Origin of the sequence: Devosia sp., from assembly GCF_039927955.1 — a bacterium.
Classification (GTDB): domain Bacteria; phylum Pseudomonadota; class Alphaproteobacteria; order Rhizobiales; family Devosiaceae; genus Devosia.
In genome coordinates, this window is the sequence record NZ_JBDSUA010000071.1 from 1 (window position 1) to 50,096 (window position 50,096).

Here is a 50,096-nt window from a genome sequence, read left to right on the forward strand (position 1 = left end):
AGAGACAACCTGGCCCGGTTCACCCGCCGATCCAAACGCGCCTCCAAAACACTTCAGATGCTCGACGTGACACTTGCCCTGTTCTTCAACCGAAATCTCAAACTGAGTCCAAAGTGAACAGTCCCCCTCGAGGGGGAGGGCAGCAGAGCCGATTGCCCCCTCTTTGTTGCAAAGCGGCTGCAACGCCACTCAATAATGCCGGCATCAAGCACGCCGGCTTGCCGCATTGACCAGGGATCAGCTAGCGTGCGGTCTTCTCCCAATCGAGCGTCACAATGATCCGCCCTGCCCTCGCCATCCTTGCCCTGCTTGCCGCCACGGCCTCTGTCGCCGCCGAGGAGGTGGTGCTGCGTATCCAGAACCAGTCGAGCCAGCCGGTGATCGGCTTCAATGCCTATCCGGTGATCGCCGGCACGCTGTCGCCGACCACTATCGGCACTTTGGCGCAAGGCATCGAAGCCGGCGGCCATGTCAACCTGACGCTGACTGCACCGTGCGGCGTCGTCCATATCTATGTGCGCATGTTCGACCAGAGCCAGACCGACGCCACGCTCAATACCTGCGCTCGCCGCGACGTCGTCATCACCAATTAGGCGATTGGCGCACGGCGCGGGAAAGGGCTTTATTCGCCCCACCGCTTTGCCTAAGGTGCGCCCGCGTGGTCCCGTAGCTCAGCTGGATAGAGCACCGGATTCCTAATCCGGGGGTCGTGGGTTCGAATCCCGCCGGGGTCACCACTTTCCCGACATGTCGGTCGTCTCTTGTCCAGGGCGCGCTCAGGTGACTTCCTGGGCGAGGCCAATCAGCAGTCCTTCAGGGCCGCGGATATAGCACAGCCGGTATATGCCCTGATAATCGACCAATTCGCCGACGAGTTGTGCGCCGTGCGGGCGCAGCCGTTCCAGCGTGTCGTCGAGATCGTCCACGGCGAACATAACGCGGAGGTATCCCAGGGCGTTGACCGGCGCGGTCCGGTGATCGGCGACGACCGGCGGTGTCAGGAAGCGGGAGAGTTCGAGCCGGCTGTGACCATCCGGGGTGCTCATCATGGCGATCTCGACTTGCTGATTGCGTAGGCCAGTGACCCGTCCCGCCCATTCTCCTTCGACGGTAGCCCGTCCTTCGAGCGTCAGGCCGAGTTCGGCAAAGAACGCGATGGCGCCCCCCAGGTCTTCGACGACGATTCCGACATTGTCCATCCGCTTGAGTGCCATGGGTTCCGATCTCCAAAGTGCCGTCGCCAGATTAGAGGATGTCGCCCGACAGCGCACCCTGGTGTCTGCGCGCCGGAACAGCATCGCGTCGGGCAAAGAAAAAGGGCGCGCCATGAGCGCACCCTCAAGATTGGGCCCGATCGCCGGCCTCAGTCCCCGATATCAGTATTCCGCAACCGGTCGAACGCCACGGCCAGGATGATAAATCCGCCGACGAACGTGCCTTGCCAGAAGGTGCTGATGCCCAGAAGGGTCAGGCTGTTGCGGATGATTTCGATCAGGGCGGCGCCGACGATGGCGCCGAGCGCCGTACCGCTGCCACCGGCAAGATTGGCGCCGCCGATAACGGTGGCGGCAATCACCGTCAGTTCCATGCCCGAGCCGAGGCCGGTAGTGACCGAGCCCAGCCAGCCCGCTTCGAGGAACCCGGTAATGCCGGCGCAGAGGGCGACGAACATATAGACCGAAATCTTGACCGCCTTGACCGGCACGCCGGTCAGGATCGCGGCGCGTTCATTGCCGCCGATGGCGAACAGATGCCGGCCCCAGCGCGTCCAGCGCAGCGCAAAGGCGGTGAACATGCCCAGAACGATCATGACGATCACCGGATTGGGGATCGGCAGGCCGAACAGCGGCACCGAACCGCCACCGAGCGCAAACAGGATTTTCTGGTCCGGTCCGAATTCGTAGATCAGCGCATTGTTGGACATCACCATGCCGATCGAGCGGGCAATCGACATCATGCCCAGCGTCACCACAAAGGGCGGCATGCCCGCTATGGCGATGAGCGTTCCGTTGATCGCCCCCACCAGCAATGAGGCAGCGATGGAGCCGGGAATGGCCAGCGTGATCGGCAGCCCGGCATGCATGATCACCGTGGTGGTCATGGCCGAAATCAAAACGGTAGAGCCGACGGACAGGTCGATACCGCCGGTAATGATCACTGCGGTCATGCCGATGGCCACGATGGCCACGAAGGCAAAGTTGCGGGTGACGTTGAACAGGTTGTTGGGCGTCGCAAAGGTCTTGGTCAGCAGCGACATGGCGAGGACCGCCAGAATGGCGGCCAGCAGCACCCAGAAGATCTGGCGGCTGACCAGCCAGCTGCCAAAGGTCGTGTGGGTCTGCTGGTTGATGGCTTTTTGCAGGGAAGCGTCGGTCATGGCGTCTCTCTATGCTCGCTCGATGGCGCCAGTGATCAGCCCGGTGACTTCCTCGGGCGAACTGTCGGCTACACGCTTGTCGGCAACCTTGGTGCCGCGCCGCAGCACGACAAGCCGGTCACAAACGGCGAAAACGTCGGGGATACGGTGGCTGATCAGGATGATCGCCATGCCCTGCTCGCGCAGGCGGCGGATCAGGTTGAGCACTTCGGCCACCTGCCGCACGCTGATCGCGGCGGTCGGCTCGTCCATCAGCACGATGCGCGGATTGGACAGGCGGGTGCGCGCAATGGCAACGGCCTGGCGTTGCCCGCCGGACATGCGCTTGACCAGATCGCGCGGCCGGGTTTCCGATTTGAGTTCGGCGAACAATTCGCCGGACCGTTTGTACATGGCGCGATAATCCAGAATTTCCGGCAGCGGCCACTGCCACCACTTGCGGCGCTTGTACCAGGGCAATTCCGCCTCGGCGGGGGTCTTGGCCACCAAGGTCAATTCCCGACCGAGGAAGATGTTGGCCGCCGCCGTCAGATTGTCGGCCAGCGCCAGATCCTGATAGACGATTTCGATGCCCTTGGAGCGCGCGTCCTTGGGACCATGCAACTGCACCACTTCACCATTGAGCTTGATCTGCCCCTCGGTGGGATGAAAGTTGCCGGCGATGATCTTGACCAGGGTGGTCTTACCGGCGCCATTATCGCCAACTAGACCAACAACTTCGCCCGCTTGCAGCGTTAACGAAATATCGGTGAGCGCGGTGATCGCGCCATACTGTTTAGAAATTCCTGCTAGTTCTAAAACCGCCATGGCGGCATGCCCTCCACCCATAGTCGCGGGTGTTTCCCCACGTCATTATTAGTCGCAAATGTATAGGGTGCATCGTGTCGGGGCGTCAATGCAGGCAATTTTATGCCTCCATCAACATTCGAGCAGAGAATGCGTTTTCTACCGTTGACGTGCTGCCGGTTCGATTAGTAATATTATGCACGGAGGGGTTTCAAAATCGCATTGGTGGCGGGTAGCGCTTTTTGCTTTGCGCACATTTAGCCTTTCGGATTTTGCGGTACGTACCGCAAAGCATCACTCCAGCTAAAATTTAAGGCCGGATCAACCGGTGAACGGGACGGGAATAATCGATACGGTCTTATTGGACCGGCGTGCTGCATCAAAGGCTGCGGTTGAACCGCGAAAAGTCTGATGGAGCGTGCCTGTCCAATTTGGGTCCCCAGCGGACCAGAAGTCACCATAGGGAGGAAAACTATGAAAAAGACTATGCTTATGCTGGCCGGCGTTGCGATGTTCGCAGCTCTCGCCAGCGGCGCTCAGGCAGCCGACAAGAAAATCCTGGCAGTGGTCGTGAAGGGCCTCGACAACCCCTTCTTCACCGTCATGGGTCAGGGTTGCGCTGACTGGAACACGGCTCACGCCGACAGCGAATATGAATGCCTCTACACTGGCCCTGCTCTGAGCTCGGACGAAGCTGGCGAAGTCCAGATCGTTCAGGATCTGATCAACAAGGGTGTTGCTGGCATCGCCATCTCGCCATCGAACGCTCCGGCCATGGCCAATATGCTCAAGGCCGCCGCGCCGACCATGCCGATCATCACCATCGACGCTGATCTGCTCAAGGAAGATGCTGGCCTGCGCAAGCTGTTCTTCGGCACCAACAACTACGACATGGGCGTTGGCATGGCCACCGAACTGAAGAAGCTGAAGCCAGAAGGCGGCACCGTCTGCCTGCAGCTCGGTAACGTTGCTGCTGCCAACATCAATGAACGCGCCGCTGGCTTCCGCGATACCATTGCCGGCACCAAGGGCATTGAAAAGCTTGACGCCACCAATGGCTGGACTGAAGCCGCTGGCTGCCCGGTCTACACCAACGACGACATCCCAACTGCCAACCAGCAGATGGCTGACGTCTTCACTGCAAACCCTGATCTGAGCGCTTTCGTTCTGGTTGGCGGCTGGGCCCAGTTTGGTCCCCAGGCTTACGCCCAGAATACCGACCAGGTTATGGATCGCTTGAAGTCGAAGTCGCTGGTGATCATCGCTGGTGACACTCTGCCACCGCAAATCCAGGCGTTCAACGAGGGCCGTAGCCATTTCCAGATCGGCCAGCGTCCTTACCAGATGGGTAATGAAGCATCCGACATCCTGATCAAGCTGATCGGTGGCGAAACCATTGCTGATCCGCAGTACACGGGCCTGGATCTCTGCACCATCGAAGAGCCCGGCATCTGCAAGATGTAAGCTCTGCATCATCTGATGCACCGACAGGCGCGCTTCGGCGCGCCTGTTTTGTTTTGAACTCAGGACGCCCGATGCGTACAGCTTTCAGAACGGATGAGCGGAGTTCGCAGAATGACCCAGAATGCGCCCCAGAACATGCGTTTTGAGTTTGTCACGCAACGCCCTCGGGACGACGGTTGTGGCATTTTCGTGCTGCAGATGCTGACCGGTAAACCGTATGATCAGATTGCCAGCATGATCGATTGGGGCGCGCAGAAAAACCACTACACCACCTGGAAAGAGCTCCAGGGCGTGCTCAGCCAATTGGGTTGGCGTGCCGATGCAATCCGCAGCGCAACGCGCTGGGATGACATAGACGGCGTGGCCATCGTTCATGTCGAGCCGGACCACTTTGTGCTGTATGACGCCGACAACAGCGTTTTCTATGATCCCGGGCAGCCGGAAGGCCCGGAACTCAGCAGCCGGCACACGCCCATGAGCTATCTTCGGGTACAGCCGCCGCAGGCTGTTGCCTAGACCAATATCTGCACCGGAGCGGAGGCGACGGACAGGTCACGCCAGCGCCTTAGTCCTGTGCGACTGCACCAATCCGTGATCAGGGCCGCCCGGCCAAAGACGCCGGGATTCAGGAAATCTTGAGACCTGGCCCTGTACCTCGACAGCGGACGGTGCCCCTCGGCGCCCCATCCCAGCATTTGCACAAGGACCAGACCATGACCGTTTTGCCGCTTTCCAAACCGGCCGCGACGCGCCTGCTGGCGTTGGCTGCCGTCGCCTCGATCGGGCTGGCTCTGGCCGCCTGCAGCAGCGCCGGACCAACCATTCCGCTGTCGACGGGCCTCAGCGCCCGCATGGACCAGCCCAATGCCAGCCTTGATCGGGTGCAGGCCATCGCCATGATCAACGCCTATCGCGCCACCCAGGGTATTGCCCAGCTGGCCCCCGATACCGGGCTCGATGGCACCGCGCAGGCGCTGGTCAATCAATATGCCTCGACCGGCATTCCGCCCAAGACCCCGCAGGGTTTGGCGGGCATGAAGCTCAGCGCCGGCTATGCCAGCTTTGCCGAAACCTTCTCCGGCTGGCGCAACAGCCCAGCCGATGCGGCCGGGTTGACCCAGCCAGCGGCCAAGGCCGGTATCGCCACTGCCTTCAACCCCAATTCCAATTTTGGGGTCTATTGGGTGCTCGTTCTTGGGCAATGAGCCCGACATCATCGATGCACGCGGGCTGAAATGCCCGCTGCCGGTGCTGAAAATGGAGAAGCGGCTGGCGCAACTGGCGCCGGGCGCCCAGCTGACCGTGTTGGCTACCGATCCGATGGCCAAAATCGATATTCCGCTGTTCTGCCGCCAGAACGGCCACGCCATCCGCATCGAAGCGCACGGCGACGCGACAGCGTTTCATATCCTCAAGGGCTGACGGCTCAGTTCAGGAATGACGGCCTGGGGCGCGGAAACGGAATGGCCGACCCGCCCGCAACCGGCAGACCGGGGCGCAGCGTCGCATCAAGGCCAGCAATCACTGGCTCGGCAACCGCGACCGGAAACACCGCGACATGCATCGGCCGTGGCCGTGGCAAATCGATATTGGGCCGCACGCGTCCCAGATTTGTCGCCTGATAGACCCGCGGCGCCACATCATCATTGAGATAGCTCGGCTGGCCCTTCATCCCCATCGGGAACGCGGCTTCCTGGGCTTTGACATAGGCGGCGGCGCCCTTGCCGCAGATCAGCTGGCGCATGTCGACGGCGGGCGTGCCGATATTGTTGGTGACCGACAGAATATTCTGCGCGGTGCCGTTCAACTCGCCATTGAGGCCCCGCAGCACCAGTTCGGCGGTCCGCTCATTACGGTCACGTGCCGATGAACCGCCCAACACCACTGCCAGCAGCCGGTGCCCGTTGCGCTCGACGGTGACCACCATATTAAGGCCCGAAGCGCAGATGAAGCCGGTCTTCATGCCAGTGGTGCCGGCAAAGCTGGTCAGCAGCGCATTGTTGGACTCAAGGCTGAACTTGTCGACCTGCACCATATCGGTGCTGAACATCGCGTCATATTGCGGAAAGTTCTGGCGGATATAAAGCGACAGCACTGCCAGGTCCCGGGCACTCATTTCCTGCCCGGCGGCGTGCAGCCCGTTCGGATCGACGAAATGGCTGGCCGTCAACCCCATGCGGGCGGCAGTTTCATTCATCATCACAACGAACTGGTCTTCCGAACCACCAACGGTTTCGGCTACGGCGATGGCCACGTCATTGGCCGATTTGACCAGCATGATATAGAGCGCGTCCTTGAGACTCATCGCGCTGTCCTTGGGCAGGCCTGACTTGGCCGGCGCCTGATTGATGGCGTTCTGCGACAGCACTACCGGCGTATCCAGCGTCACCTTGCCGGCAGCAATCGCCTCGAAGGTAACATAGGCGGTCATCAGCTTGGTCAGCGAGGCCGGATGCCATGGCGCGCCGGCATCCTGCGCGTACAGCACCTGCAGCGAATCCATATCGACCAGCAACATCGGATTGGCGCGGGCCTGGCCCATGGCAAGACCCAGCATGGCCAGGACGATCAGAACAAGGCGGCGGGCAAACTGCACGGGGAAACGGCTCCGAAGCGGGGAAAGCGGACCCTCTCTTAACAGCGGCTCACGCTGATCTCAATGCGGCCTCTGGATGCTGACAGGGTTTTGAACTGACCCGCTGCTGACACCTTCTGGCGTCTCCGCGCGTTAAGCCACGCTATCAGAGCGCAGGAGCCAGCCATGACCACGATCATCACCATCCTCACCCCAGGTTTTGCCGATTGGGAAACCGCCCTGCTCAATGCCGTGGCGCGCAGTTATTATGGCGTGGAGACGCGCTTTGCCTCGCCCGGCGGCGCTCCGGTGACGTCCTCGGGCGGCATGCATGTGGTCGCTGATCTGGCGATCGGCGACATCAATCCCGATGACATCGATGCGCTGGTGATCTGTGGGGCAGTGCCTGGTCGCTGCCGGATGCGCCCGACCTGTCAGAGTTGATCCAGCGCGTCCATGCGACCGGCAAGCCGGTCGGCGGGATTTGCGATGGCACTCTGGCGCTGGCGCGATCCGGGGTGCTCGACCATCTCAAGCACACCAGCAACGATCCCGAAAATCTGCCCAAGACCGGCTATCAGGGCGCAGCGCTGTATCAGAACCAACCGACCGCCATCAGCGACGGCAATATCATCAGCGCCCCCGGCACCGTACCGGTGAGCTTCATGGTCAAGATCATGGAGGCGCTCGGCCTGCGTGATGCCAATCTCGACTTTTATCTGGGGCTGCACGCCGCAGAGCACAGGGCGACTTAGGCTAAACCGGCAGCATCAGCGTGGTGGCGCGGCTCACTTGCGCCACCAGCGGCAAATCGTCCGAACTGAGGCCGACGCGCAGCTTGAAGCTGCCCGCTTCCACCAGCCAATGCTTGGACGGCACGCTGTAAAACGCGAAGGCGCGCGCATCGAGGCGAAGCTGCACCACGCGGCTTTCGCCGGGGGCCAGCATCGCCTTGGCGAAGGCCTTCAGCTCCTTGGCCGGACGTTCAAGCGAGGCCACATCATCGGTGACGTAAAGCTGAACCACGGCAGAGCCTGCCCGCGCGCCGGTATTGGTCAGGGTGACCGAAACCGCCACCGACCCGTCCGCTTCAAACGCCGTGTCATCCACCACCAGGTCGCTCAGCGCAAAACTGGTGTAGCCGAGCCCGAAACCGAACGGAAACAGCGGCGTGATGCCCAGCTTGTCGTAGTGGCGATAGCCGACAAACACGCCTTCCTCATAGCGCACCTTGCCCTCATGGCCCGGATAGACCGCGGCATCCTGGCTCTGGGTCGGGTTGTCCTCCCAGCGGGCCGGAAAACTCTGCGGCAGGCGACCGCCGGGTTCGGCAACGCCGGTCAGCACATCGGCAATGGCATTGCCCAATTCCTGGCCCGGATACCAGGCTTCGATGACGCCGGCGACCTGATTGAGCCAGGGCATTTCCACCGGCCCGCCGGTTTGCAGCACGACGATAGTGCGCGGATTGGCGGCGGCAACGGCGGCAACCAGTTCGTTCTGCCGGCCGGGCAGCGCGATGCCTTGCAGATCGCTGCCCTCGGTATCCCATTCGCCATTGCGGCCGACGAACACGATCGCGGTTTCGGCCTGCGCTGCCGTTTCGGCGGCCTCCAGCATTGCCGCATCGCCCAAAGGCAGCCCGATACCGGCGCGGAAGGCGGCAAGCCCCAGCGTGGCAAAGGTCTTGGTGGCGAACTCGATGGTCACCGCATAGCTGCGGCCCGCTTCCATCGGAATGGTGCCGATAACCTCATCGCACCCTTCCTCGAAAAACGTCCGCCCCTTGGTCCAGCTGGTCCAGGCATCAGCAACATTGCGCCCGTCGATCAGCACGCGCGCGAAGCCGGCGCTATAGATGCCGACGCGATAAAGCCCGTTGCGCTCGGCGGTATAGGGGCCGGTCAACCGGGCGGAAAAGTGCATGGCATCGACCTTGCCGCCGCCGACATGCCCAATCCAGAACGCCTGGGCCTCGTCCTGCATTTCGGAATGGACCGGCTCGCCCGACAGATCTTCTGCGGTGAAATAGTCGACTTTGAAGCCGCCGGTGAGCAGCGGCTCGAAGCGGTCATTGCCGCAGCCGGGCGCATAGGTCAGGTGGTGTTCGCCCACCGCAGCGGCAAGGCCCTCATAGGGCGTAACGCGATAATGCGCATTGAGCTGGGCCGAACCGCCACCCATGATCTGGGCGGTTTTGGCGTTGGGCCCGATCACCGCGATCTTGCCATGCAGATCACGCAGCGGCAGCAGCCCGTCATTCTTGAGCAGCACCGCCGCTTCCGCACCGGCACGACGGATCAGAGCCGCGTGTTCGGGACGCACATCGGCCCGTTCCTCGAAGGGGCGATGGTCATCGAGCGAGCCGACGCGGCTCATCACCCGCACCATGTTGAGTGCGCGTTCGCGAATCGTCGCGGCGGTAACCGAGCCATGCTTGACCGCTGCCACCAGCTTGTCGCCACGATCGCGCGGCGGACCGGGCATTTCCAAGTCAAGACCGGCATTGACGGTTTCGGCGGTGGAATGGGAGCCGAACCAGTCCGACATGACGATGCCGTCATAGCCCCACTCATTGCGCAACACCGTGCTCAGCAGCCAGTTATGCTCGGACGTATAGGTGCCGTTGAGCCTGTTGTAGGAACTCATCACACCCCAGGTATGGGCTTTCTTTACCGCCGATTCGAACGGGATCAGGTAAATCTCGCGCAGCGCCCGCTCGTCGATTTCCGACGACATCGTGGTGCGCTCGATCTCGGATTCGTTGCCGGCATAGTGCTTGATGGTGGCGCCGATCCCCTGACCTTGAAGGCCCACGATATAGGCCGAGGACAGTTCTGCGGTGAGCAGCGGGTCTTCCGAATAGCATTCGAAATTGCGCCCATTGGTCACCGAGCGGTGGATATTGACCGTGGGGGCCAACAGCATGTGGGCGTTCTTGGATTTGACCTCTGCGGCCAGAGCGGCGCCGATTTCACCCACCAGTTCGGTGTTCCAGGTGGCGCCCAGCGCAATGCCGACCGGAAAGCTGGCCGACTTGACGCCGCCGATCAGCGAGCCGCCGCCGCGTGCGCCATTGGGGCCGTCGGTGACCCGCAATGTGCCGATACCGAGCCTGGCAATGGCCGGAACCGACCAGAAATCCTGGCCGGAGAGCAGGCTGACCTGCTCCTCCAGCGTCATCGCATCGACAAGCTCTTCGATCCGCTGCTGGTCCATGCTGTCTCCGCCCGGTTTTTATCGTTTCAGACAAAACAGCCGCCCATCGGGCGGCTGTCAATCATCTTATCTTGGGTCTTATCGCGAACGCAGCGTTCAATGCGGGCTGATCGGCGCTTTCCTGAAGCGCCCCCAAGCCACGAACAAGGCCAGAGCCAGGGCGATCACGTTGATCGGCAGCGTGGCATATTCGCCCAGCGAAATGTGAACCCCCATCGCCAGGATCTGAATGATCGAGAAGCCGGCGGCGGCGAGTGGCGTCAGCGAGGGCAGGATGCGGGTGAGCGACGGCAGGATCATGCCGAGCGCGCCCAGAATTTCCATGATGCCGATAAAGGTAATCAACCAAGCCGGGCTGGAATTGACCCAGGCCATCTGCTGGCCAAGCGCGGCAATCGGCGTCGTCAGCTTCATGATCGCAGCGCTGCCAAAGAACAGGGCTAGAATAATCTGGGCCACCCACAGCCCAATCGTCCACCCATTGCGGCTGGTGGTACCGGTTGTCGCGTCAGTCATCGTCATTACCCCGGTTTGGCCGGGCGCGACAATCGCCCCCTAGGCACAAGCAGTAACTGAGGTTATATGAGTGACCAGGGAACACAGGCAAGAAGGCACAGAAATGTCACTGACCGATACCAGCAAGTCCTCGAACTGCTCCGCCATGTCCGACGTGCTGAACCGGATCGGCGACAAGTGGAGCGTCATGGTGGTGGGCATGCTGGGCCGCATGGGCACGCTGCGCTTCAATGAACTCAAGCGCCTGATCAACGGCGTTTCGCAGCGCATGCTGACGCTAACCTTGCGCAATCTGGAACGCGATGGCCTGGTCACTCGCACCATCTATCCCGAAGTGCCGCCGCGCGTTGAATACAGCCTGACCGAACTGGGCAAGACCCTGCAGGGCCCGATTGCCGGCCTGTGGGACTGGTCGGCCGAACATCACGGCGCCATCGTCGACGCCCGCTCGGTCTATGACAGCCGCGACGTTACCGTGCCGACCGAGCCGCGCAAGATCGCCTATGCCCGTGGCTGAATGAAAAGGGCAGCCTAAGCCGCCCTTTCCGCTAGATCAGCGCCTTGATGGTCTTCTTGCGCCAGAAGAACCAGTAATACAGCGCCTGCAACACCAGCATGGTGGTGAACGAGGTGGCGTAACCCATCCAGATTCCGTTCAGCCCGTAAAGAGTGCTCAGCCAGATCGCCAGCGGCGTTTCCACCAGCAGAATGGTGCCCAGCGAAATCAGCATCGGCACCAGCACCGTGCCACTGGCCCGCATGATGCCGGCCAAAATCGCCTGGGCGCCGAACAGCACGATCGACCACAACACGATATGCAGCAGGCCCTGGGTGATGGCGATCACCTTGGGTTCAGTGATGAACAGCGCCACCAGATGTTCGGAGAACACATAGGCGATGATGATCAGCGTGCCGGTGACAAGCAGGTTCATGATCAGCCCGGTGCGGGTGATCGCCCCCAACTGGTTGATCTGCCCGGCCCCGATCGCCTGCGCCCCGAAGATCGAGGTGGCGATGGCAATCGACATCGCCGGGAACTGCACATAGGTCATCACCTGGTTGAGCGCGCCATAGGCCGCGGTGGCGTCAGAGCCAAAGCGATTGACGATGCCGACGATAACGATGGCGGCGATCGAGCTGACCACCATCTGCACCCCGGCGGGGACGCCCAGCTTGAGGATCAACCCCAATATCTGCGGGTTGATCCGCAGATAGCCCAGCAGCACCCGATCCGGCGCCAGCGGCAGTTTGCGCGCCCGCATATAGAGGAACAGGAACGCCAGCACCGCCGCAAACCCGGCCATGGTGGCCACGGCTGCCGCATTGATGCCGATGCGCGGCAGGCCCAACCACCCCTGGATCAAGGCCGGCGTCACCACCAGCCCGACCAGGATCGACATCACCAGCGAGATCAGCGGCGTCACCGTATCGCCCACGCCGCGCAGGATCGAGGTGGCGATGATGAACAGGAACAGCGCCGGCATGCCGATCAGCAGAATGCGCGAATAGGTCGTGGCTTCGGCCAGGATATTGGGCGGAGCGCCGAGCAATTGCATGATCGGCGTGGTGAAGAACACCCCGATCACCGAAACGAGCAGGCCCATCAGGAATGTGGTGGTCAGTGTCGTGCCCGCCACTTCCTTGACCTTGTCGATATTGCGCGCGCCATAGGCCTGCCCGATCAAAACCGTTGCGCCAGACGACAGGCCGATGATGAACGAGATCAGGAAGATCATGATCGGAAAGAACACCGAGACGGCGGCAAGCGCCTCCACCCCAAGCATTTGGCCGACATAGATATTATTGATGGTACCCGACAGCGATTGCAGGATATTGGCCGCCATCAGCGGCACCAGAAACGTCAGGAACCGCTGCCAGAGCGGTTTGGATACGGCGTTCATGAGAACTCTCCACAGGATTGCAGCACAGGCGTGTCGTCGCAGGCCCCGAAGGCAGCGCGCTGGAATTCAGCGAAGCGCTACAGGGACCTATTCACACCTCAAAGACAGATGCTGGCTGGACGGGCGCGAGAGGCAAAACAATGGCACGGCGCGGTCTCTACGACTGTGTCCCAAGCGCGTCAACAGGTAGCGTGTTCACCGTCCTGCTGGGCCGCACGCTACTGGGCGCCCGACGGAACGCGACGCGGCCTCAACCGTTTCCCTCCAAGCCTTGCCACGCTGGCTGGAGGATCACATGAAAACCCTGACCGCCCTGTTCGATGACTACGAAGATGCCGCCCGCGCCGTGCGGGCGCTTGAGGCTGCCGAAATCCCCGCCGACGCCATCTCCTTGGTGGTCAGCACCCTGGACGATGCAGTTGGCGCAGGGGATCCCGAAACCGCCGCCGCCGAAGAGGCCGCGGCCGGCGCCGGGATCGGCGCAGTGGTTGGCGGCGCCAGCGGCCTGCTGGCCGGGCTTGGCGCTTTCGTCATTCCCGGGCTTGGCCCGGTCGTCGCTGCGGGCTGGCTGCTCTCTGCCGCCGTTGGCGCGGTGGCCGGCGCCGCCCTGGGCGGCGCGACCGGTGGCATCGTTGGCCTGCTGACCAATTCCGGTGTACACGAGCACGACGCCCATGTGTTTGCCGAAGGCGTGCGGCGCGGCGGCAATGTGGTTTCAGTGCGCGCCGAAGACAGCCAGGTGCGCCGGGTTGAGGACATCTTCAACCAATCCAACCGGGCCGATATCGAGCAGCGCCGTCGCCTCTATGAAGACGAAGGCTGGCAGCATTTCGATCCGGACGGGCAACCCTATGCCGAAGACCCCCTGCATGGCGGGCCGATCGTCGGCAATTTCCGGGGGCCATATTAGGCGCGCGCCCTAGTTCGCATCGAGGCCTGCCGGAACGCACACCGCGATGAGCTTGGCAGGGCCCCATTCGCCCGGCTGCTCGGTGTTTTTCGTGGCCATCATTTCGGTCATTGAAACGGCAGTCTTGCAATCGTCGAGCGATGGATACTTGCCCACTTGCTGCAACGGACCACCCGACAGGGCGATGTAAAGAATGAACACGATATTGCTGACGGCAGCCATGACGAGCACCAAAGTTGAAAAACCGCTCTCGGTATAGCTTGAGGTCGCCCCGAACGTAAGGTATGCAGTTTTCCAGTGCCCCCCTGGCGGAACGGTAGACGCACCTGACTCAAAATCAGGCGGGGAAACTCGTGCCAGTTCGAGTCTGGCGGGGGGCACCACTCGTCCCGAGCACATGTATCCCCTTCTGTGATCCAGAGGGCGTATTCACGCCAACCGGTTTGGCATAAGCGCAACGCTCATCAACCACATCCCTCCCTGCGACAGAATTGTGCCGTGACGGCACCGATTTGAATGGTGTAGTTCTGCGGGCGGGGGGCAAATGGGCCAGCGCATGATCATCGGGGAAGTTGTCCGCGCGCTCTGCGTGCTGGCGCTGCTCTTCCTCAATTTCGGCCATGCCCAGGCCGTTCAGGTCGCCTACACCACCGATCTGACCCCCTATGTGCTGTCCGATCAGGCCGTGGCGATTGTTTGCCAACAAACTGGGCAGGACAATCCCGAGCTGCATCACCAGCCCTGCCATGCCTGCCGGATTGGCGGCAGTGCCGATCTGCCGCCGGCGCCATGCCTGGCCCTGCCAGCATTCGTCATGGTTGCAGCAGCGGCCCATGCGCCGGCACCCCAGCCAGTGGGCCGCGTTGCTTACGCCCGCACCACCAGTCCCCGCGCACCGCCGATCCTCTAGATCTGGCACCATGGACAAGGCCGGGCACAGCCAGGGCCGAAAGTACCCGCCTCACGGACGGTGGCGCATTGACGGCATTACGCTAGCGCCCCGCCCCCATGTTGACGGCGCAATGCGCCTTCGGTTTCTCAATTTTTCAGAATCCAGGATTGAACCATGTTCAAGAAACTGACACGTGCAGCTTTCCTCGCCGCCGTAACCACCACCAGCGCCTTTGCCCACATTACCCTGGCGACCAAGCAAACCCCGGTCGGCTCCCCCTATAAGGCCCTGTTCCAGGTGGGCCATGGCTGCGACGGCGCCGCCACCACAAAAATCCGCGTGCAAATCCCCGAAGGCGTTATCGCCGTCAAGCCACAGCCCAAACCCGGCTGGACCGTCGAAACGGTAAAGGGCAAGTATGCCAAGTCCTACGACTATTACGGCACGGCGCTGACCGAAGGCGTCAAGGAAGTGGTGTGGGGCGGCGGCAATCTGCCGGACGATTTCTACGACGAATTCCTGCTGCGCGGCACCATCACCGCCGATTTGAAAGTGGGCAGCACCGTGTTTTTCCCGGTGATCCAGGAATGCGGCGACAAGAGCGACGCCTGGATCGAAATCCCGGCCGATGGCCAGCCGGAACCCGAACTGCCACCGCCCGGCGTCAAGCTGATCGACGCGGTGCCAACCCACTAAAACCGGGGGCGCTGGCAACAGCGCCCCTTTCCCATCGGAGCCGCCATGCCCAGGTCGCCGCTGCTTCCCGCCATCATTTTCTGGCTATGTCTGGTTGGCAGCGCTTTTGCCCACGCGTCATTGGTCGACTCATCGCCGACAGCCAATGCCGTCCTGGCAGAGGCGCCGGCCGCACTGTCCCTGCAGTTCAACGAGCCGGTGTCGCCGCTAGTGCTCACACTGTTCAAGGCCACTGGCGCGCCGCTGACGCTGACCGATTTCAAGCTGGTCGGCTCGACCCTGGAAATCGTTGCGCCGGCCAAGCTGGGCAATGGCACCTTCGTTCTGAGTTACCGGGTGATTTCCACCGATGGCCACCCGGTTGGCGGCTCGATCGTGTTTTCGATCGGGGCGCCCAGCGTGGGGTTCGCGGCAGTGCCCGCAGCCACTGACTGGTCGGTACCGGCGGCGCTGTGGATGGGCAAGATCGGGTTCTATGCCGGTCTGTTCTTTGGTGTCGGCGGCGCGTTTTTCCGCGTCTGGCTGGTGCCGGTTCGCACCCACGCAAGCAGGCCTGAATTGGCTTTGCTCATTACCGGAATGATTGCCACGCCAATTCTGGTGGGCCTGCAGGGGCTGGATGCCCTCGGGCTGTCATTACCCGTGTTGGTGCGCCTCGACGTCTGGCAGATCGGCTTTGCCACGAGCATTGGGCCGTCTGCTGCATTGGCTTGCACAGCGATGGTCCTGGCGCTGTTGGCCGACCGCGCACCGCCGACTGCTCGAAGGGCGCTGTCCTTGGTGGCGCTGGTCGGCATTGGTCTGGCGCTGACGGCAACCGGGCACGCCGCCAGTGCTGACCCGCAATGGCTGACGCGGCCCGCCGTGTTCATCCATGCGCTGGCCATTGCCTTCTGGGCCGGCGCCTTGCTGCCATTGGCCACGCTGCTGCGCACGCCAAGTCCGGCAACTCTGCCCGCTTTGCAGCGATTTTCGAGAACGATGCCGTTTGTGCTCGCACTGCTGGTGGCGGCTGGAACGACCCTGGCTGTGATCCAGCTTGGCTCTATCGCTGCGCTGATCACCACGGCCTATGGCATTGTGCTGGTGATCAAGCTGGCATTGTTTGTGGCACTGCTGATCCTGGCCGCCTGCAATCGCTGGCGTCTTACCACGCCCGCAATGCGCGGTAAGACCGCCGCCACTAAAAAGCTGGTGCAAGTCATCGTCGTCGAAATCATCCTGATCTTTGGCATCCAAGGCGTTACCGCCTGTTGGCGGTTCACCCCGCCGCCGCGCGCCATGCAGACGCCGGCCAAGGCGCCGCCGCTCGATGTCCATATTCACACCGACCAGTTGATGGCCCAGGTCAGTCTGGCCTCAGGAGGGGTGGGCAGCACCAGCGTGTCGATCTTCCCGATGGCCGCCGATTTCGGCCCGGTCGACCCGCAGGCTTTGACGCTGGTCATCAGCAATCCATCGGCCGGCATCGAACCCATCAGATATGCCACCGAAAAGCAGCAGGACGGCTCCTGGCTGGCGCCCGATGTGCTGTTTCCAATCGCAGGAACCTGGACCTTGCGGCTGGATATTCGGGTGTCGGATTTTCAGATGATTTCACTACACGACACGATCAACCTAATGCCCTAGACGGTGACGCTGAGATCAGGGCAATTTGCTCCCCGTCTGAACTTCTACGCGGTTAACTGCTGGTTCAGCTTGAAATCGCAGTACTGTTGCGGCAACCCGCAATTGCGCTCTTACTCAACAACAGAGGGGACGCACCATGACAATTTTCGAACACATCACCGAGACTTCCAATATCCGCGCACGCCACGACGCCAAATACTGGCAGGTCGAAGCACCAGCGACCGGCTATCATCCGGCACGTCTGATCGAGGCTTTGGTCAAGACGATCGTGCGGCTGTTCGAACGCGCCTCGCGCTGATCCTGCCCCAGGCAAAGCCGCACCGGCCCTTTCACCGGCGTGAGGTTTCACGCTATCGTTCTGTCGCATCAAGGTGGCGGAACGATCATGGGCAAGACGCGACTGGAAGCCTTCAGCGATGGCGTGCTCGCCATCATCATCACCATCATGGTGCTCGAACTGAAGGTACCGCACAGCCCGACGCTGGAAGCGCTGGCTGAACTGCTGCCGGTGTTTTTGAGCTATGTGCTGAGCTTTATCTTTGTCGGCATCTACTGGAACAACCATCACCATATGCTGCACACCGTCACCAGGGTGAACGGGGCCATCCTGTGGGCCAATCTGCATCTGTTGTTCTGGCTGTCGCTGATCCCGTTCACCGCCGGCTGGATGGGCGAAAACCACTTCGAAACCCTGCCAGTAGCGCTCTACGGCTTCGTCATGATGATGGCCGGCATTGCCTATCCCATCCTGCAGCAGGTCATCATTGCCTCGCAGGGTCCCCATTCCAAGCTCAAGATCGCCATTGGCGGCGACTGGAAGGGCCGCGCCAGCGGCGGCATCATCCTGGTCGGTATTGTCACGGCCTTCTTCAACACCTGGCTGGCCTGCGCCATTTACGCCGTGATTGCGGTTCTATGGTTCATTCCCGATCGTCGCATCGAGCACAATCTTGTCCACGAACCTGCCGAGGAATGACCATGGCTGAAGCCGTCGCGCGCACCGGAACTGCCGGCTGGGTATTCGAGCCTTGGCGCGGCGTGTTTTATCCCGATGGGCTGGTCCAGAAGAACGAACTGGCCTTTGCCAGTTCCCGCCTCGGCACCATCGAAATCAACGCCACCTTCCGCGCCAACCAGAAGCCCGCCAGCTTTGCCAAATGGGCTGGCGAAGCGCGGGCCGGCTTTGTGTTTTCGATCAAGGGCCCGCAATTGGTCACCCACATCAAGCGGCTGAAAAACTGCGAGATCGAGCTGGCCAATTTTTTCGCTTCCGGCCCCGTGGCGCTGGGCGAAAAGCTCGGACCGTTCGTCTGGCAATTGCCGCCTAACCTGAGCTTTGATGCGGGCGCGCTGGGCACATTTCTCGCCATGCTGCCGAAAACCACCGCCGACTATGTGGCGCTGGCCACCAAGGCTGATGGGCGGCTGAAATCCGAGCCGTATCTGGACACCAAAGGCGTCGGCGCCATCCGCCACGCCATCGAGGTGCGCAATGCGAGCTTTGACACAGCGGCTGCCCGCGACCTGCTGCACGCCCATAATGTGGCGCTGGTCATTGCCGATACCATGGAGCAACCCGGCCGCGAACTGACCGCCGATTTCGCCTATTGCCGTCTGCAAGGTCCCGCGCGCGCCGACGCTGCCGGCTATCTGCCTGCCGACATCGCCAATTGGGCCACACAGGTCAAAACCTGGACCGATGCGGGCCGCGACGTCTTTGCCTATTTCGTTCATGAAGACAAACTGCATGCCCCGGCCAATGCCGTTGCGCTTGGACAGGCGCTTGGCATCAATCTGCCGGGCGATTGATCACAAAGCAGTTGGCGACTGGAAAAACTCGCCAAGCCGCACTACTCAAACCGCAGCGTCACCCCGAAAGAGCGTTCATGACCTCGATCTTTGCCCCCCTCGACAAGAAGGCCGCCGCCGTGGCTTTCATACTCGCCCTCGCCGCCATTGCCGGCGCCTGGGGCAGCCAGCTATTCGGCGGCCTGATCCCGTGTGAACTCTGCCTCGAACAGCGCCGGGCCTATTACTGGGGCCTGCCGATCATGGCGCTGATCCTGTTGCTGTGGAACCGCCTGCCACTGCGGGTCTGGTACATCGCCATGGCGATCACCACCGCCGTTTTCATCTGGGGCACCTTCATGGGCGGCTACCATGCTGGGGTCGAGTGGAAATTCTGGCCCGGCCCCACCGCCTGCACCGGCACCGGCGGCGACTTCACCTTTGACGCCCTCAAGGACCTGAACTCCGCCCACGTCATCCCCTGCGATCAGGTGCAATTCCGGTTTTTGGGAATTTCGCTGGCTGGGTACAATGCGCTGGTGTCGCTGGCGGTGGTGGTGTTGCTGGTTGTGTCGATGATGGCGCAGTTCCGGTTGAACCGGAAGGACTAAAAATCCAGCGCCCGCAAGTCGCGAGCGCTGTGCAGGACCCTTAATATCTGCACCTGGTCCGCCACGACGCGATAGAGTATGGCGTAGGCGCCATACGGCCGGCGCCGAACGCCGTCTTCTGCCCATTGTGGTTGCAGCGATAGCGAAGCGGCTCATCCAGCAACGCTGAACACGCCTCTCGCAGCTCAAAGATAAAGCTTTGCGCGCGCCGGCGGTTGTCGATGGCAATATAGTCGCCAATCTCCCGCAAGTCGGCCAGCGCAACTGGGGTATAGACCACCTGCATCAAGCGGCATCGTCGGCATAGCGCCGGCTCAATTCGCCGAAAACCTCATCGTCGGATAGCAGCTTCCCGCTTTCCGCCTGCTCGATCGCCAGCCGGACCTTTGTGTCCAGCTCCTTGAACCGCGCCTCGCGCTCCTGCACCAGCCGGACGCCTTCGCGCAGCACTTCGCTTTTGGAATTGTAGCGACCAGTTTCAACCAGTTCGGTGACGGCCTTCTCGAGCGCTTCACCCAGTTCAGCACTGATTGCCATGTCAGATCTCCGCAGTTACAGCCAGCCAATAATAGTTATTGGCTGCCGACTGCGCAACCCGGCCCTACGGCTCCAGCTCGATATCCCAGTAGAGATAATCCAGCCAGCTCTGGTGCAGATGGTTGGGCGGGAACGCGCGACCATTGTTGTGCAAGTCGTGTACCGTGGGATGGTAGGGCGCCTGATGCGGGTACATCTTGATTTCCCACGGCATCCGGTTGGCCTTGCGCAGATTGCAGGGCGCGCAGGCGGCAACGACATTGTCCCACGTCGTGCGACCACCCTTGGAACGGGGAATGACGTGATCGAAGGTCAGATCGTCGCGCGAGCCGCAATACTGGCACTGGAAGCGATCGCGCAGGAACACGTTGAACCGCGTGAACGCCGGATGGCGCGCCGGTTTGACGTAGTCCTTGAGCGAAACCACGCTGGGCAGCCGCATCTCGAAGCTGGGGCTGTGGATTTTGAGGTCATACTCGGAGACGATATTGACCCGATCCAGACACACCGCCTTGATGGCGTCCTGCCATGACCACAACGAGAGTGGATAATAGCTGAGCGGCCGGAAATCGGCATTCAACACAAGGGCGGGACAGGTCTCAGGCGACACATGGATGGTCACTAGAGGCTCCCGTAACGGGAATCGAGATGGTCCATAGCCCCTATACTCTAAGCCCTTTGTGACAGGGCTGTGAAGCGGGGATTACAATGATTTTTTAAGCCTTAAGCGATCGAAGCCACATCCCGGACAAAGTCTGAGGCAAAGGCCAGTCCGTCCGGCGAAATGCCATGACCGACGCCACGCGCCACATAATGACGCACGTCATAGCCGGCGGCCCTGAGCCCTGCCGCGGCGGCATCGCCGAGATAGGCCGGCACCACCTGATCCTGATCGCCATGCACGATGCAGACCGGCGCCTTGGGCACATCGCCAAAATTGGCCGACGGTTCGAACGCGCCCGAAAACGCGACGACACCCAGCAGCGCCTCGGGCAGCGACAGCCCGACATGCAGCGCCATCATCGCGCCCTGACTGAATCCGATCAGAACAGTGTCCTTGGCCGATAGCCCGGTCTGCTCCCACAATTGATTAAGGAACCCGACCAGAACCGGCCTTGCCACCGGCAGGCCATGCTGCCGATTGGCAACCCGGTCGCTGTCGTAATTGAGCGCAAACCATTGAAACCCGGAGGGATAGCCCGGCACCGTCTGCGGCGCATCGGGCGCCACGAACAGCGCATCAGGCAGCAGCGGCTGGAAATGCGGCGCCAGCCCGATCAGATCAGCCCCATCGGAACCGAAACCATGCAGCAAAACCACGAGATGTTTGGGCTCGGCCCCTGAAAGGGGCGCCAGCATCGGGCCGGAAAGGGTGGACATTATTAAAAATCCTCAAAATATCGGTCATTCGTGCCAGTTGGCCACGGTTCGCGCAACTGGGAGAAATCCACAAGCACTGCTCCGCGAACGTCCCGATTGCATGCGATCAGACGATGCCGTCGCGTTCCTTGATCACCGCGAAATAACGCCAGAACAACAGCGCCGCCGACGAGCGATACGGCGCCCAGGTTTTGGCGATGTCCACCATCTGATTGATGCTGGGCCGTTCATTGAGGTGCAGGCCCCAATGCACCGCCTTGAGCAGCGCCAGATCGCCGGCCGGAAACACATCCGGATGCCCGGCGCAGAACATCAGATAGACCTCGGCGGTCCATGGCCCGATGCCCTTGTGCGCTGTCAGATATTTCACTGCTTGGTCCGCCTGCAGCGTTTCCACATGAGCAAAATCCAGCGCGCCGGCCGCCACCGCCTCCGCGATCGCTTTTACCGTCCGATATTTACCGGCTGAAAAACCGACGCCGCGCACTGCCGCTTCATCCAGATTGAGATAACTCACCGGATCGAGCGCGCCTTCGAGCGCCTCATAGCGCGCCCAGATGGCGCGGGCACTGGCCACCGACAATTGCTGGCCGCAGATCACTTTGGCGAGGCCGATAAAGCCCGGCTCATTGATGCGCGGCGTCACCGGGCCGGTGGCCGCGCGCACGGACACCAGCCGTGGATCAATGATCGCCAGTTGATCGAGATGGGCTTCGACCGCGGCAAGCGTGTCGAGCCGAATTGTCGGGCTTTGTCCGCTCATGCTAGGACCAACCAATGTCACCTCGCCCCATCCTGCGCTTTGCGCCCAGTCCCAATGGCCCGCTGCATCTCGGCCACGCCTTTTCGGCACTGTTCACCTGGCAGGCGGCCGCTGCGCTGGGCGGAACCGCGCTGCTGCGGATAGAGGACACCGACATTGAACGCTGTAAACCCGAATTCGACGCGGCGATAACGCACGATCTGGCCTGGCTTGGTTTGAGCTGGCCCGAACCGGTCTGGCGGCAGTCGGCGCGCTTTCCGGTCTACGCCGAAGCGGCAACGAAACTGCGCGCGCTGGGCCTGCTCTATCCGTGCTTTTGCTCACGCAGCGACATCGCCGCGCATGCCACCGGCACCGATCCAGATGGCGCGCCGCTCTACCCCGGCACCTGCCGCCATCTGTCCAAGATCGATATTTTCGAGCGACTGGCGCGCGGCGACGCGGTGCAATACCGGCTGGATATGGACAAGGCCATCACCATGGCGGGGCCACAGACTCTGACGGTTGCCGGCCCGCTGGTCACTGACCGGCCGCAGGTCCGCTATGCTAATCCGGCGCGCTGGGGCGATGTGGTGCTCCAGCGCAAGGGCACGCCAACCAGTTATCATCTCAGCGTCGTCATTGATGACGCGGCGCAGGGGGTAACCCACGTGACCCGTGGCCGCGACATGGAAGCGGCAACCGACATTCACGTGCTGCTGGCCTTCCTGCTCGGCCTGGTCCCGCCCATCTATACGTTCCACAAACTGCTGCTGGACGACGATGGCAAAAAGCTCAGCAAGTCGAAAGGCTCGCCAAGTCTGGCGAGCCTGCACGAAGCGGGATGGACGCCCGAGCGGGTCCGGGCGGAACTGGGGTTCGGTTAGGCCGCCAGCTTCTTTTCGACGAAGAACTTGCCCACCGATGCGGCGACAGCGGCGTTGAGCGGTGTGCCGAAATCGGGGCCAAGCATGGCTTCAAGCCGGCTGTCGCTGAGCTTCATCGGATTATTCCACAGGTAGCGCATTTTCAGCACTTCGCGGAGGATCGGCACGGCCAGCGACAGGAGCTGGAACATCAGCCAGTTCAGCGGAGTGACCGTGACCGGACGTGGGGCGGCGTTCTGGATCGCCGCCATCAGTGCGCCATGAGTGACATAGTGGCCTTCGAAGTGGAAGTTTTCAAACGCCGCCAACGTCTGGCGCTGTTCGGCCAGCTGGGCAAAGGCCGCGCCGAGATCGGGCAGATAGGCCCAGGTATGGGCAGTTTCGAGCCCACCCATATGATGGATTTTGCCCTTGCTCACATCCATCATCATCGCCTGATCGAACCAGTCGCCGGTGTTGTCCGGGCCAAAGAAATCGCCGGCGCGGATGATGATGGCCTGGAACTTGCCGGCCTTGGCGGCGCGTTCCAGCATCTGTTCCTGACGCACGCGAATGGCGCCACGCGGTGTTTCCGGATGCTGCGGCGTCGCCGGGGTCATCACCCGATCGGTCGCGGCGTAATTATACACATTGCCCGGATACATCATGGTCTTGCCCGAATCGCCCATCGCGGCAATCACAGTGGCCAATTGGGCTTCGGCGCGGCCCTTGTCCCACTTGTCATAGGGCAGGTTGAGCGCGTTCATCACCACATCGGCGCCAGCAATGGCAGCTTCGATATCGCTCCGCACGCCCGCATCGCCCTTGATGAAAGTGACGCCCGGCAGCGGCGCGCGGTTGGTGCGGGCCATGCCGCTGACGCTCCAGCCGGCATCGACAAATGCTCTGGCAGCGGCGCGACCGATATGGCCGTTGATCCCCAGAACCGTAACCTTGCCCTTGCTCATCTGATCTCTCCTTGAGGTGATGGACAGAGCATCCGCCATTCACTATTGTTTTGATATTCGCAAAATTCGAACATCGGGCATTCAATTATGAATAGCACGCCGGATTGGTCGCTGTGGCGCAGCTTCTCGGCAGTGGTGGCCGAAGGCTCGCTCTCGGGCGCAGCGCGGCTCCTGGCGCTCAGCCAGCCCACCATTGGCCGACATATTGAAACCCTGGAACAGACGCTTGGCGTCGCACTGTTCGAACGGAGCCTGGGCGGGCTCAAGCCCAATGCCACTGCACTACGGTTGTATGAGCCGGTAGAGGCCGCGCGGCTTTCGCTCGGCCGGGCCGCGATCATGGCGGCGGGCGCGCAGGAGCAATTGGCCGGCACGGTGCGGATCACGGCCAGCGCGGTGGTCTCGCACTATGTGCTGCCCACGCTGCTGGTGCCGATCCGCGAAAAATACCCGGCCATCTCTGTTGAACTGGTCCCTTCCGATTCGGCGGAGAACCTGTTGATGCGGGAGGCAGATATCGCCATCCGCATGTTCCGACCGACCCAGCTTGAACTGATCGCCAAGCGGCTGGGCGAACTGCCCATGGTGACCTGCGCCCACGAGAGCTATCTGGCCAAACGCGGCACCCCGGTGGAGATCGAGGAGCTATACGGGCACGATCTGGTCGGGCTCGACCGCTCCGATCTGATTACCGCCTATGCGACCAAGCTGGGATTTGCGCTGACCCGCGAGCATTTTGCGTTCCGCACCGATAGCCAGACCAACCTGTTCGAGCTGATCCGGGCCGGACTTGGCATCGGCTTTGGCCAGCACCAGCTGGTCAGGCGCACGCCGGGCATGGTCGCCATCCTGCCACAACTGCCGGTTCCGGCGCTTGAAGTCTGGCTCACCACACACCGGGAATTGTTCACCAGCGTGCGGATTCGTGCCATTTATGACGCATTGGCCGCCGGACTTGTGGCCTATATTGAAGGCCACGACGTATAGGGGAAACAACCCCGGAGGTTCTCATGCAGATTCTACTCAACATTGCCATCGCACTGGCGCTGATCTTTACCGTCGGCGCGCTTGGCTTGGGCCTGTGGAACATGCTCAAGGGCGGCTCGGGCAATACCAGCCAGAAGCTGATGCGGATGCGCGTCATCGGCCAGGCCGTGGCGCTGATCCTGTTGATGGGTGCGCTATTCCTGTTCGGCGGACCGCACAGCTAGGCACGCCGCCAAAAACTGGCTACCGCTACCCTATAGTTCAGGAATCGGCCGCGCCGATACGTTCGGAAGGACCGATGCCATGGTCAAACTCAACCGCATCTACACCAAGACCGGAGATGACGGCACCACCGGGCTGGTGCGCGGTCCCCGCCGGCACAAATTCGACCTGCGCGTCGAGGCCTATGGCACCATCGACGAGGCCAATGCCTTTGTCGGCAATGCGCGGCTGACCACAAGTTCAATGCCCAAGATCGATAGCCTTTTGGCCCGCATCCAGAACGACCTGTTCGATGTCGGCTCGGATCTGGCCACACCGGGCGAGGACGATCCCGCCGATCACCCCTCGCTGCGGGTCACCCCGGTGCAGACCGCCTGGATCGAACGCCAGATCGACCATTTCAACGCCGATCTCGCCCCGCTCACCAGTTTCGTGCTTCCCGGTGGCACGCCGACCGCGGCAGCGCTGCATCTGGCCCGCACCGTCACCCGCCGGGCCGAGCGTATCGTGGTCGAACTGGCCGAGAGCGAGCCGGACACCAATCCCGAAGCCATCCGCTATCTCAACCGCCTCTCCGACCTGCTGTTCGTGCTAGGGCGGGTGGTCAATGCCAATGGCGAAAAGGACGTGCTCTGGGTGCCGGGCAACTACACCGACACCAAAAAACGCGGCTGACCAATGGTCTTGCCGCTCCATGATGACAACCCGATCCGCTACGTCCGCTTTGCCTATGTGGCCTATGGCCTGATGGCGCTTAATGCGGTGATCTATCTGTTCGAGGCGAGCCTCTCGCCCGCCGCGTTCGATCAGCTCACCATCGATTACAGCATTATCCCCATCGTGGTGACCAATGCCTACCCCAATCCCCTGCCCTGGCTGCCGGACTGGGCTCCCCTGTTCACCTACGGCTTTCTGCATGCCGACTGGCTGCATCTGCTGACCAACATGCTGTTCCTGTGGATTTTCGGCGACAATGTCGAAGACGCCATGGGCCATTGGCGGTTCCTCGGGTTTTACCTCGCCTGTACGGCGCTGGGGGGACTGGCGCATCTGGCGTCAAACCTCAGCGACAACACCACGCTGGTCGGTGCCTCCGGCGCGGTCGCGGGCGTGATGGGCGCCTATATCCTGCTGTATCCGCACGCCAGGGTGCTGGTGCTGGCACGCATCGTCATTCCGATCCCACTGCCGATTCCGGCCTTCTGGATGCTGGGCTTCTGGATTGCCTCGCAGCTGTTCTATGTGATGATTGGTTCGGACGAGCCGGTCTCATGGTGGGCTCATCTAGGTGGCTTTGCCACCGGACTGGCGCTGGCTCCACTGCTCAAGCGCCGCGACGTTCCGCTGTTTGGCGGTCATTAAGCACAATCGCATTTGCTTTAAATTGTCGGCACCCTTCCAACCCTTCTTTACGGCGGAGGCCCTATTCTGGCCGTTCTAGAACCGGGAAAGGAGACGACGATGGATAGCGATTTGAGCATGCAACTGGTCGCCGCCCGCAGTGCGCCCACCCAGGCCGCCATGCAGAATGCGATGCTCAAGAAGAGCAACGAGATGGATCAGATGGTGGTCGATATGATCGCCCAGTCCACCCAGGCCCCGCCGCCACCCGGCCAGGGCACCCGCGTCGACAAGCTGGCGTGACCGCCATGACCAACGCGATCGGCATCAGCCCCGCAGTGATGGTCAACCGCCTCGTCGATCAGCAGGGCGCCTCGCTCAACACCCAATTGGCCAAAGTCGCCGAAATGCGGACGACGCTGCAGACAGCAGCGTTTGAAGAGGCGGCGCGCGAAGCCATGTTCAGCCCCACCGGCGAGGTCGAACCGATCGCCATCGACAGCGGCGCGATCGTGGACAGGCTGGTTTAGCCCTTCATCTCCACCAGCGTCTTGATCACCGCCTCGCCATCGGGCGTGTTCCACTCGGCCGGGCCCTGCAGCACCGCCAACTCGCACCCATTGGCATCGAGCACCAGCGAGGTCGGCAGGCCCACTGAAACCGCCTCGGTCTTGAGCCGTTCGAACGCGGCAAAACTGTTATCAGCATAAAGCGGCAGATTGGCGAACTTGCCGTCGGCGAGAAATTTGCGCGCCTTATCCAGGCCGCCGTCGCCGATATCGAGATTGATCGGCAGGACCATGAACTTGTCGGAATTGTATTTGGCGGCCAGCGCATCGAGCGCCGGCATTTCCTGCCGGCAGGGAATGCACCAGCTCGCCCAGAAGTTGACCAGCAGCGCCCGGCCCTTGAAATCGGCGATGCTCATCGGCTTGCCGGCGGCGTCCTTGAACACAAGGCTGGCATAGCCGCGCCCTTCGCCGGTGCCGTTGAGCGCTGCCAATTCACCCTTGGCGGCCCCTTCGATAATGGCTGCCTGAGCCGGTTGCACCGCGCATTCAGTGGCCGTCGCCGCGCCATTGCTAAGGTAAAGCCAGGCCGATATAGCTACGCCAATAGCGGCCAGCCCAAGGGTCATGTACAGCCGTGGAAGCGGTGACTTCCCGGTTTGCGGCGGGCTTTGTTCGGACATTCAAGCTCCAGGAAACAGTGATGAGCAACAAGATGTGGGGTGGCCGCTTTTCGAGTGGCCCCGACGCCATCATGGAAGAAATCAACGCCTCGATCGGGTTCGACCAGCGCCTTTACAAGCAAGACATCGCGGGATCAATCGCCCACGCCACCATGCTGGCGCAAACCGGCATTCTGACGCAGGCCGACCGTGACGCCATCATAGCGGGCCTTAACGAGGTTTTGGCCGAGATCGAAGCGGGCACGTTCACATTCTCGCGTTCGCTCGAAGACATCCACATGAATGTGGAATCCCGCCTGCGCGACAAGATCGGTGACGCTGCAGGGCGTCTGCACACCGCCCGTTCGCGCAACGATCAGGTGGCCACCGATTTCAAGCTCTATGTCCGCGACACCATCGATATCCTGATCACCCAGATCGAAACGCTGCAACTGGGCCTCGTCACCCGCGCCGAAGACGAAGCCGACACCATCATGCCCGGTTTCACCCATTTGCAATCGGCCCAGCCGGTGAGCCTTGGTCATCATCTGCTGGCCTATGTGGAAATGCTCGGTCGCGATGCCGGCCGCTTTGCCGATGCGCGCAAACGCCTCAACGAAAGCCCGCTGGGCTCGGCAGCTTTGGCCGGCACGTCATACCCCATCGACCGGCACATGACCGCAGAGGCTTTGGGATTTGATCGCCCGACCGCCAATTCGCTCGATGCTGTGTCAGACCGCGATTTCATCCTCGAAACCCTGGCGGCCGCGGCGATCTGCGCCGTGCATCTGAGCCGCTTTGCCGAGGAACTGGTGATCTGGTCGTCGGCGCAGTTCGGCTTCGTGCGGCTGTCCGACAAGTTCTCCACCGGCTCCTCGATCATGCCGCAAAAGCGCAATCCCGATGCCGCCGAACTGGTCCGCGCCAAGATCGGCCGCATCCTCGGCGCACTGACCTCGCTGATCGTGGTGATGAAGGGTTTGCCGCTGGCCTATTCCAAGGACATGCAGGAAGACAAGGAAATCGCCTTCGACGCGCTGGATTCACTCAGCCTGTCGCTGGCAGCAATGACCGGAATGGTCGGCGACCTGACCTTTAACCGCGCTAGAATGCACGCTTCGGCCAGCGCCGGTTTTTCCACCGCCACCGATATTGCCGACTGGCTGGTGCGCGAGATCAACATGCCGTTCCGCGACGCCCACCATGTCACCGGGCAGGTGGTGGCCCTGGCCGAACAGAAGGGCTGTGGACTGGAAGGGCTCACCATTGAGGATTTCAAGTTCGTCGATCCACGCATCGATAGCCGGATCCATAAGGTGCTGACGGTGGAAAGCTCGGTCGCCTCGCGCCAGAGCTATGGCGGCACCGCGCCGGCCAATGTGGTGGTGCAGGCCGCCCGCTGGAAAACCCTGCTCACCGGCCAGCCTCACGACCCGCGCGTGCTCGCCGCTAAAAAGCATGGCGGCCATGGCGACGGCGGGGTTGAATAGCAGGGGCGAATTATTGCACGGTATGACCTTCCCCCCTTGCGGGGGAAGGTGCCCGAAGGGCGGATGAGGGGCCAGCGAAGGTGGAGATGACACCCTGGCTGTACCAACCCCTCACCCGTCTCGGCTGCGCCGATCCACCCTCTCCCGCAAGGGGCGAGGGAAGACTGGAGCAACTGAATAATGCATGCCAACCGCCAGATGCGCCTGACCGAACACCATGTGGCGTTTCTGCAGCCTGGTGAGGTTGATGAAAACCTGCCGGCGCCACCGGCCGATATGGTGCAGGCCACCCGCGAGGATCATCTGGCCACCATCGAAGCACTGATGGCTGGGCAGCCCAACGATGAGGTCTGGATCTTTGCCTATGGCTCGCTGATCTGGAAGCCGGCCTGCGACTTCGTCGAGATGCGCACCGGCCTCGTCCATGGCTGGCACCGCTCGTTCTGCTTGGGCTGGAACACCCGCTTTCGCGGCAGCGAGGAAACCCCGGGGCTGATGCTGGCGCTGGATCGCGGCGGCGCCTGCAATGGCGTGCTGTATCGGCTGCCGGCACGGCACCTGGAAGACAATCTGGTCAAGCTGTTCGAGCGCGAAATGGGCTGGCGGCCAACCGCCTTTCCACCGCGCTGGGTCAAGGTGAGCAGTGGCGAGCGGACCATCAAGGCGCTGACCTTCTGTATCGATCGCAATTCCGGCCGCTATGTTGCCGGATTGAGCAATGCCCATATCGCCGACGTGCTGGCCACTGCTGTGGGCACCCGCGGCTCGATGGCCGAATACCTGTTTGCCACCGTGCAGCATCTGGAAAAAATCGGCATCCACGATCCGCATCTCTGGCAATTGCAGGACCTGGTGGCCGAGCGCATCGAGGCGCGGTTCGGCGTGGTGGAACGATCCTGACCAAACCTGTCAGCAGGGTCAGGTTATCCTTTCTACCCAGGAGGGAAGATGACCGGGCCAACCATCGCCACGCACCAACTCAACCGCGCCCTGCTGGCCCGACAATTGCTGCTGGAGCGCAGCGATCTGGGCATTGTCGACGCCATTGACCGTCTCGGCGGCCTGCAGGCTCAAACCAGCAACGCGCCCTATCACGGCCTGTGGTCTCGCCTTGCGGGGTTTTCCCATGACGCAATGACGGCGCTGATTGTGGACAAATCGCTGGTTCGCGCCGCCACACTGCGGGCGACGCTGCATCTGCACACGGCAGCCGACCTGCTTTCCTTCCGGCCATTGCTGCAATCGGTAATGGAGCGCGGCTGGGCCGCTGCCTATACCAAACGGTTTGCCGATGCCGACAAGGCGGCGGTCATGGCCAAGGGCATTGCCCATCTCGACCGCCAGCAATTGACCAATAGCGATCTGGCCCAACTACTTGCACCGGCCTTCCCAGGCAGCGATCCCCATTCGATGGCGCAATATCTCCACTGCACCCAAACCCTGGTGCAGGTGCCACCCACCCGGCTGTGGAACGTCGGGCGCGCGCCGCTGCTGCAACGCATCGAGACCTATCTGCCGGGGCAAACAGCACCCGCGTTTGGGCGGCGGGATCTGGTGCTGCGCTACCTGCGAGCGTTTGGGCCGGCGAGCGTTCAGGATATGCAGCAATGGTGTGGGCTGACATTGCTGACCCCGGATTTCGAGGCCCTGCGCGACCAACTCGTCACCTTTACCGACGATACCGGCCGCGAACTGTTCGACCTGCCCAATGCGCCACGGCCCGATGCCGACACCCCGGCGCCGATCCGCTTCATTCCCGAATACGACAATATTTTCCTGGGCTTTGCCAACCGGACCCGCATCGTCGCCGACGACATCAGGCCGATCATGTTCGCCATCAACCGCTATAATCCGCCGATCCTGATCGACGGCATGATCGAAGGGGCTTGGTGGCTCAAATTGGTCAAGGGCGTCGCCCATCTGCGCATCGCCACCTACGTGCCCATTGGCAAACGGACGGCCGAACAGATCGAGGCCGAAGGCCTGGCCTTTGCCCACTTCTGTCAGGCCGACGCCAAGGCCGTCAGCGTGGATTTCGACAAGGACTTACTGGTCTAGCCCACGGCGACCAAGCGACACCACTTCGACTGGCTTGCCGGCGAGCGCATCGTCGACCTTGGCCAGCAGATCGGCCAGCGTGAACGGCTTGACGATGACGTCATAAATCAGCGTCTCCAGCCCATGGGCCCGCTCGCGCTGATCGGCAAAACCGGTCATCAGCACGATGATCATGCTGGGAAAGCTGGCGGCAGCGGTCAGCGCCAGCGCGATGCCGTCCATGATCGGCATCTTGATATCGGAGAGCAGCAGATCGAAGGCGCCATTTTCATCGGCGAGGATTTCGGCAGCCAAGGCCCCATCTTCGGCGGCCACGACGGTATGGCCCTTCATGGTCAGCGCACTGACCACGAATGCCCGCACCGAGTCATCGTCTTCGGCAACGAGAATTCTGGCCATTATTTATGCTCCGCAGGGATCGAATGTGTATCAGGTTCTGCCGTATTCGCCGCCAGTTGGGGCGCCGGGGGCGTCGCGGCGGGAGGGACCTCGCTGGGCGCGGCATCTACCGGCATGGCATCGGCCGATGCCGCCGTCTGGCTGGCATTGCCACCGGCAAAGGTCAGCTTCACCCGCACGATATCGCCCGGCGGCAAGGTCAACTGGGTCTTGAGGCTGGAATGCTGGCCCGCCTTCAGGTCGCGCGCTTCCGGGCGGACGCTCCATTCATAAATGCCTTTGCCGTCCGGTCCGATCAGTGTCACCACCACCTGTGGCACCACCACGGGTTCCGGCATCATGCCCACAATGGTGGCCGAAACCATCAGCACTTCCTTGCCATCGACCAGCGTGCGCAGGGTCGCCACATCGGCAAATTCCAGCCCCAGCACATTGACGTTGAGCCCAATGGCAGCATAGACCCCAGCCATTGCGGGAAACATTTCCACCATCTTGGTGCGCCCGAAATAGCTGCCCACAACGATTGCCAGTAGCACGACAACGCCTAGAACGCGGGCTGCGCGGCGCAGTCGCGCCATCGGCAATTGCGCAAACAGCGAGCTTTGCCGTTGGGTAAAGGCCCGCTGCCGCTTGCGCTGCACCGCAGGATCGACGGTGGAGGCCGGCTCGGACGGCGCTGCATCGCGCTTCGCCTTGGATGGCTTGGTACCGGCTTGCGCTGCAGCATGCTCGGCTTCCGAGAACGCTTCGTCGAGTCTGTCTTCGTGGACGTCATCCTGCAACCGGTCGTTCTGCAACTCCTCGGCGGAGGTGGGCGGGCCCTGCTGCCAGGCCTGATTGCAGGTGGCGCATTGCACCTTGCGACCGGCCGCCCCGATCGCCTCATAGGTGACCTGGTAGCGCGTCTGGCAATGTGGACAGGTGATGATCATGAGCCAGCGCAATGCCAGAAGCGGAGATGCTTCGACCTGACCCTAACGGGGCCGGGTTAAAACTCCTCAAATCTTGCCGATGAACTATGCCGACCCACCATAAATGCACCGCAATCCACACCCAAAGCGCCCATCCAGCCGCATCGGCAGCCGCGCAATGTTAAGGTAACCGCCATTGACTGATTCGGTCTGGCGCCGGAATGCGGCTGTCAGAGGACCGAAAACGGATCATCAGGGAGCCTGACAGCGTGATCGAATTTTCCGATGTCGGCCTGCGCTACGGCAATGGCCCGGAAATCCTGAAGGATCTGACCTTTTCGGTCGAGCCCGGCTCGTTCCATTTTCTCACCGGCCCATCCGGCGCAGGCAAGACCTCGCTGCTGCGCCTGCTGCTGCTGTCGCTCAAGCCCTCGCGCGGTCGCGTCACCATGTTTGGCGAAGATGTCACCAATCTGACCCAGGACCGCCTGCTGCAGATGCGCCGCCATATCGGCATCGTGTTTCAGGAATTTCGCCTGCTCGATCATCTGACCACTTTTGAAAACGTGGCACTGCCGCTGCGCGTGCTCGGCCAGGCCGAAAGTGAATACCGCCCCAATGTCACCGAACTGCTCGAATGGGTGGGGCTTGGTGAGCGCATGCATGCCCTGCCGTCGCTGCTGTCGGGCGGCGAAAAACAGCGCGCCGCGATTGCCCGCGCCGTCATCGGACGCCCCAAAGTGCTGCTGGCGGACGAGCCGACCGGCAATGTCGATCCCGATCTGTCGAGCCGCCTCGTGCACCTGTTTGCCGAACTCAATCGCACGCTGGGCATGACCATCATCCTTGCGACCCATGAACTGCCGCTGCTCGACCAGTTTTCCTATCCGCGCATGCTGCTCTCCAAGGGCGAGCTGGTGATCCATGATTGAGGTGATCAAGACAATGCTGCCCCGCCGCAGCCGCGCCGCCGCCATCGTGCCGGAACGCTCGGTGGCTGGCCGCACGCTGATGCTACTGATCGCCATCATGACCTTTCTGTCGGCGGTAACGCTGGGCGGAGTGGTGCTGGTGCAAAAATCCGCCATCGCCTGGTCGGCCGATGTGGGGCGCGAAGTCACCATCCAGATCCGTCCGGTCGAGGGCGAAGTGATGGAATCCAACCTGCGCACCGCCGTAGCCCTGGCCGAAGGCACGCCGGGCGTCGCTTCCGCCCGCGCGCTGACGCTGGAAGAAAGCCAGAAGCTGCTGGAGCCGTGGCTCGGCGCCGGCCTTGACCTGACGGCGATCGAAATTCCGCGCCTGGTGGTGGTCCATCTCGGCGATCCGGTGGATGCCGATATCGACAAGCTCAGCCGCGACCTCACGGCAGTCAAAGGCGCCAGCCTCGATACCCATGCCGCCTGGCGGCAGGAGCTCAACACCATGGCGGGTGCCGTAGTGCTGTCAGGCTTGCTGGTGCTGACGCTGATTATTGTCGCCACAGTGCTCGCCATCATCTTCGCGACGCGCGGCGCCATGGCGTCCAACCGCGAAATTGTCGATGTTCTGCACTATATCGGCGCCTCCAACAAATTCGTCGCCGGCGAATTCCAGGGCCGTTTCCTGTCCATCGGCATGCAGGGCGGTTTGCTGGGGGGCATCGCCGCCATCCTGTTCTTTGGCCTTGTCGGCACCGCCGCCGGCAATGTGCTGTCCAGCGAAGCGGGCGCCCAGGTCGGCGTGCTGTTCGGGCGCTTTGCGCTGGGAACCGATGGCATTATCGGCATCGTCGCGGTCATTCCGGTGATTGCCGCTTTGACCGCCATCACCTCGCGCCTGACCGTGCGGCGCTATCTGTCGCAGACCTCCTAGGGTCGACTGACGACACTTTGCGTAGCCAAACCAAGCCGGCCCGGCTAAGACGGAACCCGGCGGCAAAATGGCCGCAGGAGAGACTTTGTTGATGGTACTGCAGGCAATCCGGTCGGCGATCTTTTATGTGCTTTTCATCGGCCAGACAGTGATCGTTGCTGTCCTTATCGGCACCGCCGCGCTGGTCACCCGTCGCCGGACCAATTTCAGCTGGGCCACCGCCAAATACTGGTGCGCCTCCAATCTGGCGCTGCTGCGCGGCCTGGGTGGCATCAAGACAGTGGTCAGCGGGCTGGAAAACATCCCACCCGGCGGCTGCATCATCGCCGCCAAGCATCAGAGCGACTGGGACGTGTTCGCGATTTTTCCCCATACCGGACGCCCCGCCTATATCGTCAAGAAGGAACTGATGCGCATTCCCTTCTTTGGCTGGGCCGCGCAATCGCTCGACTGCATCGAAGTCGACCGCAAACGGGGCGCCGAAGCCATTCCCCTGATGATGGCGCAGGCCCACGCCGCTATCGATCGCGGCTGCCGTATCGTCATTTTCCCCGAAGGCACCCGAAAGGCGCCGCTCGCCCCCGCCGATTATCGGCAGGGTGTGGTGCGGCTCTATATGGAACTCAATGTGCCGGTGGTGCCGGTGGCCCTCAATTCCGGCCTGTTCTGGGGCCGCAACAGTTTGATGCTCTGGCCGGGCACGGCCGAGGCCAAGTTTCTGCCACCCATTGAGCCGGGCCTGTCGGCCAATGAATTCCAGAAAAGACTCAAAAATGCCATCGAGCCGGAGTCGAATGCCCTGATTCTGGCGGCGGTCGATCGCGGCCTGTCGCGCCCGGTCGATGCTCGTTTGCAGGCTGGAATCGACGCAGCGCGCGCCGCGCGGCCCTGAGCCTAAAACCACTATATATTGACACCCACACCGCGCCAGCCCATACATCTAGAAACACGTTACAAACGTGTTTGACATTAACTAAAATTTGTTCTATTTTTGTTCTTCTTCTGCGGGAACAGGGGAATAGAGGAAAATGGCGCCAATCACTGCAGGCATCGGCTTTGGATCGGGGTTTTCTCGGGGGACGACTTGGCTTGGCCGCTCGGGCCGCGCCTATGGGCTGATTGCCGAAAGCCTGGAAAAATTCTCGCTGCTGGAACGCGAGCTGCACGTGATTGCCAAGGGCAGCCTGGTGCTTTGGGTTGGCTCGGCCACCGAGCTGATCGTTGACCCGATGAGCCGCACCCGGTTTCGCCTCGCCATGGCTTGCGCCGACCGGGCCTTTCGGCTGGCCCATACCGGCGACGACACTGAACGCCTTGCCACCATTTGGGATCTTGAAGGCGCCGAACCGGAAATGAGCCAGTCGGCTGCAGCCTAAGCCAGCAGCCGACTGGCCAATGCCGACAGCGCCCGGTCCCTGATCCCCAACTGCGCCAGATGCTGTGCGGTATTGACCACATAATCGATATTGGGTCCGGCAATGCCCACCCCGGCGCGCACCATTTCAGCCTGCTGCTCCAGCGATAGTTCACCGGCATATTGCTCGTGCCGCTCATCCACCAGATAAGTCAGTGCCACCGCGCTGCCACCCTCGGCCAAACGCACCGGCCGAAAGGCTTCCTTATAAACCATAGTCACCTGCTCGCGTTGGCGCAGATAATCATGCACACCGATCCAGTCGGCGTCTGCCACCTCGAACGCCATGCCATGGCAGGAGCCGCCGCGCGCCAGCCCGAACACCAGGCCGGGTTGCTCCACGGTGCCGCGATAATGGTGCGATAACACGCTGAGGCTACGATGCGCGCCCATCAGCAGCGCCCTTTGCCTGCGGATAAAGGCAAAGCCCGGATTCCAGATCAGTGATCCGTAACCGAACACCCAATGGGTCATGGCGCTGTCGGGAGCTTGCACAGTCATTGTCATCAGAACCTAGCCGTGAGGCTGCCACCGGGCAACCGCCTGCGCCTGCCTAGCTGCGTTGCAAAGGCTTCACCACCCGATTTTGTCCACATTGCTCCTCTACCGCCAACCACACTGTTGCGGACGCTTCGGGAAAGCTAAGACTTTGTCATGAAACGAATCATTTATCTCGGCATCGCCGTTCTCGTCGTCGTCCTGCTGTGGACCGGAGCCTGGTTCTTCATCGCCAACGAGGTGCGCAAGAACGTCGTGCTGCTGGCTGATGCGGATGGCGTCGCTACGCCAAAGCTCAGCTGTGGCACGCTCGATGTCGGCGGCTACCCATTCCATTTCAATCTCGATTGTGAAAACGCCGAGATCACCAATGCCGACCAGGTGATCAAAATCGCGGGCGTCCGTGCCAGCGTTCAGGTCTATCAGCCCACCTTCATGCTCGCCTCGGCCAAGAGCCCGGTGACCATCGAAGACAGTTTTACCGGCTCGAAGAGCGCCGTGAACTGGTCCGGCCTGCAGGCCAGTATCCGCCTCGACGGCTGGCGCATCGCCCGCATTTCGGTGATCGGCGACGACATAGTCTGGAACGATACCCTCGCAGGCGAAAACCTGATCGCCAAAAGCCCAAAGGTCGAATTCCACCTGATCGACATTCCCGAACAGCACGATGCCAAAACCGGTCGCGCGGCGCTGGCGCTTTACACCAAGGCCGCCGATGCGGTAATCCCCGGCTTTGCCATCACCGACGGCACCGCCGAGATCGGCACCGACATTATTGGCCTGCCCGATGACGTCCGCCGTTTTGGCGAACCTGACATCCTGCGGCAAATCCAGCAGGCTGGCGGCAAGCTCAGCAACCTCACTGTCGATGCCAGCGATACCGATGCCAGTACGCTCAATGCAGCGGGCGAGTTGTCGCTCGATCCACGGGGCCTGCTTGAAGGCAAGCTCGACGTCACCTCCAAGGGTGTCGCCGACCGGGTCAGTCCGCTGATCGACGCGCCCTTCCGCGCCATCGTGCTCGGCAATCCCGATGCCGACGGGGTGTCTCACCAGAAGCTGAGCGCCAAGGCCGGCGCCATCTATTCGGGCATCATCCCGGTCGGCGCCGTGCTGCCGGCGTTCTAGGCCTAAGCGTCGTCGCCACCGCCGTGTTCGCGCACCGGGATGAACACCGGCGGCACCGGCTCGGCCTGGTGTGGTCGGCCGAAATCGGCCGCCGCCGTTTCTTGGCCCGCATTGATAATCGAGCGGCGGATCGCCCGCGTGCGGGTAAACATCGTTTCCAGCGCCGGACCATCGCCGGTGCGGACGGCGCGCTGCAGCACCGACAGATCCTCGGAAAACCGCCCCAGCATTTCCAGCACCGCTTCGCGGTTGGTCAGGAACACATCGCGCCACATCACCGGATCGGATGCGGCAATGCGGGTGAAATCACGGAAACCCGAGGCCGAGAATTTGATGACTTCCGACTGCGTCGCCGCTTCCAGATCAGCCACCGTGCCGACAATATTGTAGGCGACCAGATGCGGGATATGGCTGGTGATCGCCAGCACCATATCGTGGTGCTGAGCGTCCATGATTTCGACCAGCGAGCCCATCGAGCGCCAAAACGAAGCCAGCTTTTCGGTCTTGGCCGGATCGACCTCCGCCCCCGGCGTCAGCACGCACCAGCGCCCGACGAACAGTTCGGCAAACCCGGCCGACGGCCCGGAATGCTCGGTGCCGGCAATCGGATGGCCCGGGATCAGGCTGACACCCTTAGGCACCAGCGGCGCCAAAGTCTTGACCACGTGGCCCTTGACCGAACCAACGTCGGACAGGATCGCCCCCGGCTCCAGTCCGGGCGCGACGGCCTGCATCACGCTTTCATAAGCGCCAACCGGCACGCACAGGATCACCAGATCGGCGCCGCGCACCGCCTCGATGGCGTCGAGCATATAAACATCGCCCAGCCCCAGTTCGCGCGCTTCGTCGAGCGTTTGTTGCTTGCGGGTGGAAATGGCGATGATGTTGGCCAACCCCTGCCGCCGCGCCGCCAGCGCAATGGAAGACCCGATCAGACCGATGCCGATCAGCGCAAGTTTTTTGAACGGAGCACTCATTGCACGAACACCATGGATTTAAGGATTTCGACAACGCCGCGCATCGCGGCCTCGGGGCCGATGGAAATACGCAGGCCGTTGGCAATGCCATAGGACGCGCCGATTTCGCGCACGATCAATCCCCTGGCCAACAACGCTTCGAATGCCGCCGCGGCCTGTGCAGCATCGGGGAACAGCACCATCACGAAATTGGCCTCGCTCTGTACCACGCGCAGATGGTTGGAGCTCAGCTCCGCCGTGATCCAGTCGCGCCATTGCGCATTGTAGTCACGCAGGCGCCGGGTGAAATCAACATCGCGCGTCGCCTCTGTCGCCGCCAGCTGGCCCGGCAGGTTGACATTGAACGGACCGCGAATGCGGTTGACCGCATCAACGACATGGGCCGGCCCATACATCCAGCCGATCCGCGCTGCCGCCAGCCCCATCTTGGAAAAGGTGCGCACCATGACCACGTTTTCGGCCTGCTCGACCAGATCGGCGCCAACCGAATAATCGGCCGCCGTCACATATTCCGCATAGGCGCTATCGATCACCAGCAGCACGTCCGGGCGCAGGCCCGCATGCAGGCGCGCCACCTCGGCCTCGCTCAGATAGGTGCCCGTGGGATTGTTCGGATTGGCCAGAAAAACCATCCGCGTCCGCTCGGTCACCGCCGCCAGCAGCGCCTCGACGCTGGCGGTGTAATCGGCTTCCGGCGCCATGATGATGGAACCGCCCGCACCCTCGGTGACGATCGGATAGACCGAAAAGCCATATTGGCTCATCACTGCATCGTCGCCGTCGCCGATATAGCACTGCGCCAGCAGATGCAGCAGATCATCCGAGCCATTGCCGCACACGATCCGTTCGGCGTCCAGTCCATGCACTTCGGCCAAAGCCGTCCGCAACACCGCCGAAGTCCCCTCGGGATAGATCTCCAGATGCTCCGCCACGCTTTTATAGGCCGCAATCGCCCGCGGCGAAGCGCCCAGCGGGCTTTCATTGGACGACAGCTTGATCGCCGTCACGCCCGGCGCCGCCTTGGAGCGGCCGGGAACATAAGGCGCGATCTTGAGAATGCCGGGCTGCGGCGTCGGGCGGTTGGTCATCACTGATCTTGGGTCGGGAAAGCCGCGCGGACCATAATCAAAGGGCGTCGCGATGGCAAAGGAAAGTGGCAAAAGGACATCCCCAAGTTCAATGTCACCTCGGCGGAGGCCGGGGCCCATCCTGACATCTCGAGCTGGATCCCGGCCTGCGCCGGGATGACACCGTGATTGTGACCAACTCCAAACCTACCCCGACCGCGCCGTCTGCGCGCTCAGACTCGGCACGCGCACATAGCGCTCCTCGCGTTTGCGGCGCGGCACGGCGGGAAACGCTTCCTTGCGGGCACGTACGCAAATGACGCCCGACATTGCTGGCCCGAACAGCCGCCCGGCCCGCTCGAAGAACCGGGTGGATTTCAGCACCAATGACGATTGAAATGGCGGCAGGAACAGCCCGTCGCGCCAGGCTTCGGGCACGAAGGAATGATCGCGCAGCAGCTTTTCCAGCTGGCCGGCGGAATAGGGATTGCCCTGCCCGAACGGGGTATTGTCGCGCTGCGCCCAGATGCCGCGCCGTCGCGGTACCACGATGATCAGCTGCCCATTGGGCGCCGTCACCCGCCACAGTTCGCGCATCAACTCCTCGGCATCGGCAATATGCTCGAAGGCATGCACGGCAATGGTCAGATCGATCGCCGCATCGGTCAGCGGCATTTCCAGCGGATCGCACAACACTGTATGGGACGGACCCTCGCGCGGCCAGGCCGAGGCCCCCTGCCGCTCCGGCATGAAGGCGATGACCCGTTCGGCCTTGCTCAGCGTAAACCGCAGGTAGGGCGTGGCAAAACCCAGGCCGAGTACGCGCGAACCACTGACATCTTCGGCCAACCCGACGATCTGCTCGCGCACCAGCGCCCGCGAAATCCGCCCGAGCGGGGATTTGTAATATTCAATCAGGCGCGTCACATCGCTGGTCATGGCCTAACTCTGCAATAGCGCGACAAACTTGTCTAATCGCTGGTTGTCATCTCGGGGTCGCGCACCTAGCTTTCAACCTCTTGATTGAAGGATATGCGCCATGAGCCTGATCGTCGAAATCTTCGAAGCCCGCAGCGACAATTATGGCTATCTGCTGCACGACGAGGCCACCGGACGCACCGCAGCGCTCGACGCACCAGAAGCTAACGCGATCAAGGTGGCCCTGCTGCAGCGCGGCTGGAGCCTGACCGATATCTTCATCACCCACCACCATATCGACCATGTCGAAGCCATCCCCGAACTGGTGGCCGAGTTTGGCGCCGCCGTCACCGGCCCACGCGCCGAAGCCGACAAGATCAGTGGCCTGACCCGGCTGGTCGATCCGGGCGAAACCGTTGCCCTGGGCGAAACCGTATTCGAAATCCTGGCCACACCGGGGCACACGCTGGGTCAGATCGCCTATTACGACCGCTCCGGCGGCCACCTGTTTTCCGCCGATGCGCTGTTCTCGCTCGGCGTCGGCCGCATGTTCGAAGGCACCCCTGGCCCGATGTGGGAGGGCGTCAAGGCACTGCGCGACCTGCCCGACGAAACCCTGCTTTATCCGGGCCACGAATACACTGCCTCCAACGCCCGCTTTGCGCTGTCGATCGACCCGGACAATGCGGCGCTCAAGGCCCGCGCCGCCGAAGTCACCGAACTGCGCGCCGCCGGGCGGTTCACCGTCCCGGCTCTGATGGGCACCGAAAAACTGGCCAACCCGTTCCTGCGCGCCGATGCGCCCGAACTGGCCGCCTATTATGGACTGGTCGGCGTAACCCCGGCCGACGTCTTCGCCGCCATCCGCAAGGGCAAGGACGAGTTCAAGGGCTGAAGTCAACTGGCGGTCGCCAAATATCGCGGTCGACACCCTCCCCCTTGCGGGGAGGGATCAAGAGTGGGGTGGGTGAACCCGGTGCGGTCAACTTGATCGTGGCTCCAGTCCCCTCCCTGTCCCTCTCCGCGAGGGGGAGGGTGACATCGTGCTGAGGAACCCTCCGTGCAAACACGTTCACCCCGGCATCGTCAACTCCGGCCACCCCTCCGCACTCCACTGGATCGGACTGATCCCCAGCGTCGGCATGCCCAGGTTCGAGCGGTCGTAATAATGAAACACCAGTTTCGGGCCGTCCGGCGTCATGAACGGCTCCTCCCCGCCCGGTCCGCGCACATGGCCCTTTGAGGCGGCCAGTTCGGTGCCGCCGCCGGCCATCATGTCCTTGCCGTCCTTATCCAGATACGGCCCGGTGACCTGATCGGCGCGGCCCACCATCATGCGGTAGGTGCTGCCATCGCCGAGGCAACAGCGGTCGAACGAGACGAACAGATAGAACTTGCCGTCGTGTTCGAGAATACTGGAGGCTTCGATGGCGCCGCCACTACGCGACGCCAGCGGAAGCGGCGCTGCATCATCGCTGCGCTTGCCGCTCGTGGGGTCGAGGGCTACCAGCCTGATGCCGTCCCAGTACGAGCCCCAGACCAGCCATGCCTCGCCGCCGGCATCGATCCGGAACGGGTCGATGGCGTTGTAATTGTCGCCCTTGTGGGTGCGCAGCACCATGCCTTGATCCTGCCAGCCCAGATTGGGCTTGGTCACGTCAAATGCCGCATTGGTCATCAGCCCGATAACGCTGTCATTGGTGCCAAAGGTGGACACCGAATAATACAGGTAGGTCACGCCGCCTTTGGTGAACACCGAGGGAGCCCAGATATTGGGCCGCTTGCCGATTTCTCTCTCGACCCAGGCCGGCATGCCGCCCGGAATGGCCCCGGTCTCTTTCCAGTTGATGCCATCTGGCGAGAACTTGGTGCGGATCTGGCCGCCGTCCTTGGCCAGTTCCATGCCGGTGGCAAAGGTAGAAAATCCCGCCGACGTCTGGATCAGCGAGGGATCATGGATGAACAGATTGCCGGTCAGCTTGGGCAGATCGTCCGCCATTGCTGGAGCAACCAGTATCATGGCGACCAGCGCCAACAGCATCCGCATGAGCATTCCTCCCGCGTACCGCTATGGCGCGGTATAATCACGCTAACGTAACATTGCGCTGTTAGGTTCAACGGCCTATTTCTGTGCCGAGTTAGAGGTGAAGAATGACAGGCCCGGCAATTCGCAGGCAATCGGTAGGCGTCAATGTCGGCGGCGTCATGGTCGGCGGCGGTGCGCCCATCGTCGTGCAGTCGATGACCAATACCGATACCGCCGATATCGACGCCACCGTCAAACAGGTGATGCAGCTGGCCCGCGCCGGCTCGGAAATCGTCCGCATCACGGTGGACCGCGACGAAAGCGCCGCCGCCGTACCGATCATCCGCGACCGCCTCGCCTTCATGGGCTATGACGTGCCGCTGGTCGGCGACTTCCACTATATCGGCCACAAGCTGCTCACCGACCATCCGGCCTGCGCCGAGGCGCTCGCCAAATACCGCATCAATCCGGGCAATGTCGGCTTCAAGGCCAAGCGCGACACCCAGTTTTCGACGTTGATCGAGCTGGCACTGAAATATGACAAGCCGGTGCGCATCGGGGTGAACTGGGGTTCGCTCGATGAGGAGCTGCTGACGAGGCTGATGGACGAAAACGCCCGGTCGGCCGATCCGATCACCGCTGCCGCCGTACAGCGCGAAGCCATCATCCAGTCCGCCTTGCTCTCGGCCCAGCGCGCCGAAGAAATCGGCCTTGGCCGCGACAAGATTATCCTCTCGACCAAAGTTTCGGACGTGCAGCACCTGCTCGCCGTCTATCAGGACCTCGCCGCGCGCTGCGATTACGCGCTGCATCTGGGCCTGACTGAAGCGGGCATGGGCACCAAGGGCGTCGTCGCCTCGTCGGCTGCGCTCGGCATTCTGTTGCAGCAGGGCATTGGCGACACCATCCGCATTTCGCTGACCCCGGAGCCGGGTGGCGATCGCACCACTGAGGTACGCGTGGCGCAGGAACTGCTGCAGACCATGGGGTTCCGCCAGTTCATTCCGGTGGTTGCCGCCTGCCCCGGCTGCGGGCGTACTACCTCGTCCACCTTCCAGACGCTGGCCAAGGACATTCAGGATCACCTGACGGCGTCCATGCCCGAATGGAAGGAGCGTTATCCGGGCGTTGAAGCCATGTCCGTCGCGGTGATGGGCTGCATCGTCAACGGCCCGGGCGAATCCAAGCACGCCAATATCGGCATTTCCCTGCCCGGCACCGGCGAAACCCCCGCTGCCCCGGTGTTCGTCGATGGCCAGAAAGTAGCCACCCTGCGTGGCACCGATGTCTCCGAGCAGTTCAAGGCAATGGTCGCCGACTACATCGAAAAGAATTACGGCACCGGCCAAAAAACCGCGGCGGAATGAACAGTCCTGTCGCCCTCAAACTCGATGTCGTGGTTATCGGCGCGGGGCAGGCGGGCCTGTCTGCTGCCTACAATCTGAAAAAGCTCGGCCTCGAACCTGGCCGACAGTTCATCGTGCTCGATCGCTCGCCACATGCCGGCGGCGCCTGGCAATATCGCTGGCCCAGCCTGACGCTGAGCACGGTCAATCGTATCCACGACCTGCCCGGCATGGCCTTTGCAGATACAATGCTTGATCGTGCCGAACTGGTCGAAGCCCGCACTGCCGTGCCGCATTATTTCGCCGCCTATGAGAAAGCGTTCGCTCTGCCAGTGTTCCGCCCGGTGATCGCGCAAGCGGTGCTCAATCGCGGTGAACGCCTGCGCATCGAAACCAATCACGGCAATTTTTCCGCCCGCGGCCTGATCAACGCCACTGGCACCTGGGAAACCCCTTTCATCCCGGCCTATCCAGGCGCCGCGCTATTCCAGGGCCGTCAGTTGCATACGAAAGACTATCGCGCTGCCGCCGATTTCGCTGGTCAGCATGGCATCGTCGTTGGCGGCGGCATTTCCGCAATCCAGCTGCTCGACGAAATTTCGCGTGTCACCAGCACCACCTGGGTCACCCGCCGCGAGCCGCAATTCCGCGAAGGACCGTTCAACGAGGATTGGGGTCGCGCTGCCGTCGCCATGGTCGAACAGCGCGTCCGGCAAGGGCTGACGCCCAATTCGGTGGTCTCAGTCACCGGTCTGCCGGTTACCCCGGCAATCATAGCGATGCGCCAGCGCGGCGTGCTCAATCGGCTGCCGATATTCAGCGAAATCACCGCCACGGGAGTGCGCTGGGACGACGGCACCAAGCAGAAAGCCGACGTCATTCTGTGGTGCACCGGCTTTCGCAGCAGCCTCGATCATCTGGCCCCGCTCAACCTGCGCACCGACAGCGGCGGCATCGTCATGACCGGCCGCCTCGCCACCCAGGTGGAACGCGACCCGCGCATCCATCTGGTCGGCTACGGCCCGTCGGCCTCCACCATCGGGGCCAACCGCGCCGGCGCCGTCGCCGCCAGCGAACTTCTGGCCCAGCTCAGACTGGTTTAGTAGCCAAACCACACGGCCAGCACCACAATGGCCAACTGGGCGATGCCAAGGCCGAGCGATCCATAAATCTTGATCTTGTCGCCGGTCTGCGTGCCGACCGCCGCGTCCACCAATTGGATGATCTCGGCCAGCGCACCGAGCCAGATCAGCCCGGGCATCGACCCCTTGAACACGGCCCATAGCACCACCACCAGCAGCGGCACCGAGCGAGCGACGCCGTAAAGCGCGAACACCCGCGCCGTATGAGAGTCTTCACCGTCCTTGACGATAAACCCAGGGAAGAACACCCCAGCCAGCGAAAATCCGGCCGCGACGACGACATTGATCACCGTCACGATCATCAGCAAAACCATCAGCATCAGACACTCTCCTCAGCGGCACGCGGTCGTTCGCACGCATCCACCCATTTGTCCCCAACCAGATCATAAAGCCGGTCGACCGTCAGCCGCACCGAAGAATGGGTTGAGCCACCCGCCGGGATGACTTCATCGTAAATCTTCAGCGACACGTCGCAATAAATCTTGAGCGCGCCAGGCAGCCCGAACGGGCAAACCCCGCCGACCTTGTGCGAAGTCAGTGCCTCGACCTCTTCTGCGCCCAGCATCCGCGGACGCCCGCCAAAAGCGGCCTTGGCCTTCTTGTTGTCGAGCCGTGCATCGCCGCGCGTCACCAGCAGGAAGTTTTCGCCATCGACGCGGATGGCCAAAGTCTTGGCGATCTGGCCGGGCTCGACGCCATGCACCGCTGCGGCCAGTTGCACCGTGGCGGTGGAGCCTTCGGTTTGCACCACTTTGAGATCGGGCGCACGCAGCGCCAGATCGTCGATCACGGACTGCATGGTCATGGCAAAAATCTCAAAACAATTGCGCCAACCGCTCTTCATACTTGAAGCGCGTCCGCTCGCGGATCGGGGTTTGCAGCGCGCGCCGCAAAAACGCCGGATCGAGGCTGCGCGCGCCATCCAGCGCCATCAGTTCGCACACGGTGACGCGCTCACCGGCAAACGGCGTGTAGGTGACCTCCATGCCGGCCGAGACCGCACCTATAGTCAGCACCCGGCAGTACGCGCCGGGCCGACCGGCCTGATGAAACCGCTTGACCCATTTCGGATCGCCCATCCGCGCCGCAAAGGTCATGCAGGGCGTGCGGTGATAGGTTACTTCAAGCAGCACATCGCCAATGGTGAAGCGATCGCCGATGGCAACCGCGGTGCCGTCGATCCCGTCGACGGTCAGGTTTTCGCCGAACAGGCCCGGTTCCGTCTCCCGCCGCAACTGCTGGCGCCAGAACGCGTAATCGCTCTGGAAATAGATATAGATCGCCTGATCGAAGCCACCATGATGCTGGCGATCGCAGATCGCGTCACCCTCGATCCCCAGCCGTCCGATTTGCAGCGGCCCATGGACTGGCGTTTTGACAATGCCGGTCAGCGGCCCGAAACCCTCGATATGGCGCGCGGCGCCGATATTGACGGCGATCAGTTCAGCCATCGCTAGTTCTCCCGTTCGGCAAAATAGCGGGCGCTGGCACGCAGACCGTCGGCCTTGGGGCCGAAAGTGCGCAACGCCGCCAGCGCTTCGTTGGCGATGCTGGCCAGTTGCAGCCGGGCGCCTTCAACGCCCAATTGGCCGACCAGCGTCTGCTTGCCCGCCGCCGCATCCTTGCCGGTCGCCTTGCCCATGGCTTCGGCAGTCGCCGTGACATCGAGAATATCATCGGCCAGCTGGAACGCGCGGCCCGCGGCTTCCGCATAGGCGGTGAGCGCCGACAGCGCCCGCGCATCGGCGCCACCAATGATGGCGCCGATGCGCACGCTGGCGCGGATCAGCGCGCCGGTTTTCATCGCCTGCATCTGGGCAATCTCGTTGCCGGAAAAACCGCCCTGCTCGCCCTCGATATCGCGCATCTGCCCGCCGACCATGCCGCCAGCGCCACTGCCCTGCGCCAGTTCGGCCACCAGTGCGATCCGCACGGCGGGATCGGGATGGGCGTCGGGCGTCGCCAACAGCCCAAAGGCGTGGGTCAGCAGCCCATCACCGGCCAGGATCGCGGTCGCGTCGTCGAACGCCTTGTGTACGGTGGGGCGACCACGCCGCAGATCGTCGTCATCCATCGCCGGCAGGTCGTCGTGAATCAGCGAATAGCAATGCAGCGCTTCCACCGCGAGCCCGGCAGTCAGGGCCAGGGCTGGCGCCACGCCAAACACCGCCGCTGCCTGCCGCACCAGCAATGGCCGCAACCGCTTGCCGCCATTGAGCGATCCATGGCGCATCGCAGCGATCAGCCGGGCGGGCGCACTTCCCGGACCTGACAGCACCTCGGCACTGACAAAACGGTCCAGCGCCTGCTCCACGGCGCGGGCGCAATCGGCGATATCGGCATCGAAGTCATACATGCTCTGTTGCTAGCCAATCGGGGCCGCTGGAGCAAGAGCGCCGCATGCCCGATAACTTCAGGCTTCCCCGCCCTGCTCGCCCCCGCTATGGAAAGTCCAGGTGTGAGAGCGGCGCGTGGCAAAATCCAAATTATCCTGGCGGGCCAGAACCGTGCGCATTCTGCGCGGTATCGCCATCGCGCTTGTCGTGCTGATCGCCATCCCGATCGCACTCACCCCAGTCTATCTGGTGATAAACCCCATCTCGGTGCCCATGCTGGAGCGTTACCTGACCAACCGTCCGGTGATCCGGCATTGGCAAGACATCGATGCGGTATCCGATCGGCTCAAGGCGGCCGTGATCCTGTCGGAGGATGGTCAGTTCTGCCGACACTGGGGCGTCGATATGTCGGCGCTGCGCGACGAACTGGACAATTTTGTCCACGGCCGCGACAGCCGTGGCGCCTCCACAATTACCATGCAGGTGGCGCGCAATCTGTTTCTCACCAATGCCCGCAACCCGGCGCGCAAGCTGCTCGAAGTGCCGCTGGCGCTTTATATCGATCTGGTGATGTCCAAGCGGCGGATTATGGAAATCTATCTCAACATTGCCGAATGGGGCCCGGGCGGGCAATTCGGCATTGCCGCCGGCACCGAGGCCGCCTTCAACGCCGAGCCTCAATCCATGGCCTGGGGCCGCTCGGCGCTGATGGCGGTCACCCTGCCCAATCCACTGCTGCGCTTGCCGGCCCACCCTTCAAGCGGCATGCTGCGCCTCGCCCGGGTCATTGCCGACAGGGCCCAGCAATATGGCGATCGCGCCGGATGTGTCGGTACTGATGGCACGCTGAAGCTCTGATCCGGTATGGCTGGGTTTTGAGCCGCAAAAGCCACTAGCCAAGCCCGGTTTTGTGCTCTATAGACACCGCCAATCCCAACAGAGCCAGTCTCTGGGCCGTTTCGGCGGCGCAACGATATTGAATTCGGAGTTACGATCATGGCAGTGCCAAAACGAAAGACCTCGCCGATGAAGCGTGGCTTCCGCCGTTCGCACGATGCGCTTTCCGCCTCGTCCTACGTTGAGGACAAGGATTCGGGCGAGCTGCGCCGTCCGCACCACGTCGACCTCAAGACCGGCATGTACCGCGGCCGGCAGGTCCTCGACGTCAAGAAAAGCTAAGTCGAGCCGCAACTTGCGCTCGAGATGAGAATTTGCAACGGCCGGTCCCTTTCGGGGCTGGCCGTTTGCTTTTGGCCTGACCCTTCCTTTGGAGTTTTCCCATGACCATGCGTGTTGAATCGGATTCGATGGGCACCATCAACGTGCCCTCGGCCAAGTATTACGGCGCGCAGACGGCCCGCTCCCTCGCCAATTTCGATATCGGCGGCGAGCGCATGCCCAAGGAAATCATCACCGCATTCGGCATCCTGAAAAAGGCCGCCGCTCTGGCCAATCACAAGCTCGGCCTGCTCGACGAAAAGACCCGTGACCTGATCGTCGCTGCCGCCGACGAAGTCATCGCCGGCAAGTTGGACGAGCATTTCCCGCTGGTGGTGTGGCAGACCGGTTCGGGCACCCAGTCCAACATGAACGTCAACGAAGTGATCTCCAACCGCGCCATCGAAATGGCCGGAGGCACCATGGGCTCCAAAAAGCCGGTGCATCCCAATGATCACGTCAACATGAGCCAGTCGTCCAACGACACCTATCCGACCGCCATGCACATCGCTGCGGTCGAGGCGCTGGAAAAGTACCTGTTTCCGCGCATCGAAACCCTGCGCAACACCCTCCATTCCAAGTCCGAGGAATTCATGGACGTGGTCAAGATCGGCCGCACCCACCTGCAGGATGCGACCCCGATCACCCTGGGCCAGGAAATGAGCGGCTGGGTCGCCCAGATCGATCTGGCGATCAAGGCGATCAAGGCCACCATTCCCCAGCTCGATGAACTGGCGCTGGGAGGCACCGCCGTTGGCACCGGGCTCAATGCCCACCCGCAATATGGTGAAACCGTCGCCGCCGAAATCGCCAAGCTGACCGGCCACGGCTTTATCACCGCGCCCAACAAATATGCGGTGATGGCCGGCCATGATGCCTTTGTCGGCACCTCGGGTGCGCTCAAGCAACTGGCCGCCGCGCTGATGAAGATTGCCAATGACGTGCGCTGGCTGGCCTCCGGTCCCCGCTCGGGCCTGGGTGAACTGACCATTCCGGAAAATGAACCCGGCTCCTCGATCATGCCGGGCAAGGTCAACCCGACCCAGTCCGAAGCCATGACCATGGTTGCCGTGCAGGTGATGGGCAATGACGCCGCCATCGGCTTTGCCGCCAGCCAGGGCAATTTCGAGCTCAACGTGTTCAAGCCGGTGATCGCCTACAACTTCCTGCAGTCCGTGCGCCTGCTGGCCGACAGCGCCCGCTCGTTCAACGACAATTGCGCCATCGGCATCGAGCCGGATCGCGCCCGCATCACCGAACTGGTCAACAAGTCGCTGATGCTGGTCACCGCGCTCAATCGCAAGATCGGCTACGACAACGCCGCCAAGATCGCCAAGAACGCCCACAAGACCGGCTCGACCCTCAAGGAATCAGCCGTGTCGCTCGGCCTGCTGACACCCGAGGAATTCGACGCCGAAGTAAAGCCGGAATCGATGGTCGGGCCGCTCAAGCTGAAGAAGTAGGCCACACTTCACTTCCTTCTCCCCTTGAGGGAGAAGGTGGCGCGTAGCGCCGGATGAGGGGCGCGCGAAGCGCTCTATTCCGCTGCGTCAAGGTCCAGAAATCCGCCGGACTGGCGGGACCAGAGGCTGGCATAGGTGCCGCCCTGGGCGAGGAGGGTGGCGTGAGTGCCTTCTTCGATGATCAGGCCGCGATCGAGGACGATGAGGCGGTCCATTGCCGCGATGGTAGAGAGGCGGTGGGCGATGGCGAGGACGGTCTTGCCGCGCATAAGG

General features: G+C 62.2%; 63 protein-coding genes, 2 tRNA genes and 2 pseudogenes. 39 read left to right on the forward strand and 28 right to left on the reverse strand.

All coding sequences use genetic code 11. The annotated features are described in order from the left end of the window. Positions 1 to 275: 275 nt before the first annotated feature. Both ABIT12_RS16670 and ABIT12_RS16675 read left to right on the forward strand, forming a co-directional pair. A complete protein-coding gene (locus ABIT12_RS16670; RefSeq protein ID WP_348041919.1) occupies positions 276 to 593 on the forward strand; it encodes a hypothetical protein in 318 nt (105 codons plus the stop codon). Positions 594 to 660: 67 nt separating this feature from the next. After that, a tRNA-Arg gene (locus tag ABIT12_RS16675) sits at positions 661 to 737 on the forward strand. Between the two features lie 39 nt (positions 738 to 776). On the opposite strand, the gene ABIT12_RS16680 is transcribed toward ABIT12_RS16675, so the two are convergent. The 3 genes from ABIT12_RS16680 to ABIT12_RS16690 form a co-directional block, all read right to left on the reverse strand. After that, a complete protein-coding gene (locus ABIT12_RS16680; protein ID WP_348041920.1) occupies positions 777 to 1,214 on the reverse strand; it encodes a VOC family protein in 438 nt (145 codons plus the stop codon). Positions 1,215 to 1,363: 149 nt separating this feature from the next. Further along, positions 1,364 to 2,377, reverse strand: a complete 1,014-nt coding sequence (locus tag ABIT12_RS16685) for an ABC transporter permease (RefSeq protein ID WP_348041921.1) — start codon at positions 2,375 to 2,377, stop codon at positions 1,364 to 1,366. 9 nt (positions 2,378 to 2,386) lie between these two features. Then, on the reverse strand, positions 2,387 to 3,205 hold the full coding sequence (locus tag ABIT12_RS16690; RefSeq protein WP_407065640.1) for an ATP-binding cassette domain-containing protein: 819 nt from the start codon (positions 3,203 to 3,205) through the stop codon (positions 2,387 to 2,389). A gap of 432 nt (positions 3,206 to 3,637) precedes the next feature. Here ABIT12_RS16690 and ABIT12_RS16695 point away from each other — a divergent pair, with 432 nt between their 5' ends. The 4 genes from ABIT12_RS16695 to ABIT12_RS16710 all read left to right on the forward strand — a co-directional run bounded on the left by ABIT12_RS16695 (position 3,638) and on the right by ABIT12_RS16710 (position 6,049). Next, positions 3,638 to 4,627: a substrate-binding domain-containing protein gene (locus ABIT12_RS16695; protein ID WP_348041923.1), complete on the forward strand. Its 990-nt coding sequence runs from the start codon at positions 3,638 to 3,640 to the stop codon at positions 4,625 to 4,627. A gap of 111 nt (positions 4,628 to 4,738) precedes the next feature. Further along, a complete protein-coding gene (locus ABIT12_RS16700) occupies positions 4,739 to 5,143 on the forward strand; it encodes a hypothetical protein (protein ID WP_348041924.1) in 405 nt (134 codons plus the stop codon). 197 nt (positions 5,144 to 5,340) lie between these two features. Next, positions 5,341 to 5,832 (forward strand): CAP domain-containing protein, encoded by a 492-nt coding sequence (locus ABIT12_RS16705; protein ID WP_348041925.1) that lies wholly within the window; start codon positions 5,341 to 5,343, stop codon positions 5,830 to 5,832. After that, a complete protein-coding gene (locus tag ABIT12_RS16710) occupies positions 5,822 to 6,049 on the forward strand; it encodes a sulfurtransferase TusA family protein (protein WP_348041926.1) in 228 nt (75 codons plus the stop codon). Before ABIT12_RS16705 ends, ABIT12_RS16710 begins: the two co-directional genes overlap by 11 nt. 4 nt (positions 6,050 to 6,053) lie before the next feature. On the opposite strand, the gene ABIT12_RS16715 is transcribed toward ABIT12_RS16710, so the two are convergent. Beyond that, entirely contained in the window at positions 6,054 to 7,223 is a 1,170-nt protein-coding gene (locus ABIT12_RS16715; protein ID WP_348041927.1) for a D-alanyl-D-alanine carboxypeptidase family protein, read from the reverse strand. Positions 7,224 to 7,388: 165 nt separating this feature from the next. Between ABIT12_RS16715 and ABIT12_RS16720 the strand changes: the two genes are divergently transcribed. Both ABIT12_RS16720 and ABIT12_RS16725 read left to right on the forward strand, forming a co-directional pair. Continuing rightward, complete coding sequence (locus ABIT12_RS16720; RefSeq protein ID WP_348041928.1) at positions 7,389 to 7,646, forward strand: DJ-1/PfpI family protein; 258 nt, start codon at positions 7,389 to 7,391, stop codon at positions 7,644 to 7,646. Continuing rightward, on the forward strand, positions 7,643 to 7,957 hold the full coding sequence (locus ABIT12_RS16725; RefSeq protein WP_348041929.1) for a DJ-1/PfpI family protein: 315 nt from the start codon (positions 7,643 to 7,645) through the stop codon (positions 7,955 to 7,957). Before ABIT12_RS16720 ends, ABIT12_RS16725 begins: the two co-directional genes overlap by 4 nt. 1 nt (position 7,958) lies before the next feature. Here the strand turns inward: ABIT12_RS16725 and ABIT12_RS16730 are convergent, their stop codons facing one another. Both ABIT12_RS16730 and ABIT12_RS16735 read right to left on the reverse strand, forming a co-directional pair. Then, entirely contained in the window at positions 7,959 to 10,421 is a 2,463-nt protein-coding gene (locus ABIT12_RS16730) for a glycoside hydrolase family 3 C-terminal domain-containing protein (protein WP_348041930.1), read from the reverse strand. Positions 10,422 to 10,517: 96 nt separating this feature from the next. Further along, positions 10,518 to 10,937, reverse strand: a complete 420-nt coding sequence (locus tag ABIT12_RS16735; RefSeq protein WP_348041931.1) for a DoxX family protein — start codon at positions 10,935 to 10,937, stop codon at positions 10,518 to 10,520. A 103-nt stretch (positions 10,938 to 11,040) separates the two neighbouring features. Between ABIT12_RS16735 and ABIT12_RS16740 the strand changes: the two genes are divergently transcribed. Further along, the gene (locus tag ABIT12_RS16740; RefSeq protein WP_348041932.1) at positions 11,041 to 11,454 is read left to right on the forward strand and encodes a helix-turn-helix domain-containing protein; all 414 of its coding nucleotides are present in this window, start codon (positions 11,041 to 11,043) and stop codon (positions 11,452 to 11,454) included. 31 nt (positions 11,455 to 11,485) lie between these two features. Here ABIT12_RS16740 and ABIT12_RS16745 read toward each other — a convergent pair whose 3' ends face one another. Continuing rightward, positions 11,486 to 12,838: an MATE family efflux transporter gene (locus ABIT12_RS16745; protein WP_348041933.1), complete on the reverse strand. Its 1,353-nt coding sequence runs from the start codon at positions 12,836 to 12,838 to the stop codon at positions 11,486 to 11,488. 295 nt (positions 12,839 to 13,133) lie between these two features. Here ABIT12_RS16745 and ABIT12_RS16750 point away from each other — a divergent pair, with 295 nt between their 5' ends. Beyond that, positions 13,134 to 13,748 carry a hypothetical protein gene (locus ABIT12_RS16750; protein WP_348041934.1) on the forward strand — a complete coding sequence of 205 codons (615 nt, stop codon included), beginning with the start codon at positions 13,134 to 13,136 and terminating at the stop codon, positions 13,746 to 13,748. Positions 13,749 to 13,757: 9 nt separating this feature from the next. Here ABIT12_RS16750 and ABIT12_RS16755 read toward each other — a convergent pair whose 3' ends face one another. Further along, positions 13,758 to 13,970, reverse strand: coding sequence for a hypothetical protein (locus ABIT12_RS16755; RefSeq protein WP_348041935.1), 213 nt, complete (start codon positions 13,968 to 13,970; stop codon positions 13,758 to 13,760). Positions 13,971 to 14,047: 77 nt separating this feature from the next. Between ABIT12_RS16755 and ABIT12_RS16760 the strand changes: the two genes are divergently transcribed. The 8 genes from ABIT12_RS16760 to ABIT12_RS16795 all read left to right on the forward strand — a co-directional run bounded on the left by ABIT12_RS16760 (position 14,048) and on the right by ABIT12_RS16795 (position 19,364). Continuing rightward, positions 14,048 to 14,131, forward strand: a tRNA-Leu gene (locus ABIT12_RS16760). Positions 14,132 to 14,292: 161 nt separating this feature from the next. Next, positions 14,293 to 14,658 carry a hypothetical protein gene (locus ABIT12_RS16765; RefSeq protein WP_348041936.1) on the forward strand — a complete coding sequence of 122 codons (366 nt, stop codon included), beginning with the start codon at positions 14,293 to 14,295 and terminating at the stop codon, positions 14,656 to 14,658. 156 nt (positions 14,659 to 14,814) lie between these two features. Beyond that, the gene (locus ABIT12_RS16770; RefSeq protein WP_348041937.1) at positions 14,815 to 15,336 is read left to right on the forward strand and encodes a DUF1775 domain-containing protein; all 522 of its coding nucleotides are present in this window, start codon (positions 14,815 to 14,817) and stop codon (positions 15,334 to 15,336) included. Between the two features lie 45 nt (positions 15,337 to 15,381). Beyond that, positions 15,382 to 16,965 carry a copper resistance protein CopC gene (locus tag ABIT12_RS16775; RefSeq protein WP_348041938.1) on the forward strand — a complete coding sequence of 528 codons (1,584 nt, stop codon included), beginning with the start codon at positions 15,382 to 15,384 and terminating at the stop codon, positions 16,963 to 16,965. Between the two features lie 136 nt (positions 16,966 to 17,101). Then, the gene (locus ABIT12_RS16780; protein WP_348041939.1) at positions 17,102 to 17,263 is read left to right on the forward strand and encodes a hypothetical protein; all 162 of its coding nucleotides are present in this window, start codon (positions 17,102 to 17,104) and stop codon (positions 17,261 to 17,263) included. 87 nt (positions 17,264 to 17,350) lie between these two features. After that, positions 17,351 to 17,941 carry a TMEM175 family protein gene (locus ABIT12_RS16785; protein WP_348041940.1) on the forward strand — a complete coding sequence of 197 codons (591 nt, stop codon included), beginning with the start codon at positions 17,351 to 17,353 and terminating at the stop codon, positions 17,939 to 17,941. A gap of 2 nt (positions 17,942 to 17,943) precedes the next feature. Next, on the forward strand, positions 17,944 to 18,774 hold the full coding sequence (locus ABIT12_RS16790; protein ID WP_348041941.1) for a DUF72 domain-containing protein: 831 nt from the start codon (positions 17,944 to 17,946) through the stop codon (positions 18,772 to 18,774). 77 nt (positions 18,775 to 18,851) lie between these two features. After that, entirely contained in the window at positions 18,852 to 19,364 is a 513-nt protein-coding gene (locus ABIT12_RS16795; RefSeq protein ID WP_348041942.1) for a disulfide bond formation protein B, read from the forward strand. Here the strand turns inward: ABIT12_RS16795 and ABIT12_RS16800 are convergent. From ABIT12_RS16800 to ABIT12_RS16825, 6 genes and pseudogenes are all read right to left on the reverse strand, one after another. Beyond that, positions 19,361 to 19,501: a type II toxin-antitoxin system RelE/ParE family toxin gene (locus ABIT12_RS16800; protein ID WP_348041981.1), complete on the reverse strand. Its 141-nt coding sequence runs from the start codon at positions 19,499 to 19,501 to the stop codon at positions 19,361 to 19,363. The genes ABIT12_RS16795 and ABIT12_RS16800 overlap by 4 nt on opposite strands. An 11-nt stretch (positions 19,502 to 19,512) precedes the next feature. Then, positions 19,513 to 19,650 (reverse strand): annotated as a pseudogene (locus ABIT12_RS16805) (type II toxin-antitoxin system RelE/ParE family toxin); the annotation flags it as partial. Next, positions 19,650 to 19,901, reverse strand: coding sequence for a type II toxin-antitoxin system ParD family antitoxin (locus ABIT12_RS16810; protein WP_348041943.1), 252 nt, complete (start codon positions 19,899 to 19,901; stop codon positions 19,650 to 19,652). The gene ABIT12_RS16810 and the pseudogene ABIT12_RS16805, both read right to left, overlap by 1 nt. Before the next feature lie 64 nt (positions 19,902 to 19,965). Next, entirely contained in the window at positions 19,966 to 20,523 is a 558-nt protein-coding gene (locus ABIT12_RS16815; RefSeq protein WP_348041944.1) for an HNH endonuclease, read from the reverse strand. A gap of 101 nt (positions 20,524 to 20,624) precedes the next feature. Then, entirely contained in the window at positions 20,625 to 21,281 is a 657-nt protein-coding gene (locus ABIT12_RS16820) for an alpha/beta fold hydrolase (RefSeq protein ID WP_348041945.1), read from the reverse strand. Positions 21,282 to 21,387: 106 nt separating this feature from the next. Further along, a complete protein-coding gene (locus ABIT12_RS16825) occupies positions 21,388 to 22,044 on the reverse strand; it encodes a DNA-3-methyladenine glycosylase 2 family protein (RefSeq protein ID WP_348041946.1) in 657 nt (218 codons plus the stop codon). A 14-nt stretch (positions 22,045 to 22,058) separates the two neighbouring features. On the opposite strand from ABIT12_RS16825, the gene gluQRS reads away from it, so the two are divergent. After that, positions 22,059 to 22,910, forward strand: a complete 852-nt coding sequence (gene gluQRS, locus ABIT12_RS16830; protein ID WP_348041947.1) for a tRNA glutamyl-Q(34) synthetase GluQRS — start codon at positions 22,059 to 22,061, stop codon at positions 22,908 to 22,910. Here gluQRS and ABIT12_RS16835 read toward each other — a convergent pair. Beyond that, positions 22,907 to 23,857: an NAD-dependent epimerase/dehydratase family protein gene (locus ABIT12_RS16835; RefSeq protein ID WP_348041948.1), complete on the reverse strand. Its 951-nt coding sequence runs from the start codon at positions 23,855 to 23,857 to the stop codon at positions 22,907 to 22,909. The two genes, gluQRS and ABIT12_RS16835, sit on opposite strands and share 4 nt — an antisense overlap. Before the next feature lie 87 nt (positions 23,858 to 23,944). On the opposite strand from ABIT12_RS16835, the gene ABIT12_RS16840 reads away from it, so the two are divergent. The 6 genes from ABIT12_RS16840 to ABIT12_RS16865 all read left to right on the forward strand — a co-directional run bounded on the left by ABIT12_RS16840 (position 23,945) and on the right by ABIT12_RS16865 (position 26,937). Continuing rightward, complete coding sequence (locus tag ABIT12_RS16840) at positions 23,945 to 24,844, forward strand: LysR family transcriptional regulator (protein ID WP_348041949.1); 900 nt, start codon at positions 23,945 to 23,947, stop codon at positions 24,842 to 24,844. A 23-nt stretch (positions 24,845 to 24,867) separates the two neighbouring features. Beyond that, positions 24,868 to 25,068 (forward strand): twin transmembrane helix small protein, encoded by a 201-nt coding sequence (locus tag ABIT12_RS16845; RefSeq protein WP_348041950.1) that lies wholly within the window; start codon positions 24,868 to 24,870, stop codon positions 25,066 to 25,068. 79 nt (positions 25,069 to 25,147) lie between these two features. Continuing rightward, entirely contained in the window at positions 25,148 to 25,741 is a 594-nt protein-coding gene (locus ABIT12_RS16850) for a cob(I)yrinic acid a,c-diamide adenosyltransferase (RefSeq protein WP_348041951.1), read from the forward strand. A 3-nt stretch (positions 25,742 to 25,744) separates the two neighbouring features. Next, entirely contained in the window at positions 25,745 to 26,428 is a 684-nt protein-coding gene (locus tag ABIT12_RS16855) for a rhomboid family intramembrane serine protease (RefSeq protein ID WP_348041952.1), read from the forward strand. A 99-nt stretch (positions 26,429 to 26,527) separates the two neighbouring features. Next, on the forward strand, positions 26,528 to 26,710 hold the full coding sequence (locus tag ABIT12_RS16860) for a hypothetical protein (RefSeq protein ID WP_348041953.1): 183 nt from the start codon (positions 26,528 to 26,530) through the stop codon (positions 26,708 to 26,710). Positions 26,711 to 26,715: 5 nt separating this feature from the next. Next, positions 26,716 to 26,937, forward strand: coding sequence for a hypothetical protein (locus ABIT12_RS16865; protein WP_348041954.1), 222 nt, complete (start codon positions 26,716 to 26,718; stop codon positions 26,935 to 26,937). Here ABIT12_RS16865 and ABIT12_RS16870 read toward each other — a convergent pair. Then, positions 26,934 to 27,599, reverse strand: coding sequence for a TlpA disulfide reductase family protein (locus ABIT12_RS16870; RefSeq protein WP_348041955.1), 666 nt, complete (start codon positions 27,597 to 27,599; stop codon positions 26,934 to 26,936). The genes ABIT12_RS16865 and ABIT12_RS16870 overlap by 4 nt on opposite strands. 20 nt (positions 27,600 to 27,619) lie before the next feature. Between ABIT12_RS16870 and argH the strand changes: the two genes are divergently transcribed. From argH to ABIT12_RS16885, 3 genes are all read left to right on the forward strand, one after another. Further along, positions 27,620 to 29,068, forward strand: a complete 1,449-nt coding sequence (argH, locus tag ABIT12_RS16875; RefSeq protein WP_348041956.1) for an argininosuccinate lyase — start codon at positions 27,620 to 27,622, stop codon at positions 29,066 to 29,068. Between the two features lie 180 nt (positions 29,069 to 29,248). Then, the gene (locus ABIT12_RS16880; protein ID WP_348041957.1) at positions 29,249 to 29,968 is read left to right on the forward strand and encodes a gamma-glutamylcyclotransferase; all 720 of its coding nucleotides are present in this window, start codon (positions 29,249 to 29,251) and stop codon (positions 29,966 to 29,968) included. A 48-nt stretch (positions 29,969 to 30,016) separates the two neighbouring features. After that, positions 30,017 to 31,126: a winged helix DNA-binding domain-containing protein gene (locus ABIT12_RS16885; RefSeq protein WP_348041958.1), complete on the forward strand. Its 1,110-nt coding sequence runs from the start codon at positions 30,017 to 30,019 to the stop codon at positions 31,124 to 31,126. On the opposite strand, the gene ABIT12_RS16890 is transcribed toward ABIT12_RS16885, so the two are convergent. Both ABIT12_RS16890 and ABIT12_RS16895 read right to left on the reverse strand, forming a co-directional pair. After that, on the reverse strand, positions 31,115 to 31,525 hold the full coding sequence (locus ABIT12_RS16890; RefSeq protein ID WP_348041959.1) for a response regulator: 411 nt from the start codon (positions 31,523 to 31,525) through the stop codon (positions 31,115 to 31,117). The genes ABIT12_RS16885 and ABIT12_RS16890 overlap by 12 nt on opposite strands. Further along, positions 31,525 to 32,457 carry an MJ0042-type zinc finger domain-containing protein gene (locus tag ABIT12_RS16895; protein WP_348041960.1) on the reverse strand — a complete coding sequence of 311 codons (933 nt, stop codon included), beginning with the start codon at positions 32,455 to 32,457 and terminating at the stop codon, positions 31,525 to 31,527. Before ABIT12_RS16895 ends, ABIT12_RS16890 begins: the two co-directional genes overlap by 1 nt. 248 nt (positions 32,458 to 32,705) lie before the next feature. Here ABIT12_RS16895 and ftsE point away from each other — a divergent pair, with 248 nt between their 5' ends. The 4 genes from ftsE (at position 32,706) to ABIT12_RS16915 (ending at position 35,666) form a co-directional block, all read left to right on the forward strand. Next, complete coding sequence (ftsE, locus tag ABIT12_RS16900) at positions 32,706 to 33,368, forward strand: cell division ATP-binding protein FtsE (protein ID WP_348041961.1); 663 nt, start codon at positions 32,706 to 32,708, stop codon at positions 33,366 to 33,368. Continuing rightward, the gene (locus ABIT12_RS16905) at positions 33,361 to 34,290 is read left to right on the forward strand and encodes an ABC transporter permease (RefSeq protein WP_348041962.1); all 930 of its coding nucleotides are present in this window, start codon (positions 33,361 to 33,363) and stop codon (positions 34,288 to 34,290) included. Before ftsE ends, ABIT12_RS16905 begins: the two co-directional genes overlap by 8 nt. 91 nt (positions 34,291 to 34,381) lie before the next feature. After that, on the forward strand, positions 34,382 to 35,182 hold the full coding sequence (locus ABIT12_RS16910) for a lysophospholipid acyltransferase family protein (protein WP_348041963.1): 801 nt from the start codon (positions 34,382 to 34,384) through the stop codon (positions 35,180 to 35,182). Positions 35,183 to 35,318: 136 nt separating this feature from the next. Continuing rightward, a complete protein-coding gene (locus ABIT12_RS16915; protein WP_348041964.1) occupies positions 35,319 to 35,666 on the forward strand; it encodes a hypothetical protein in 348 nt (115 codons plus the stop codon). On the opposite strand, the gene ABIT12_RS16920 is transcribed toward ABIT12_RS16915, so the two are convergent. Continuing rightward, positions 35,663 to 36,205 carry a gamma-glutamylcyclotransferase gene (locus ABIT12_RS16920; protein ID WP_348041965.1) on the reverse strand — a complete coding sequence of 181 codons (543 nt, stop codon included), beginning with the start codon at positions 36,203 to 36,205 and terminating at the stop codon, positions 35,663 to 35,665. The genes ABIT12_RS16915 and ABIT12_RS16920 overlap by 4 nt on opposite strands. Before the next feature lie 153 nt (positions 36,206 to 36,358). Between ABIT12_RS16920 and ABIT12_RS16925 the strand changes: the two genes are divergently transcribed. Next, positions 36,359 to 37,330: a DUF2125 domain-containing protein gene (locus ABIT12_RS16925; RefSeq protein WP_348041966.1), complete on the forward strand. Its 972-nt coding sequence runs from the start codon at positions 36,359 to 36,361 to the stop codon at positions 37,328 to 37,330. 2 nt (positions 37,331 to 37,332) lie between these two features. On the opposite strand, the gene ABIT12_RS16930 is transcribed toward ABIT12_RS16925, so the two are convergent. From ABIT12_RS16930 to ABIT12_RS16940, 3 genes are all read right to left on the reverse strand, one after another. Further along, a complete protein-coding gene (locus ABIT12_RS16930) occupies positions 37,333 to 38,307 on the reverse strand; it encodes a prephenate/arogenate dehydrogenase family protein (protein ID WP_348041967.1) in 975 nt (324 codons plus the stop codon). Next, positions 38,304 to 39,467, reverse strand: a complete 1,164-nt coding sequence (gene hisC / locus ABIT12_RS16935; protein WP_348063381.1) for a histidinol-phosphate transaminase — start codon at positions 39,465 to 39,467, stop codon at positions 38,304 to 38,306. The genes ABIT12_RS16930 and hisC overlap by 4 nt, the downstream gene beginning before the upstream one ends. A gap of 114 nt (positions 39,468 to 39,581) precedes the next feature. Then, positions 39,582 to 40,313 (reverse strand): methyltransferase domain-containing protein, encoded by a 732-nt coding sequence (locus tag ABIT12_RS16940; RefSeq protein WP_348041969.1) that lies wholly within the window; start codon positions 40,311 to 40,313, stop codon positions 39,582 to 39,584. A gap of 100 nt (positions 40,314 to 40,413) precedes the next feature. Here ABIT12_RS16940 and gloB point away from each other — a divergent pair, with 100 nt between their 5' ends. After that, positions 40,414 to 41,187, forward strand: a complete 774-nt coding sequence (gene gloB, locus ABIT12_RS16945) for a hydroxyacylglutathione hydrolase (protein ID WP_348041970.1) — start codon at positions 40,414 to 40,416, stop codon at positions 41,185 to 41,187. 177 nt (positions 41,188 to 41,364) lie between these two features. Here gloB and ABIT12_RS16950 read toward each other — a convergent pair whose 3' ends face one another. Next, positions 41,365 to 42,339: an arabinan endo-1,5-alpha-L-arabinosidase gene (locus tag ABIT12_RS16950; protein WP_348041971.1), complete on the reverse strand. Its 975-nt coding sequence runs from the start codon at positions 42,337 to 42,339 to the stop codon at positions 41,365 to 41,367. Between the two features lie 104 nt (positions 42,340 to 42,443). On the opposite strand from ABIT12_RS16950, the gene ispG reads away from it, so the two are divergent. Both ispG and ABIT12_RS16960 read left to right on the forward strand, forming a co-directional pair. Continuing rightward, complete coding sequence (gene ispG, locus ABIT12_RS16955; protein WP_348041972.1) at positions 42,444 to 43,685, forward strand: flavodoxin-dependent (E)-4-hydroxy-3-methylbut-2-enyl-diphosphate synthase; 1,242 nt, start codon at positions 42,444 to 42,446, stop codon at positions 43,683 to 43,685. Next, positions 43,682 to 44,767 (forward strand): NAD(P)-binding domain-containing protein, encoded by a 1,086-nt coding sequence (locus tag ABIT12_RS16960; RefSeq protein ID WP_348041973.1) that lies wholly within the window; start codon positions 43,682 to 43,684, stop codon positions 44,765 to 44,767. The genes ispG and ABIT12_RS16960 overlap by 4 nt, the downstream gene beginning before the upstream one ends. On the opposite strand, the gene ABIT12_RS16965 is transcribed toward ABIT12_RS16960, so the two are convergent. The 4 genes from ABIT12_RS16965 to ABIT12_RS16980 are packed head-to-tail and all read right to left on the reverse strand — an operon-like array spanning position 44,764 to position 47,162. Then, complete coding sequence (locus ABIT12_RS16965) at positions 44,764 to 45,126, reverse strand: hypothetical protein (protein ID WP_348041974.1); 363 nt, start codon at positions 45,124 to 45,126, stop codon at positions 44,764 to 44,766. The two genes, ABIT12_RS16960 and ABIT12_RS16965, sit on opposite strands and share 4 nt — an antisense overlap. Further along, positions 45,126 to 45,611 (reverse strand): YbaK/EbsC family protein, encoded by a 486-nt coding sequence (locus ABIT12_RS16970; RefSeq protein WP_348041975.1) that lies wholly within the window; start codon positions 45,609 to 45,611, stop codon positions 45,126 to 45,128. The genes ABIT12_RS16965 and ABIT12_RS16970 overlap by 1 nt, the downstream gene beginning before the upstream one ends. Before the next feature lie 10 nt (positions 45,612 to 45,621). After that, positions 45,622 to 46,257 (reverse strand): MOSC domain-containing protein, encoded by a 636-nt coding sequence (locus ABIT12_RS16975; protein ID WP_348041976.1) that lies wholly within the window; start codon positions 46,255 to 46,257, stop codon positions 45,622 to 45,624. Positions 46,258 to 46,259: 2 nt separating this feature from the next. Beyond that, positions 46,260 to 47,162, reverse strand: a complete 903-nt coding sequence (locus ABIT12_RS16980; RefSeq protein WP_348041977.1) for a polyprenyl synthetase family protein — start codon at positions 47,160 to 47,162, stop codon at positions 46,260 to 46,262. A 115-nt stretch (positions 47,163 to 47,277) separates the two neighbouring features. Here ABIT12_RS16980 and ABIT12_RS16985 point away from each other — a divergent pair, with 115 nt between their 5' ends. The 3 genes from ABIT12_RS16985 to fumC all read left to right on the forward strand — a co-directional run bounded on the left by ABIT12_RS16985 (position 47,278) and on the right by fumC (position 49,823). Next, a complete protein-coding gene (locus ABIT12_RS16985) occupies positions 47,278 to 48,000 on the forward strand; it encodes a transglycosylase domain-containing protein (protein ID WP_348041978.1) in 723 nt (240 codons plus the stop codon). A gap of 138 nt (positions 48,001 to 48,138) precedes the next feature. Next, positions 48,139 to 48,321: a 50S ribosomal protein L32 gene (gene rpmF, locus ABIT12_RS16990; RefSeq protein WP_348041979.1), complete on the forward strand. Its 183-nt coding sequence runs from the start codon at positions 48,139 to 48,141 to the stop codon at positions 48,319 to 48,321. A gap of 101 nt (positions 48,322 to 48,422) precedes the next feature. Next, positions 48,423 to 49,823, forward strand: a complete 1,401-nt coding sequence (gene fumC / locus ABIT12_RS16995) for a class II fumarate hydratase (protein WP_348041980.1) — start codon at positions 48,423 to 48,425, stop codon at positions 49,821 to 49,823. A 74-nt stretch (positions 49,824 to 49,897) separates the two neighbouring features. Here fumC and ABIT12_RS17000 read toward each other — a convergent pair. Continuing rightward, positions 49,898 to 50,096 (reverse strand): annotated as a pseudogene (locus tag ABIT12_RS17000) (ABC transporter ATP-binding protein); the annotation flags it as partial.

What these genes read in the sequence shown, in the direction of transcription:
- ABIT12_RS16670 (WP_348041919.1), top strand. Translation starts at nt 276, where the DNA reads ATGATCCGCCCTGCCCTCGCCATCCTTGCCCTGCTTGCCGCCACGGCC.
- ABIT12_RS16680 (WP_348041920.1), bottom strand. Translation starts at nt 1,214, where the DNA reads ATGGCACTCAAGCGGATGGACAATGTCGGAATCGTCGTCGAAGACCTG.
- ABIT12_RS16685 (WP_348041921.1), bottom strand. Translation starts at nt 2,377, where the DNA reads ATGACCGACGCTTCCCTGCAAAAAGCCATCAACCAGCAGACCCACACG.
- ABIT12_RS16690 (WP_407065640.1), bottom strand. Translation starts at nt 3,205, where the DNA reads ATGGGTGGAGGGCATGCCGCCATGGCGGTTTTAGAACTAGCAGGAATT.
- ABIT12_RS16695 (WP_348041923.1), top strand. Translation starts at nt 3,638, where the DNA reads ATGAAAAAGACTATGCTTATGCTGGCCGGCGTTGCGATGTTCGCAGCT.
- ABIT12_RS16700 (WP_348041924.1), top strand. Translation starts at nt 4,739, where the DNA reads ATGACCCAGAATGCGCCCCAGAACATGCGTTTTGAGTTTGTCACGCAA.
- ABIT12_RS16705 (WP_348041925.1), top strand. Translation starts at nt 5,341, where the DNA reads ATGACCGTTTTGCCGCTTTCCAAACCGGCCGCGACGCGCCTGCTGGCG.
- ABIT12_RS16720 (WP_348041928.1), top strand. Translation starts at nt 7,389, where the DNA reads ATGACCACGATCATCACCATCCTCACCCCAGGTTTTGCCGATTGGGAA.
- ABIT12_RS16730 (WP_348041930.1), bottom strand. Translation starts at nt 10,421, where the DNA reads ATGGACCAGCAGCGGATCGAAGAGCTTGTCGATGCGATGACGCTGGAG.
- ABIT12_RS16735 (WP_348041931.1), bottom strand. Translation starts at nt 10,937, where the DNA reads ATGACTGACGCGACAACCGGTACCACCAGCCGCAATGGGTGGACGATT.
- ABIT12_RS16740 (WP_348041932.1), top strand. Translation starts at nt 11,041, where the DNA reads ATGTCACTGACCGATACCAGCAAGTCCTCGAACTGCTCCGCCATGTCC.
- ABIT12_RS16745 (WP_348041933.1), bottom strand. Translation starts at nt 12,838, where the DNA reads ATGAACGCCGTATCCAAACCGCTCTGGCAGCGGTTCCTGACGTTTCTG.
- ABIT12_RS16750 (WP_348041934.1), top strand. Translation starts at nt 13,134, where the DNA reads ATGAAAACCCTGACCGCCCTGTTCGATGACTACGAAGATGCCGCCCGC.
- ABIT12_RS16755 (WP_348041935.1), bottom strand. Translation starts at nt 13,970, where the DNA reads ATGGCTGCCGTCAGCAATATCGTGTTCATTCTTTACATCGCCCTGTCG.
- ABIT12_RS16765 (WP_348041936.1), top strand. Translation starts at nt 14,293, where the DNA reads ATGGGCCAGCGCATGATCATCGGGGAAGTTGTCCGCGCGCTCTGCGTG.
- ABIT12_RS16770 (WP_348041937.1), top strand. Translation starts at nt 14,815, where the DNA reads ATGTTCAAGAAACTGACACGTGCAGCTTTCCTCGCCGCCGTAACCACC.
- ABIT12_RS16775 (WP_348041938.1), top strand. Translation starts at nt 15,382, where the DNA reads ATGCCCAGGTCGCCGCTGCTTCCCGCCATCATTTTCTGGCTATGTCTG.
- ABIT12_RS16780 (WP_348041939.1), top strand. Translation starts at nt 17,102, where the DNA reads ATGACAATTTTCGAACACATCACCGAGACTTCCAATATCCGCGCACGC.
- ABIT12_RS16785 (WP_348041940.1), top strand. Translation starts at nt 17,351, where the DNA reads ATGGGCAAGACGCGACTGGAAGCCTTCAGCGATGGCGTGCTCGCCATC.
- ABIT12_RS16790 (WP_348041941.1), top strand. Translation starts at nt 17,944, where the DNA reads ATGGCTGAAGCCGTCGCGCGCACCGGAACTGCCGGCTGGGTATTCGAG.
- ABIT12_RS16795 (WP_348041942.1), top strand. Translation starts at nt 18,852, where the DNA reads ATGACCTCGATCTTTGCCCCCCTCGACAAGAAGGCCGCCGCCGTGGCT.
- ABIT12_RS16810 (WP_348041943.1), bottom strand. Translation starts at nt 19,901, where the DNA reads ATGGCAATCAGTGCTGAACTGGGTGAAGCGCTCGAGAAGGCCGTCACC.
- ABIT12_RS16820 (WP_348041945.1), bottom strand. Translation starts at nt 21,281, where the DNA reads ATGTCCACCCTTTCCGGCCCGATGCTGGCGCCCCTTTCAGGGGCCGAG.
- ABIT12_RS16825 (WP_348041946.1), bottom strand. Translation starts at nt 22,044, where the DNA reads ATGAGCGGACAAAGCCCGACAATTCGGCTCGACACGCTTGCCGCGGTC.
- gluQRS (WP_348041947.1), top strand. Translation starts at nt 22,059, where the DNA reads ATGTCACCTCGCCCCATCCTGCGCTTTGCGCCCAGTCCCAATGGCCCG.
- ABIT12_RS16835 (WP_348041948.1), bottom strand. Translation starts at nt 23,857, where the DNA reads ATGAGCAAGGGCAAGGTTACGGTTCTGGGGATCAACGGCCATATCGGT.
- ABIT12_RS16840 (WP_348041949.1), top strand. Translation starts at nt 23,945, where the DNA reads ATGAATAGCACGCCGGATTGGTCGCTGTGGCGCAGCTTCTCGGCAGTG.
- ABIT12_RS16845 (WP_348041950.1), top strand. Translation starts at nt 24,868, where the DNA reads ATGCAGATTCTACTCAACATTGCCATCGCACTGGCGCTGATCTTTACC.
- ABIT12_RS16850 (WP_348041951.1), top strand. Translation starts at nt 25,148, where the DNA reads ATGGTCAAACTCAACCGCATCTACACCAAGACCGGAGATGACGGCACC.
- ABIT12_RS16855 (WP_348041952.1), top strand. Translation starts at nt 25,745, where the DNA reads ATGGTCTTGCCGCTCCATGATGACAACCCGATCCGCTACGTCCGCTTT.
- ABIT12_RS16860 (WP_348041953.1), top strand. Translation starts at nt 26,528, where the DNA reads ATGGATAGCGATTTGAGCATGCAACTGGTCGCCGCCCGCAGTGCGCCC.
- ABIT12_RS16865 (WP_348041954.1), top strand. Translation starts at nt 26,716, where the DNA reads ATGACCAACGCGATCGGCATCAGCCCCGCAGTGATGGTCAACCGCCTC.
- ABIT12_RS16870 (WP_348041955.1), bottom strand. Translation starts at nt 27,599, where the DNA reads ATGTCCGAACAAAGCCCGCCGCAAACCGGGAAGTCACCGCTTCCACGG.
- argH (WP_348041956.1), top strand. Translation starts at nt 27,620, where the DNA reads ATGAGCAACAAGATGTGGGGTGGCCGCTTTTCGAGTGGCCCCGACGCC.
- ABIT12_RS16880 (WP_348041957.1), top strand. Translation starts at nt 29,249, where the DNA reads ATGCATGCCAACCGCCAGATGCGCCTGACCGAACACCATGTGGCGTTT.
- ABIT12_RS16885 (WP_348041958.1), top strand. Translation starts at nt 30,017, where the DNA reads ATGACCGGGCCAACCATCGCCACGCACCAACTCAACCGCGCCCTGCTG.
- ABIT12_RS16890 (WP_348041959.1), bottom strand. Translation starts at nt 31,525, where the DNA reads ATGGCCAGAATTCTCGTTGCCGAAGACGATGACTCGGTGCGGGCATTC.
- ABIT12_RS16895 (WP_348041960.1), bottom strand. Translation starts at nt 32,457, where the DNA reads ATGATCATCACCTGTCCACATTGCCAGACGCGCTACCAGGTCACCTAT.
- ABIT12_RS16905 (WP_348041962.1), top strand. Translation starts at nt 33,361, where the DNA reads ATGATTGAGGTGATCAAGACAATGCTGCCCCGCCGCAGCCGCGCCGCC.
- ABIT12_RS16910 (WP_348041963.1), top strand. Translation starts at nt 34,382, where the DNA reads ATGGTACTGCAGGCAATCCGGTCGGCGATCTTTTATGTGCTTTTCATC.
- ABIT12_RS16915 (WP_348041964.1), top strand. Translation starts at nt 35,319, where the DNA reads ATGGCGCCAATCACTGCAGGCATCGGCTTTGGATCGGGGTTTTCTCGG.
- ABIT12_RS16920 (WP_348041965.1), bottom strand. Translation starts at nt 36,205, where the DNA reads ATGACTGTGCAAGCTCCCGACAGCGCCATGACCCATTGGGTGTTCGGT.
- ABIT12_RS16925 (WP_348041966.1), top strand. Translation starts at nt 36,359, where the DNA reads ATGAAACGAATCATTTATCTCGGCATCGCCGTTCTCGTCGTCGTCCTG.
- ABIT12_RS16930 (WP_348041967.1), bottom strand. Translation starts at nt 38,307, where the DNA reads ATGAGTGCTCCGTTCAAAAAACTTGCGCTGATCGGCATCGGTCTGATC.
- ABIT12_RS16940 (WP_348041969.1), bottom strand. Translation starts at nt 40,313, where the DNA reads ATGACCAGCGATGTGACGCGCCTGATTGAATATTACAAATCCCCGCTC.
- gloB (WP_348041970.1), top strand. Translation starts at nt 40,414, where the DNA reads ATGAGCCTGATCGTCGAAATCTTCGAAGCCCGCAGCGACAATTATGGC.
- ABIT12_RS16950 (WP_348041971.1), bottom strand. Translation starts at nt 42,339, where the DNA reads ATGCGGATGCTGTTGGCGCTGGTCGCCATGATACTGGTTGCTCCAGCA.
- ispG (WP_348041972.1), top strand. Translation starts at nt 42,444, where the DNA reads ATGACAGGCCCGGCAATTCGCAGGCAATCGGTAGGCGTCAATGTCGGC.
- ABIT12_RS16960 (WP_348041973.1), top strand. Translation starts at nt 43,682, where the DNA reads ATGAACAGTCCTGTCGCCCTCAAACTCGATGTCGTGGTTATCGGCGCG.
- ABIT12_RS16965 (WP_348041974.1), bottom strand. Translation starts at nt 45,126, where the DNA reads ATGCTGATGGTTTTGCTGATGATCGTGACGGTGATCAATGTCGTCGTC.
- ABIT12_RS16970 (WP_348041975.1), bottom strand. Translation starts at nt 45,611, where the DNA reads ATGACCATGCAGTCCGTGATCGACGATCTGGCGCTGCGTGCGCCCGAT.
- ABIT12_RS16975 (WP_348041976.1), bottom strand. Translation starts at nt 46,257, where the DNA reads ATGGCTGAACTGATCGCCGTCAATATCGGCGCCGCGCGCCATATCGAG.
- ABIT12_RS16980 (WP_348041977.1), bottom strand. Translation starts at nt 47,162, where the DNA reads ATGTATGACTTCGATGCCGATATCGCCGATTGCGCCCGCGCCGTGGAG.
- rpmF (WP_348041979.1), top strand. Translation starts at nt 48,139, where the DNA reads ATGGCAGTGCCAAAACGAAAGACCTCGCCGATGAAGCGTGGCTTCCGC.
- fumC (WP_348041980.1), top strand. Translation starts at nt 48,423, where the DNA reads ATGACCATGCGTGTTGAATCGGATTCGATGGGCACCATCAACGTGCCC.